Origin of the sequence: Bradyrhizobium guangdongense (assembly GCF_004114975.1) — a bacterium.
GTDB classification, from domain to species: Bacteria; Pseudomonadota; Alphaproteobacteria; order Rhizobiales; family Xanthobacteraceae; genus Bradyrhizobium; species Bradyrhizobium guangdongense.
Genome location: NZ_CP030052.1, coordinates 862420 through 920090 on the forward strand (window position 1 = coordinate 862420; position 57671 = coordinate 920090).

Consider the following 57671-nt stretch of genomic DNA (forward strand, 5'->3'; position numbering starts at 1 on the left):
GCGAAGGCGTGAGTCGGACCTGCTATCAGGCTCATCATGTCCGTCCGCCAGGCCGTACTGACGAGATCATCGTCTTCGACCGGTCCTTCCACGAGGGCGATCTCTATTTCATGCGCGCGCATCATTCCGGCAATATCCCGCGTGTTGGCGCTTACCAGATGCACATCGATGCTCGGATACCTGCGCCGGAAGCTGCCTATGTACTCAGCGATCATGTAGGTCGCGATCGTGGTGCTTGCCCCGATGTGAAGCGATCCGCTCGCGAGGTTGCGCAGCGACGACAGTTCCTCTTCGGCGGCCCGCTCGGCAGCGAACAGATTTTCTGCGTGCCTGAGAAGTGCCCGCCCCTCGCGGGTCGTACGTACTCCTTTCGATGTACGATCCAGCAAGCGACAGCCCACTTGCAGTTCGAAATCGCGTACTCCTTTCGAGACCGCGGGCTGGCTAACGCGCAAGATGTCCGCTGCTCGCGAAAAGCTTCCAGCCTCAGCGACGGTGGTAAAGAAGCGGAGGAAATGCAAATTCATTGGCATAACGCCTGCTTATCGGCCTAGATCAAAATTCTACTGTTATGAGCCCTTGGTTCTCGGGCATAGCCTTGTCGGCTGGCGAGGGACTCATGGCTCCATGCAAAGATCTTCCCAAATCGAGCAAGGTAGACGCGCCTGCCGGTCGTTTGGTTGCATTGCTTCCCGGCATCCTCTTATGCGTGCTCCTGACGCTGCTGTCGATTGGAATCCAGGAGGCCGAGGAGCACATCTTCCAACATCCCTATGTTGAAGCCTTGGTCATCGCCATCCTGCTCGGGATGATGATCCGCAGCGTCTCAACTACTTCCGAGCGCTGGAAGGTCGGAATCGCCTTCAGCGCGAAACAACTTCTCGAAGTGGCCGTGATGCTGCTCGGGGCCTCGATCAGCTTTGGGGCAATCCTGCCTTCCGGATTATTTCTGATTGCCGCGATCGTCGGAACGGTTGCGGTCACGCTTGCCGTGAGTTTCGGCCTCAGCCGCATGCTCGGCCTACCCACTAAGCTTTCGCTCCTGATCGCCTCCGGAAATTCCATTTGCGGCAATTCCGCGATCGCCGCGGTCGCCCCCGTTATAGGGGCAGATGGCGATGATATCGCGTCATCGATTTCCTTCACCGCGGTCCTTGGCGTGCTGATGGTGCTCGGGCTTCCACTGCTCATTCCACTCTTGGAGCTCTCGGCTACTCAGTACGGGATTCTCGCCGGCCTCACCGTGTACGCCGTTCCCCAGGTGCTTGCCGCGACCGTTCCGGCAGGAATCGTCAGCACTCAAATTGGCACCGTGGTGAAGCTCGTTCGGGTCCTCATGCTAGGGCCGTTGGTGGTCGGCTTGTCGCTTGTCGCACCACGCCTGCGTGGCGAAGTCGCGCCCGGCAAGCGCATTAACCTCATCAAATTGGTACCTTGGTTCATCATCGGCTTCTTGGTACTGGCCGGCCTTCGTTCGTTGCAGATCATACCCAGCAGCGTTGCCGCCCCCGTTGCGAAGCTCGCCAGCGTGCTAACCGTAGTCTCCATGTCCGCACTCGGGCTGGGTGTCGATATCCGGGTGCTTTCGAAGGCCGGCGGGAAAGTCACGATTGCGGTGACCTTGTCTCTGATACTTCTGCTCGCGATGAGCCTCGGCCTGGTTCAACTCTTCAAGTGAGGGCACTCTCTGCTTAACTTCGGGTTGCCAGCTGCGGTGAACATCGGGTTCACCGAAAGGATGTTGCAGGATGTGGTCGTATCACTTAATACTACCCCATACAAGTCAGCTTGTTGAGGATCGATGGGGACCTCCGCGGGTACTGTACAGGCACTACTTCCGCCTTGCATCGTTAAGTCGGCGCAATGAAGGCCGTACCTAAGCAGTTCGAGCCAGAGGCTGCTGGCGCGCTTAACGGCGTCCGTGTCGTGGACCTTTCGCGTCTGGTCGCCGGGAATATGCTCACCCTGCAGCTCGCCGACTTCGGAGCCGAAGTCATCAAGATTGAGGACATCGTCTCGGGCGACCCTCTGCGCGCTTGGCGGGTCAACGATGTCAGCATCCATTGGAAGACCTACGCCCGGAACAAGAAGAGTGTCGCGCTAGACCTTCGCGACGAGAGAGGTCGGACGATCCTATCGGATCTGCTCGCGACGGCGGACGTGCTGGTCGAGAACTTCAGACCCGGAGGTCTGGAAAAGCTGGGTTTGTTGCCCGAGGTCCTTCGAGCACAGAATGCAGGACTGATCATCGTGAGAATCTCGGGATGGGGGCAGACCGGTCCCTATCGGGACAGGCCCGGCTTCGGCACTCTGGTCGAAGGCATGTCAGGCTTCGCTTCCCGCAACGGATTCCCTGATCGACCTCCGCTGCTGCCACCCGCCACGCTCGCCGATATGGTCGCGGGCATTTACGGATTTGGGGCAACCATGGTTGCGCTCAGGCATCGAGAAGTGAGCGGGGGTAACGGCCAGGTTATCGACTTGCCCTTGTTAGATCCGCTTTTTTCCCTCCTCGGTCCCGAAGCCGGAATCTATCAACTAACACAGCAGGTACGCCCGCGGACCGGCAGTCGATCGCTTACCGGAGCGCCGCGCAACACATTCCGTACCAGCGACTCTCGCTGGATCGCAATCTCCGCCTCGATGCAAGTTGTGGCCGAGAGGTTGTTCCGGACTATCGGTCGCCCTGACATGATCGTGGATCCCCGATTTTTGACGAACTCTGATCGCATCAAAAACGCCGATGCTTGCGAGGAGCCTATCGCGGAATTCATTGCCGCGCGGACGCTTGAAGATAACATGAGTATATTCGAGCGGGCAGACGTAACTGCTGCACCAATCTACGACATCGATCAATTCTTGGATGACCCCCATGTTCAAGCTCGCGAAATCGTCGTTGGGTTACCGGACTCCGAACTCGGAACGGTTTTAATGCACAACGTGGTCCCGAGGCTCGAAACTACGCCCGGAAGGATTCGGATGCCCGCTCCGGATCTCGGTCAACACACGTTTGCGATTCTGCGCTCCCTCGGCATCACGCAGGCCCGGTTGGAAGAACTGCGCGAGGCTGGCGTCATCGTGCAGGCTAAGCCATCATCCCAATGACCCGTAGGCGACCGGAAGACACCAGTGTACCGATCTCTGCTTTATGTCCCCGCCTCATCTGAGCGCTTCATTGCAAAGTCGGCGCTTTGTGGCGCCGATGCCATAATCCTGGATCTTGAAGACAGCGTCGCGCCCGCACAGAAGGAGGGGGCACGCAATAGGCTTGCGTCGTCGATAAAACGATGCGCTGCCGCAGGAGCTGACATTTGGGTGCGTATTAATCGACCTCTGTCGGCTGCCGTCCGAGATATCGAGGCTTCGGTGCTCGGTGGTGCCAAGGGCATTCTGATTACAAAAGTCGAGGGCGCCGAGCACGTGCGGTTGCTTCTAGAGGTTGCTGAGCGAACCGAACGGGATCATGACCGTCGCGAGCCACTCCAAGCGATCGCAGTCATCGAGTCCGTCAAGATTTTGGCCAAAGCGGACGACATCGCACGCGCCCACGAGCGGGTGATAGGCCTGATGGGCGGTAGTGAGGACTTAGCGCTATCGATGGGAGCTAATCCCACTCATGAGGCACTTAAGATACCCAAGATGCTGGTTCACATGGCCGCTGCCGGAGCCGGAAAATACTCGTTCGGATTGTTCGGCTCCGTTGCGGACTACAAGGATGTCCGACTAATGCGCGAGCTAGCGGAGGAGGCATTCGGTCACGGAGTTACGGGTGCGACCTGTGTCCATCCTTCAGTGGTACCGATCCTAAACAATGCCTTTGCACCGTCCGACGCTGATGTCGCAAGGGCGCAATTGATCATCGAGACCGCCCGTCAGCAAACCGAACGTGGCGTCGGCGCCTATTCGCTGGAAGGCAGGATGGTCGACGAGCCCGTCGTCGAACGTGCCCGGCAACTCTTGGAGCGGGCGCGGCGCCACCGGCGTGCCGACGCAAGCTGATCAGAGCGTTAGAGTGTCGGCCTGCGGTAATCTGGGCTATTGATTCACAGCGCTCTATGAGCGGCCAGCAAACGTCTGGCGTTCGCGCTTCATCGCCTTGTCGACTTCCGCCGACAGAAGAGCCGTAACCTCGTCTTCGTATCGCCGGACCTGCGGGTCCCTTAAGTCCCGAGGGTGGGGTAGCTTGATCGCCACGTCCGCAATTATTCGCGAGGGCCGTGAGCTCAGAATAAGCACTCGATCGGCAAGCTGAACGGCCTCTGATACACTATGAGTTATCATCACGATAGTTCGATTGGCCTCGACCCAGAGGTTTTGTAGATCCTGGATCATGTAGTTCTTTGTTTGCACGTCGAGTGCGCCGAACGGCTCATCGAGTAGCAGCACCTCCGGATCGTAACTAAGTGCCCGAGCGATGGCGACGCGCTGTTTCATGCCGCCCGACAGAGACGATGGATAGGCATTCTCGAACCCCGAAAGGCCTGTCAGACGAAGCCACTTCCTCGCCCGCTCCTCAGCTTCCTGCCGTGGCACACCTTTGATGTCCAGGCCCAGCGTCGCATTACGCAACACCGTAAGCCAGGGGAACAGCACGAACTCCTGAAAGACCACGCCACGGTCGGGTCCTGGCCCCACCACGAGTTCGTTGTTGATTAGCAGTTCCCCCTGGCTTGCCTTCTCGAATCCAGCGATCAGGTACAGAAACGTCGACTTGCCGCAACCGCTTGGACCGATGATAGCCACGAATTCCCGTTCGTTGATCGTGCAAGAAATGTCCTCCATCGCCAGCACGTTTCCGAAATACTTCTGGACATTCTTGGCGACAATCTTGGGCTTGGTACCGGCACCGTCGCGCAGCGGGAGTATTTTTGCCGTTTCAACGCTCATTGAGTACTCCCCATTTCTCGATGGTAGCAGCTTCGATCTTGCCAACCAGAACGTTCTCAAGAAGATAGCCGAGCGCCGCAATCATCATCACGCCACCATAGATGACGCCAATGTTCATGTATTCGGAGGCGTCATAGATCATGAAACCCAGGCCATAGCTGCTGGCGGCCAGCATCTCGGCGGCGATCAGAGCGCGCCAGGCGTAACCTGTACCGAGCCGTGTGCCGGTGATCAGGCAAGGAAAAATGCCGGGAATAATGACGCGCCAAAATACCTGCCGTCGGCTCGCGCCCATCGACCAAGCCACCCAAAGCATTTTGACGTTCAGCATTTCGATGCCGCTCGCGACGATGTATATCATTTCGAAAACCGCTGCGAGAAATACGACTAGGATGGTCGTGCGGTTATCGATACCCATGACCAACAGCAGGACGGGGGTCCATGCTAGCGTCGGCACAGGCATCAAGATGCTAATGATTGGCTGAAACACCAGCCGCGCCCGCTGACTCATGCCAAGTCCAACCCCGAGCAGGGTACCTATGATTACCGCAAGTGATAATCCCGAGAGCAAGCGCAGCATGCTGTCTGCCACGTGCCACAGAATTGCATATGGCGGGTTTCCGTTTGGGCCGGATTGCACCCAAAGCTTGTTGAGGATCGCGGACGGCGCCGGAAACAAGAAGCCGTTTATCAACCCTAACCGCGAGCACACCTCCCAAGCCACCAGCGGCACCAGGATCAGCGCGATACGAGCCATCGGTATCGCGAGACCGGACGAGGCTGGGGACCGAGTATATCGCTGCAGACGGATGCCGGATGTGTCCACGCTCATCGATGGCTACCCACTTTTCCGTTACCGTGCCAGCGGTGAATGGTAAGTGCTTCGAGCGAGCCAAACACGCCACGTTCGATAAGGAGACCGATCAGGGCCAGGCATACGATGCCGACGAACATCGTGGATACGTCCATATAGGAACGCGCCGCGAATATCATGAATCCGAGGCCATGGGTCAACGCAGCTAGCATTTCGGCCGCGACCAGCGTGCGCCACGAATGCGCCATTCCAAGCTTCAGCCCCGAGATCAGCGCCGGCAGCGCACCGGGTAACAGCACACGCCGAAAGATATCAAACCGGCTTGCGCCCATGCTGCGCACGACCCACAAGGAGTGTCGGCCGATTGCGCGCACGCCCTGGATAGTACTGTACAGAATCGGAAAGAAGGCACCGAGGAAACAGACAGCAATGATCGTGATATCGCCTTGACCGAAAATGACCAGGAAGATCGGAGCCCAGGCAACTGCCGGTAGCGGCAGTAACAGGCTCAGGAGTGGGGAAGCAATCAGATAGGCCGTCCTGTTGAGGCCCAGGAAGAGGCCCATTGGGATGGCCAGCACGCATGCCAGAGCGAACGAACTCAGCGCACGCCACAAACTAACGACAATATGCGTCAGCAATATGCTCTTGGCGGGATCGGCTGGATCAAGCAGCACCCACGCGCGCCGCGCGATATTTGATGGCGAAGGCAGGATCGTCGCATTGATCCAGCCGAGACGTACCGTTGTCTCCCATATTAACAGGAAGACGATGATTGGCAGCGCGAACAAGAATGCCGATGCCGCCCCGCGGTACAAGATGCTACGCAGCCTCTGCTCGTCGGCAACACCCGCGAACGGCGCCGACGGCGTCGCGTTAGACATGATGGAGCCCTTAGTTGGTAGATGACGCGAGTTTCGCCGCTTCCTCATAGAATTGATTGCGCACGAGGCTCTTGAAGTCCGGAATGTTGGGAATCTTTCCGGCCGCCTTCATAGACTCGGCAACCGGCATGAGCTCGTCGGTCATCGCGTCGGTCAGCTTTGGATCGACGTTGATCCGCGTCAAGGCAAGCTCCAGCGCCTTTGGATCGATGTCCACGCCCTGCTTGCTGATATCGGCTGCAACCTTGCTGGCGGCATCGTCCGGTTGCGTCTTCATGTACGTGCCGGCATCGATCAACGTGGCAAGATATCGCGCCACGGCCTCGGGATGCTCATCAGCAAACTTGCGGCGCACCAGCACAAGGTTCGGCGATTCACTTACGCCCTTCATCGACTGAATACGCTTTACCACGCCCATCGTCTCGCCAATCGCAACATGCGGCTCCCATGCCACTGCAGCGTCGACAACACCTTGCTGCACGGCGGCTCGCAGGTCCTCAACCTTCATATTGACGATCTGGAAGTCGCCTTCCTTCATCCCGTTCTTGTCTAAAAAGACACGGAAAGTGCTGAAAGAGCCGGATCCGGCAACCGCGCCGATCTTCCTTCCTTTGAGTTCAGCCACCGCTTTGACAGATGAATGGTTCGCGACAATTACGCCGTAGCGATCGCCCCCATACTGATCGGCGGCAATAATGTAGAACAGATTGGGCTGCATCGCAGCCATAGTGATTAGTCGACCTGAGCCTCCGTTGCCGATATCGATTTGCCCGGCGACAAACGCCTTGAGTATTTCGCTTCCAGAGCTATAGCTCCCGATGTCAACCTTAAGGTTGTACTTTGCGCCCCAATCCTTGGTGCGATAAACGTCGTCGGTTGGAACGGCTTGCAGACCTATCTTTATTGTCAGCGCATCTTTGGACGTGGCGTGCGCTGGAATCAGCATCACGCAGGATGCCACAACAAATGCTACACGACGCAACTTGTTTTGGATTGAGCGAGCCATTTTTGTGCCTCCCTGTCGGCAGTTTATGATGCAGTTTGTTCTGCAACTTATTGATCAGGCCGCTGAACGGCTCTTGCTTGCAGCGACTGCCGCAGCAGCGCTCTCACCTGCGATCTTCCCGAATACAGCGCCTGAAGTGAGCCCCGTGCCACCTGGATAGTTATGATAGAACAGCCCCCCGACCAGCTCTCCAGCTGCGAACAAGCCGGGAATCGGAAGGCCGGCTGTATCCTGCACCTGACCGCTCTGGTCAATCTTGAGTCCACCGAATGTGAAGGTGACACCGCACGTGACGGCATAAGCCTCGAATGGTCCTGTATCAATCGTGTTGGCCCAATGGGACTTGCGCGGCGAACTCTCCGCGGAGCGGCCATCTTTCGCATTCGGGTTGAAGGGAACGTCCTGCCGCACCGATGCGTTAAATTCAGCGACGGTCTTGAGAAAGGCGTTGCGATCAACGCCTTCGAGTTGGTCGGCGAGACCCTCCAGGGTATCCGACGTAATCTTGGTGATTTGCCGGATCCTGTATTCGTCGCGCAAAAGGTGATGCACCTTAGCATCGAATACCTGCCAAGCGAACTGGCCGGGTTGCGCTAGGATTTCGCGACCATACTTGGCATAGGTATAATTGCGAAAATCGGCTCCCTCATCAAGGAAGCGTTGGCCTCGGGAATTGACCATGATGCCGAATGGGTAGCTGTGCTTCTGGTAGGCATCCCCTACTGCGAGATCGCCGAACGCCGGAGCATTTTGGTCCCAGCCGACGGCATGTGCTCCGGACCAATGTCCACATGGCATTGCACCAATCGCAAGCGCCATTTGGATTCCAGCGCCGGTATTGAAGCGTGTGCCACGAACTTTCGCCAGGTCCCAGTTTGGTCCGAGATACCGCGCGCGCATTTCCGTATTAGACTCGAAGCCTCCGCACGCCAGGATGACAGCATTTGAATGCAGATCGCGCTCCTTGCCTTGATGCCGGACGCGAACTCCAACGACCCCGCTATTGTCATTGATCAAACTGACCGCGGCAGTTTCGTAAAGAAACTGGATACCCTTCCCTTCCGCGGACTCTAGCAGCATGTCCACGAGACCGGGACCACCACCCCACACTTCCACACTGAGCCCACCCCAGAATTGGAACCGTCCGTTCACTTTGTAGGCTTGCCGCCCATGACTAGTTTGAAACCTAACGCCTTGCTCTCGCATCCACCGAAGCGTCGGCAAGCTGCGCTTGACTAAAATCTCGCATAAGTCAGGATCGGTCCTGAATTGCGTCACGCGAAACATGTCATCGAAAAATTGGTCCTCGGTGTAAGTGCCGAAATCAGTATTGGCTAACGTATCGGGATTGATGTCCGGCACTACGCTTAGCACGTCCTCCACACCATTGAAGACGTATCGCATGGCGCCCGCCGTATAGGTCGAGTTCCCTCCCCGCTCGTCCCGAGGCGCCGCCTCAAGCATGAGGACAGTCGCGCCATTATTGCTGGCGGATATGGCCGCACAAGCGGCAGCATTTCCTGCCCCTACCACGATGACGTCAGCGTCGAATTCACGAGGCATAATACGAGTTCTTTCCTGGCGGGGTCTTGGGCTCGCAGATTCCGCCTTCCCTGCTTCCTGGAATATGGTAGTAGCATGAGATACTATCCTTCAACAGATGTCAACTGCTGCAATTGTTGAGGAAACCCTGATGAAGGTCTTAGTGCCGGTAAAGCGGGTGGTCGATTACAATGTCAAGGTCCGCGTCAAGGGCGATGGATCGGGCGTTGAACTCGCCAACGTCAAGATGTCGATGAACCCCTTCGACGAAATCGCGGTTGAGGAAGCGCTGCGCCTGAAGGAAGCCGGCAAGGCGGCCGAAGTCGTGGTGGTCTCCATTGGACCGGCGCAGGCGTCGGAGACGATCCGCACCGGTCTTGCCATGGGCGCCGATCGCGGCATCCTGGTGAAGGCCGAAGGCACCGTCGAGCCGCTCGCCGTCGCCAAGATCCTCAAGAAGGTTGCAGAAGAAGAGCAGCCCGGCCTGATCATTCTCGGCAAGCAGGCGATCGACGACGACAGCAATCAGACCGGCCAGATGCTGGCTGCGCTGCTGGGCTGGTCGCAGGCGACGTTTGCCTCGAAGCTCGAGGTCGAAGGCTCCGACTTCAAGGTCACCCGTGAAGTCGACGGCGGCCTGCAGACCGTCAAGCTCAAGGGACCGGCGATCGTCACCACCGATCTGCGTCTCAACGAGCCGCGCTATGCCTCGCTGCCCAACATCATGAAGGCCAAGAAGAAGCCGATCGCGGAGAAGACCGTTGCCGATTACGGTGTCGACGTCACTGCGCGCCTCGAAGTTTTGAAGACGGCTGAGCCCGCGGGCCGCAAGGCCGGCGTCAAGGTGAAGGACGTCGCCGAGCTGGTGTCGAAGCTCAAGAACGAAGCCGGGGTGCTCTGATGACTGCGTTGTTGATTGCTGAACACGAACAGGAGGTCCTCAAGGACTCCACCAACAAGGCGCTGACCGCGGCGTCCCAGCTCGGCGGCGACGTCCACGTGCTGGTCGCTGGCGGCGGGCAGGGCACCAAGGCTGCGGCCGAGGTCGCCGCGAAGCTCGCTGGTGTTGCCAAGGTGCTGGTCGCCGAAGGCGAGGCCTACGCGCACGATCTGGCCGAGCCGCTGGCCGCGCTGATCGTTTCGCTGGCCCCGTCCTACGATGCGATCGTCGCGCCCGCGACCTCGCGCTTCAAGAACGTGATGCCGCGCGTCGCGGCGCTGCTCGACGTCATGCAGGTCTCGGAGATCACCAAGGTGGTCGCGCCCGACACCTATGAGCGTCCGATCTATGCCGGCAACGCCATCCAGACGGTGAAGTCGAAGGACGCCAAGAAGGTCATCACGGTCCGCACCTCGACCTTTGCGGCGGCAGCTGCCGGTGGCAACGCGCCGGTCGAAAGCGTCGCTGCCGCGGCCGATCCCGGCCTGTCGACCTTTGTCGGTGAGGAAGTTGCCAAGAGCGACCGTCCCGAGCTGACCTCGGCCAAGATCATCGTCTCTGGTGGCCGGGCCATGCAGAGCCGCGAGAACTTCGCCAAATACATCGAGCCGCTCGCCGACAAGCTGGGCGCCGGCGTCGGTGCCTCGCGTGCGGCGGTGGACGCCGGCTATGCGCCGAACGACTGGCAGGTCGGCCAGACCGGCAAGGTCGTGGCCCCCGAGCTCTATGTCGCCGTCGGCATTTCCGGTGCGATCCAGCATCTGGCCGGCATGAAGGACTCCAAGGTGATCGTCGCGATCAACAAGGACGAGGACGCGCCGATCTTCCAGGTGGCCGATTACGGCCTGGTCGCCGACCTCTACCAGGCGGTTCCGGAGCTGACCGACGCGCTCTCATAACCCCGCTCCACAAGCTTGGTGAGGCGACCGAGAAACGCCTGCAAGTTAAAGTCTGCTGGTGTCTCAGAACAGCCAAACGCCATCCGCGACCACCTCAAAGGCCTCTCGCTCCTGCGCAGGCCACTGTTATATCGACGGCGCCTAGCACTACTTTGGCAGATTGTTGATTTTGCCGCGTTTTATAGGATTGAACGAAGCCGCTGGCGCGGCATGTAGGGAGGCATAGCAAGGATTGCCTCCTGTCTGAGAGGATTGCGGGTTTTCGAAGCCCAACCCTTCAGACAGGAGGTTTTCCGATGGCTGAGATCAGCCCACTTCGCCGCCGCATGATCGAGGACATGACGGTCCGCAATCTGTCACCGGCGACGCAGCAATCCTACCTCAACGCCGTAGCGAAGTTGAGCCGGTATTTCGGTCGCTCTCCCGACCGCCTTGACCTGGAGGATATCCGTGCCTTCCAGGTTCATCTGGTGGCGACGGGGATGTCCTGGCCGGCGCTGAACCAGATCGTGTGCGCGCTGCGGTTCTTCTACGGTGTGACGCTTGGTCATGACACCGTTCCGGAGCGCATCGCCTATGCGCGCCAACCGCGCAAACTTCCGGTCGTGCTGAGCGCCGACGAGGTCGTGCGCTTCCTGGAAGCAGTCCCGAGCCTGAAGAGCCGTACCGCGCTGACCACGGTCTATGCCGCCGGACTACGCGTATCGGAACTGGTCCTCTTGAAGGTTGTCGACATCGACAGCCAACGGATGCTGATCCGGGTCGAGCACGGGAAGGGCGGCAAGGACCGTTACGTTATGCTCTCGCCGCAGCTTTTGAGGATTCTGCGGACGTATTGGCGGCTCACTCGGCCAAAGCGATGGTTGTTTCCCGGCCGCGACGACGAGCGTCCGCTCGTCCCGAACGTGCTGCACGCCGCCTGCCGTTCAGCTTGTGCGGCGGCCGGCTTGAGCAAGTCGGTGACGGTGCACACGTTGCGGCACACATTCGCGACCCATCTCCTGGAGAGCGGGGCCGACGTGCGCATCATCCAGGTGCTGCTCGGCCATGCCAGCCTGGCCAGCACGGCGCGCTATACCCAGGTCGCCACCAAGACCATCAGCAATACGCCAAGTCCGCTGGACCGGCTCCACCTGGAGGTCGTGCCGCCCGGCTGAGCGGGCGCCATGGCTCCGGTTCTGGAAGTGGCGGATATCTTCCGCCGCCACGGCGAAGTGTTTCGACAAGCCCGTGCCGAGCATCTGGGCCGCGTCGAGCGGCGCGTCATGGGCGCGATCACGGCATGCCGGACGGCTGTGCTCGGCGGCCACGTCGAGCAGTGCGATGACTGCGGCGCCACACGCATTGCCTACAACTCCTGCCGCAATCGGCATTGCCCGAAGTGCCAGGGCGCGGCGCGCGCGCAATGGCTCGCCGAACGGCAAGCTGAACTCCTTCCCGTACCGTATTTCCACGTCGTCTTCACCATGCCGGCCCTCGCCGGAGGGATCGCCTTCCAGAACAAGGCCGTCGTCTATGCCATCCTGTTCCGCTGCGCAGCCGAAACGCTCACCACCATCGCAGCCGACCCCAAGCATCTCGGCGCTCAGCTCGGCGTGACTGCCGTCCTCCATACCTGGGGCCAGACCCTGCAACACCATCCGCATATCCACTGCGTCGTGCCGGGCGGTGGACCCTCGCTCGACGGCACACGCTGGGTCGCTTGCCGGCCCGGCTTCTTCCTGCCAGTGCGCGTCCTCTCCCGGCTGTTCCGCCGCCTGTTTCTGCAAGAGCTGCAAGCTGCCTACGCGGCTGGCCAGCTGAGCTTCTTTGGCGCTCTCGCCCATCTCACCGATCCCGCTGCATTCGCCGCGCGCCTTAATCAACTTCGACGGACCGACTGGGTCGTCTATGCCAAGCCACCATTTGGCGGGCCCGAACAGGTGCTGGCTTATCTCGGCCGCTATACGCACCGCGTCGCCATCGCCAACAGTCGGCTGATCTCGCTTGCCGACGGCAAGGTGAGCTTTCCCTGGAAGGACTATCGGCAGAATCGTAAAGCCAAAGTGATGACGCTTGATGCCGATGAGTTCATTCGGCGCTTTCTGCTACACACCCTGCCGGACGGCTTCCATCGCATCCGCCACTATGGCTTCCTCGCCAATGGCGGACGCAACGATAAAATCGCTCTCTGCCGTCAACTCCTTGCTGTCCGCAACGCGCCGACTGATCAAGAAGCCGGCGACGATCCCCTCACCACATGTCAGATCCCCGTCTGCCCGCATTGCGGCGGCACCATGCGCCGCGTCGATGTCGTCCCGCGAGCCCGTGCCCACGACCATCCGTTTCGTTGTGATACGTCATGACCAGCGCCTGCACCATCCACCTCTTCTGTGATCACCTTCGCGGTGGCAACGTCCGAAGTCGCCGTGGCCGCACTCGTCTCCGAACACCCGGCCAATCGTTCGGCCACGCATCCCAGCGCAGCAAATCGCTCGCTGGATCGCGCCCTTGGCCCGATCAATCCGGCCGCTCACATCCGATGAACGTCTCGCCGACGCCCGGCGACCACAGGCGCGCCTTCCCCGCAGCCGCACCCGCTGCACTATTCCCATAGCGCCCACAACTCCGCAGCTTCGTTCAATCCGGCTTCTATGAGGTCGCACCCACGACCGAGCGCGCGGCTCGCGCCTGCCACGCGACCTCACAGAACCCTCAAGATTCCCGAATCAATTTTTCAATGATTCATGGGTGGTCGGCTCTTGGAGGGCTGACCATGCCAGGATGGGAAGACGAACTCGAACGCTGGTTGATGCCGTTCTTGGACCGGCTGGGTCATAAGACCCGGCAGCGGATGTGTCCTCTGTATGTTGCGGGATTGATCGGTCCCGGCGATCGTAAGAGCGTTCAGCCGATGGCGGAACGCCTTGCCACCAGCACCTACGACCAGTTGCACCATTTCATTGCGGACGGTGTCTGGGACGCGACGCCGCTGGGGACAGAGTTGCTCAACCAGGCGGATCGACTTGTCGGCGGCAGGGCTGCGGTGCTGGTTATTGATGACACCTCACTTCCCAAGAAGGGTGAGCGCTCGGTCGGTGTTGGGGCTCAATACGCCTCGGCACTCGGTAAAACGGCAAATTGCCAGACACTGGTGTCTTTGACGCTTGCGAGCGGCGAAGTGCCCGTGATGGTCGCGTTACGTCTCTTTCTGCCTGACAGTTGGACAAGCGACGTATCTCGTTTGAAGCGCGCTCGCGTGCCAGTCGAACATCGAACGCCACGGTCCAAGCCGGAGATTGCTTTGGCCGAGATTGACCGCGCGATAGCAGCCAACGTGCGCTTTGGATATGTGCTGGCGGTGCAGGATACGGTCTCAGCGTACCGTTTCGACTAGGGCTAACAGAGCGCGGGCTGGTCTGGGCTGTCGGAATCCCTCGGCACCTGAAAGTGTACCCGGTCGATGTGAAGCTCATTTGGCCGATTACCAAAGCCCGCGGGAAACCACGAAAGCACCACGTGCCTGATATCTTGTCGATTGGCGCAGAACAAATGCTGGCCAGCGCCAAATGGAAAGCCGTGAGCTGGCGCAGCGGGACCAAAGGTCGGCTGACAGCCCGCTTTGCTGCTCTCCGTGTCCGCACCGCCGACGGCCCTCCTCAGCGGATTTGGGATAAGGGTCAGCAGCATCTCCCGGGCGACGAAGCTTGGCTCATTGGCGAGCAACGTGCCTCAGGGGATCGGAGGAGGTTCACATTCCCGGGACTTGAGGACGTCGCAAAAGCTCGACGTCGCGCTAGTCCTTATCCTCGTCGCGTTTCCTGCGACGGATCTGGGATCAGCTTGAGGCGTATCGCCTTGATGATACCCTGGACGCGGGTCCTCGTAGCAAGCTTTCGCAGGGCGTTCTTATGATAATTGACCGTATTCTCGCTGATCTTCAGTTCCCTCCCAATTGCCCAAGACGATCTCCCTTCTGCCGCGAACTGCAGGCATTGTTTTTCGCGCTCGGATAGCTTTATTGACGTATCGTGGCTCATGTTTGAGGCGCTCCGTATCAAGATCAGATCGCAATGCCGAGACAGCAAGCCCCATGCCAATGGGGGGTTGAGAAAATCAGGCGGGAGGAAATGATTGAGAAAGGGCGGACGATCGATTTGCGTCCCCTTAGCGGTCGAAGCATTACGACATAGGTCGGAAGCTCAACGTCCCCTTTGCAGCATCGGCTACAATGATCGATATCGATCAAGAAGAGCGCGGCCTAGAACGGGACCGTTTTGCTCTCTTCTTCTGCGGCGACAGCGCGGTGTGTAACTGAACAGTGTCCGCTGCGTTCACGAGGATATGAAAGCTCCCTACCACGATACGTGCTGGAAGATGCGTCGCACCATCATGAGCAAGTCGCGAACTCGGATCGTCTCGAGGCTGACCAGAGCTAAGACTGCTGAGTCGATTAGGATTACCGGTTGCCGAATGGATGCGCCTTTTTGACTTTCTGCCACCCAGATCCACCATCCTGTCATCCGCCGCGATCGGCTCGCGGCGGAAATACGCCATGCTTGGGTCATAGGGCATATGGTGCAGCTGCATAAGGCCGGATGCTTATAGTAGGGGTAGACGTTCGCGCCCGTGGTCCACAGCACGATCCTGGCGTCGACCCGGTCCGCAAGCTCACAAACCTGCCAAAGCGCGATTGCGCCGCCTCCTGGTCCGGCTTAAGTTGCGGAAGCCGTGGAAATACCAGGAAGATTTGCTCTATTGGCTTGGCCCTGGACTTGCAATTCAGAGAAGTAGCAGGATTCTCCACCGTCTTGAGCTCGAGGTTGATGAAGGTGTCGGTTCGACGTTCGGCGAGCTCCCGTCGTGAAGTTCGACCTCGACAGCAGCGCCGCTTAGTTGGTGTAGGAAGGTCAGTGGGTTTCCTTCATCGCGTTGGCATAGACGCCGCTGAATGTCCTCCGGCGTTATGGCATGAAAGGCGCGACGTTCTCCTCACGAACTCCGAATCCGAGTAGTCGTGGATTGCCTAAAATCGCTGGTGCAGCTTTGAGTCCGGCTCGGACAGGTTGGTGCGGTCCTCGGCAAGCGCAGGTCCTTCCTTTCCGTGTAACCGGACAGGCAGACGTCGGCGATCAGTGCGGTCAGGATCTGTAAGGGTGCTTGCGCAGCCAGCGAAGCGACAGGAGCGTTGAGCAAGCGGGCGATCCTGCTTCTGGCTCTGCTCGCATCATTATCAATGCGGAAGGGGGTTGCCGAAACCTCGAAGGTGTCTAGTGCATGCGCCCTATTGCATTGTCGTATATCCTGGCAAAGAAACCGAACCGCTTCGGCCATGGGAGGGCCGCGGGCTATCGGCCAAAGTGCGGTACCGCTGACCTCGCCCTGTCCCTTGACGGCAGCGTGAGTAAGCGCCAGCACAATGCATATGCTCCCATCGGCATTCCCATTGTTAAAACGGAAAGCAACTTCGGTTGGTCATGTGAAGCGTACGATACAATTTTTGCTGAGCTAACTCAGAGCGCAGCTGGCTTCTAAGAGCGTCTTGCGCCATTCGTCGCAGATCAAAGCATGATCGAGATCTCACATGATATCAAACGCTGGTTGCTGGTCCTGGTTTCCAAATTGCTTTACATCTCCCGCCATGTCGACGAGTTCAGAATGTTGCGCTTCAAATCTCGCAGATCAAGCGCGTCTCATTGCGACGAGAAGCCAAAAAGCCGGAAGGTCTAGTGGCTCTGCACAGTGATTTTGACGTGTTGCGCGTCCGGCGGTCAGATTAGCTCCGGCAGGCTCTTGGGATCAACGAGGACCTCGATGCTGCGGGGTATCCTTGGCTGCCGTCTGATTAGGCCAGCTCGTTCCAGAGTCAGCACCATCTGGTGAACCGAAGGCGGGCTGACGCGAAAATACTCTTGCATGTCGGTTTCCGCCGGGGCCCTGCGGTGCAGCCGCGTATAGAGGTGGATGAAGGCAAGGTATTGCCCCTGTTTGGGCGTGAAGGTTTTTGCCGAAGGACTCACGCCGGCCATCCGATTCAGTTGTACGTGCGTGCCTCGATCAAGGAAACTCAGCCAAGTCGAGCGCACCGAACTCAAGACCCTGCTCAGCGGCGGCAAGCATGCGTCCCGCAAGCTCAAGCGAGCGCAGATTTTGCTGGCTGCCGATGCCGGGGTCGGCGACGAGGAGATCGCCAGAAGTGTCGGCGTGGGCGGCTCGACCGTGTACCGGACTAAGCGACGCTTCGTGGAACGCAATCTGGAGCGGGCGCTGAGCGAAGAGCCGCGTCCCGGGGCGGAGCGCAAACTCACGGGCAAGGAAGAAGCCTTGCTGGTGGCCACCGCCTGTGCCGGTCCGCCGGAGGGCCGTGCCCGCTGGACGCTCAAGCTGCTGGCAGGTGCGCTGGTCAAGCTCACCGAGCACAAGAGCCTGTCGCACGAGACGGTTCGGCGGCGCCTGGTCGAAAATGACCTCAAACCCTGGCGCAAGGACATGTGGTGCATTCCGCAGATCGATGGCGAATACGTCGCCCGCATGGAGGACGTGCTGGATCTTTACGCCAAGCCGTCCAATCCCGAGCGGCCGGTGGTGTGCTTCGATGAAAGCCCGGTGCAGCTCATCGGCGAGGCGCGCTAGCCAATCCCGGCCGAGCCCGGGCGGCTCAAACGTTACGATTACGAGTATCGTCGCAACGGTACGGTCAGTCTCTTCGTCCTGCTTGACGTGCATCGTCCCTGGCGCAAGGTCAAAGTCACCGAGCGGCGCGCGGCAGAAGACTACGCCCAATGCATGCGCGAGCTCGTCGACATCCATTATCCGACGCCGAGACCATCCGGGTCGTCCAGGACAATCTATCGACTCATTCTGCCGGCGCCCTCTATCAGGCGTTCCCGCCTGCCGAAGCCCGACGGATCTTGCGGCGGCTCGAGTTCCACTACACCCCCAAACGCGCAAGCTGGCTCAACATGGTCGAGATCGAGATCGGCGTCTTGCGGGGACAGTGCCTCGATCGCAGGATCGATGACCCCAAGCGGCTGCGCCGCGAAATCGCCATTTGGGAACGCCAGAGGAATGCCGCACGCTCCCGCATCAAATGGATGTTCACGACAGACAGGGCCCGCGCCAAAATGGGCCGCGCCTATCCCGACACTTCCAAAGAGTCATAATAATTGTGCAGAGACACTAGTACGGCCAGCACACTATCTGGCAAACGGGGACGAACTCGCAAAAGTTCCGCAGCTGACCGCCACCCATTGCGCGCGCAGTCAAACCGGCTGGCCGCCGCAGATTCCGAGTGCGTACGTCAGATCGTGGACGGCATGCTGCGAGAGGCCAAACCCGACAATAACACGATCTACAGCCTGGCTGGCAAGGAGATAACCACAGCGCGATCTGCCGAGCTGGCGACTAAGCCTAACGCATTCAAGCGTGGAGCACGGAATGGCGGCGACGATAGAGCACGTCGCCACCTTCATGCGCCGAGGACTCGGCCCTACGTTGCAAACAACGTCAATTTCCTGCGCGCCGCATTTGCCGTCGCTGAACTTTGTTCGCAGTGATGCTGTGACTTAAGCGTATCACTCGGCGAGAATGGAATAATTGACAGCGCGACCTATCCCGCGACGCAAACCCTCCAGTCTCAGGGCCTGCCCGGGCGCGATATTGGCAAGATTGACATCCGGGCCGAAATCCTGCAGCAGGCCGACATGTTGTTTTGGGTAGCGGTACGGATCAGCCTCAATCAAAATTCGTTCGAACCAAGGCGCGGCCGCCAGCGCCTTGAGCAGATCGGGCGCGCTTTTTGCAGCCATGTCTATCTCGGACTGCTCCACGATAATATGGTCGACGCCTCGATTGGTTAACGAAGTGACGAGACCTTCAAGTTCTTCCATCCGCATCGGCTGCTCGGGGTTCTTACGCCCAAATTCGTAGATAACCGAAAGCCCAAGGCGCTGAAAGCGCTCGATGAACGAAAGACGCTCGTTGTCGTTCAGCGTGATGTAATTTTCCGAAATCTCCAGAGAAGTGAAGCCGATCGAACACAGATGACTACTGAAGCGATCGATTTCGTTGCGCTGATAAGCATATTCGAACAGAATGCCGCCTGAATAGCAGTTCACTCCCGAGTCGCGGTACAGTTTGACGATCCGCTGCACGACCGGTTTTGGCAAAAGCAGTGCGTTCATCGCATAGATCTTGGCGAAGTCGATATACTCGGCCGCGCAATCAAGCAGATCGGCCACGCCTCGCTCTCCCGTCCAACCGAAGCCGTCCGGACCGTAGTCGATAACCGCTGTCATCCCTCGCTTGCGGGGTTTCCCCTGGCGCGCGGGGGGAACAAAGCCATCGTCGTGCGATTGCATCTCACTCATCAAGCTATCTTTCTGGCCAGAGCAGCGGCCAGCTCCTCAAACTTCCGTCGGCGAATATACACGGCCCCATCCATAATGATCCGTGCCGTACGCTCGATTTGCGCGCTCTCGATGATCGGGCCACTTGCTCCCTGAGCGATACTCGAGGCTACTCGCAGCACGCCGCTCGGATGGCCAAGTCGGACGTTCTGCAACGGCTTGCCGATGGCTGCCGCAACTACCGAGTTCGGGACCGAGCAGGCCACTGCGGTACACACCGCACCGGTGACGGCGAGCGCCTTGTGGGGGCGCTGCATGGCGAGCTGCCGAACGCAGATATCGATGTCCGATGCCGCGACCTCATGGCCACCAATAGCCGAATAGGACCTCGGCGGCGAGACCATTATTACACGCGGAATGTTTGGGCTTTTGGTGCGGGCCTCGGCTTGATCTGTCACCAGACCGAGTTTAACAGCCGCCCATCCCCTAACCTGCTCCAAGCGGGACATTAGCATTTCGTTGATGCGTAGCGCGTCCGGCGACTCGGTGCCGACTGCCCCGACATCGACCGCGTTGACAAAAACGAATGGTGTGGCCGCGTCGATCAGTGACACTTCAATGGTCTTGCCATCGATCGATATAGCTTCGCGAGCGCGCCCCGTGGGCAATAGCTTGCCTGATACGGCGCCGGCACAATTGCCGAAATCTAAACGGATCGGCGCCCCCGTATCGGGCACACCGGCGATTGCGCAGTCGCCGTCTGACAGCGGCTCACCATCGCGAACCGGAATGCGGGATACCACGACCTGCCGAGTATTGGTGTTATATATCCGCACAATCGTTTCTGGCTCGACCGCATCGATCAAACCGCGACGGATAGCGAACGGCCCGACCGCGGCAAGCATGTTACCGCAGTTGCCACCTGTCGAAACCGAAGGATTATCAATGCCGACTTGGTAGAATGTATACTCGATCTCGGCATCCGGGCGCGACGACAACTTCACGACGGCGGCCTTGCTGGTCAGTGGATCTGCGCCACCGATACCATCGATCTGGCGGTCGTCCGGCGATCCATACGCCGCGAGCAGGACGGCAGCCCGTTGGACTTCATCCTGCGGCAGATCGTCGTCCAGGAACACGCCCCCCCGACTGGATCCCCCGCGCATAAATGTGCAGCGGATCGGGATTTGATCTCCGCCGCCCGCATTCATTGCGGACGGCATGACCGGATCGACGTTTGCGTTATGCTGCTCGAAGCGACGGCCCATTATCCACCACGGCAGCTTGAGGAACGACATCGGCCTTGGGTTGCTTTTCGAGCGACATCATGAGGTCGCTGATTCGACGTGCTTGCTTCTCTTCGATCACCATAGTCGTCATCGCCAAGAACTTCGCTTCCAGCTCGTCGGAGGTGAGAGGATTGGACGGTTCACCCTTCGGCTCGAGGGAGCTGCGAGTCACGACTTTGCCGTTCTTCAGCGCGATGTCGATCTGAGCCTGACGTCCGCCCAGTCCATAGGCCGCCTCCTTCTGCAACTCGATCTTCCCCATGCCCTCGTGGACAGCCGCCTGCTTGTAGCCGTCCCAATATTCCTTCAGGCCATTCTTTCCGGAGGCCAACGCCAGCGCGATGCTAAATTGCGTGCTGCCCATCGCCGCATTGAGGTTGGTAACTTTTGGCTTTGACGCCTGACGAATCGCAAGCTCGCTCATATGAACGGTAACACGATCGACATTGTCGAGACGCACGCCGTCGAGCGCGAACGCATCCTGCGCGAGGTCGATCGGGCCGTGGGCATATCGGCACGCCGCATGTGGCTTGAATCCGACTTCCATGATCGCGAAATGCTTGCCGAGGTTGTCTTGCAAGTCGTCGAGGCGGACACTGTCCGTGAAGGCATTCAAGAAGCCCTCGCGCGACTCTAGCACTTTCTTAGGACCGCTGAAGCCGCGGCTCGCCATGATCGCCGCGAGAACGCCGTTAAAGGCGGACTTACCGGGGCTAAAGGGTTTTGCCATGCAAGGATCGTCGAGATATGACTGAATGCCCGCCGACTGCATGCAAGCCAATCCGATGGCCCAGGCGATCTGTTCAGCATTGCAGCCCAGAAGCTTCGCGCACATAGCAGCAGCACCGATGGCTGAAACGGTTCCAGTCGTGTGATAACCGCGCTGGCGGTGACCGGGATTGATCGCTTTCGCGATTCGGATTGCCACGTCATAGCCTGCAACAACCGCCGTGAGGACGTCTTTACCTGAAGCGCCCGACAGTTCCGAAATTGCAAAGGCTGCCGGAACGAGAACGGAACCGGCCTTTATCAATCCAGAGCCATGCGCGTCGTCCAGCTCGATTCCGTGCCCCATCATCGCATTAACGAGCGCAGCATTGGGCGTCGGCACTTTCATGCCATGGCCAATGATGGTGCTCTGCGGCGTGCCGGCCCACTCTTTGACAAGCTCGATGACTTTATTTGCTGGCTCGCTGATAGCGGATGCAGCAATTTCATTACCAACGCCATCGCGCAGGATCAGCTTCGCCTTGTTGCTGACGTCAGCGGGAATTTCCTCGAACTTGAGCAAAGCAACGTGCTCAGCGAAACGCATCGTTAGGCCGATGAGGGCCTCAGATTGCTGGGGGGTCGACACAGAGGTCATCGAAAGGCTCCACAAAGATGATGGTAGTAGTGCATAATACTATCATTTGGCGATGTGTCAACGCTATCGGGTCTGAGCTCATGATGCGATCTCGCCCGCGGATTTCAGACGTGGCTCTGCTACAACTACTCATCTTGGCCTTTTAAGCTATCGGAACTGAACTTCCCGATGACGAAGCCATTGAAGGAGACGTCGCAAATCTAAGAAAAAGAGCGTGCGAGCGCCTTCAGGCAAGCATCGGCGGATATCGAAAGCTCCGCTGGGGCCGCTCTTTGATGCGTCGTTGCTGTGATTTTTCTGTGCGCATCCAGAAGACCCCAGATAGCGCAGGTAACGCTCGTCAGGGAGCGACGATGGCTTGCTGAGAGGCCTTCAATTCCACAGCAGCTGGTCGGCGACTCTGTTGGCTGGACGCACAAGTAGCCGCGCAGGACGTCCGAGAGCCACGCTTTGGGATCATCATCGGTCATCTTGCAGGTTCGATGATCGTGTAGACGCCCTCTAGCACGGTGATTACCGGCGTCTGAGCCGGCGAAGGTCGAGTTTCATCTGCCGGCCGACACCCTCGCGCTGTTCAGCAGCGTTGTTGGTGAGGGAAGCGGGTGAACGCGGCCCACCGGTTCAGCAGCAAGTTGATCGCTTTCGCGATGTCGGCGCGGTGCGCCGTTCGCCGGCGAATCCCTCGATCACCCCCGCGGTCGCCAGCGCAGTCGACGAACAGCTTGTCGCCGGCCGCACGCGACTGGCGCATCGCAAACCTCTCCGTCAGCATCCCGGAATTGTAGCGAGATCGTGTCGGCATCTGAGCGACCGGCGAAGAAGCTGCGCTATCGCCGCTCCTACCAACAGCGCGGAGGTCGGCATGCGCGCGAGGACTGTGCGTAATCTCGATACTTCGCTCAGCCTCTTCATCCTGGAAATGGATTCCGAGATTCTATTCTCGGGCGACGTCGGCATACCAGGGCGGGCACGGGACGACGTTTTTAGAGTTTGACGATCTCGTGCAATCTGTGCTCCACTACGTACAAATGTACGCTGAACGTACGAGCGGAGACAGCATGATTACGCGACGGTTATTCCACGTCGGCGTTATTGGGACGGCCGTCATGGCCAATGCGCCTTTTGCCCGGTCTGCCAGTTATCCGACCAGAACGATAAGGTTGGTCTGCCCATTCCCTGCCGGCGGCGTTGTCGACGTGCTGTCTCGGTCGCTAGGACAAACCCTTTCGACCGAGCTTGGCCAGACGGTGATCGTGGATAACCGCGCGGGAGCTGGGGGCATGATTGGCTCTTTAGAGGTCGCGCGCGCTAACCCTGATGGCCACACCTTGCTCTTCAATTCGTCGAGCCTTGTACAGGCGCCGGCCGTTGCCGCCCAGAAACTCTATGATGCGGTGGACGATTTCACGACGATCGGCTCGCTCGGCCGGACCGTGATGCCACTCGTGGTCCCCGCCCTGTCTCCCGCCAACACGATGGAAGAATTTGTCGCCTACGCTCGCGGCAAAAGACTTGCATACGGCACTTTTGGCGCCGGCACCACGAGCCATGCTTTTCAGCAGCTATTTTCCGACTATAACAAGCTCGAGATGGTTCATGTGCCCTACAAGGGCGAAGCGCCGATGCTCAACGATCTGTTGAGTAACCAAGTGGCCTGCGCAATGGGCACGATGAGCACGATAGCGCCTCAAATCGAGGCCCGTACGGTCAAAGCTTTGGCGATGCTATCGCCCGATGAAGTCGACGGCTTTGCAAACATTCCGACATTTAAGAACCTGGGCTATCCTGCCGAATTCGATTGGCGAGGCGGCTTCATTGGCCTGTTTGGTCCGGCAAAGCTTCCCGCGGAGATAACGGATATCCTCGAGAAGACTTTTACCAAGATCGTTTCAACCAGCGCGATGCAAAATATCATGAAGCAGAATTTCGTCGTCGGCAAGCCAAGCGTTGGTCGTGATGCCGCCTCCGAGGTCGCCGCGACGCAAGAAGCATGGACAAGTCTTGTCTCGCGGCTTGGCCTGGTTATTAACTGAAACTCAACAACCCGCCAGGAGTGAACTCCGTAATCTCGTAGAACGCCACGAGCGCAAAATGGACTTTGGCTGGTTGTCAGACGTCAGCTTCGACCCATGCAGGCACCTGCCGAATCACTGCACGCCGCAGATCGTCGTAGCCGACGCGGCAGAGACCCGGGGCTTCCGTCCAGCCGCGGAGAATGCAATATGACGAAGTTGCGAGCCGAAGACACCGAAAGACGTCAGGCAGCGGGCCGCGGGCCCGATTTCCTCGAAGTGCTATCGCGCAGCCTGAGCGTCATCGAGACACTTGGCAATCATCGCGAGCCTCCGACTATCAGCGATCTGGCAAGGGCGACGGATCTTCCCAAGCCGAGCGTCCGCAGGATCCTGCACACCCTGACCACGCTTGGCTATGCAGAGACTTCGGGTCGTACTTTCAGGCTGACGCCAAAGGTCGTCCGTTTTGCGACGTCCTACCTTGCGAGCGGCGGTCACGCCCAGGTGCTGCAGCCTGCCTGTGAAGAGCTCTCGCGGATCACAGGACAATCCTGTCTGGTCGGCGTCCTCGACGGCGCAGAGGTGCTCGTCGTCGCCTACACGATGCCCGAACAACTGATGTCGCGATCGCTAGGGGTGGGCACGCGGTTTCCCGCCTACTGCACCGCGGCCGGTCGCGTGCTGCTGGGCCAGAAGACCGAAAACGAGCTCACCTCCTACTTGGCGAAACTGAAGCCGGTCGCACAGACAGAGGCGACGCAGACCGATAAAGCAGTCATCAAGTCCGAGATCATGGCCGCGCGCAAACGCGGCTACAGCGTGATGGAAGACGAGTTCGTCATGGGATGGCGCACAGTTGCGTTCCCTTTGTATCGGCACGACGGCTCGATCTTCGGAACGCTTAATCTCAACTGCAAAAAATCGCCTACGCTGACCAATGACGAATTCGACCGCTTCGTCGGATTGTGCGGACGGAAAGCGGAATCATTGAAGTCGCTTCTCATATGAGCACCGGATCTGTCGGAGACATTCCTTGACCAAGAAGATCGAAACCCGCCTTGCCATTGACATCGGCGGCACGTTCACCGACGTGGTGCTCGATGGCCCCTTCGGCAGGGTCACCCGCAAGGTCCTCACTACGGTTGCGCAGCCCGAGGTCGGGTTGATGAACGGCGCGAAGCAGCTTCTCGCGACGGTCAACCTCGACTTCTCGAAAGTCGACGTCTTCATCCATGGCACGACGCTTGCGACGAACGCGGTGCTCGAACGTAAAGGCGCGAAGACGGCACTAATCGCGACCGCTGGCTTCCGCGACGTGTTGGAAGTCGGCAGTGAGGGGCGTTACGACCAGTACGATCTGCAACTAACCAAGCCTCTGCCGCTGATACCCAGAGAGCGCCGCTACACCGTGGCCGAGCGCATCGACGCAAAGGGCGACGTCAAGCTCGAACTGGATCTCGCGGAGCTCGCCGAAATCGTCAACAAACTCAGGAAAAGCCTTGTCGAGAGCGTGGCGATCGCTTTCCTGCATTCATATGCGAATTCGGAGCATGAACGGAAGGCCGCGCGCTTCCTCGCCGGGCAGATGCCCGACCTGTCGATCACAATGTCGTCCGACGTCTGCCCGGAAATCCGGGAGTACGAACGCACGTCAACAGCGGCCGCCAACGCCTACGTGAAGCCGCTCATCAACGGCTATCTTGAAAGGATGGAGGCGGCGCTCACGGCAGCGGGCTTCACCGGTCGGCTTTTCCTAGTGACGTCCGGAGGCGGTCTGACTTCCATCGAGACCGCCAAACGCTATCCGATCCGGCTGGTCGAGTCCGGCCCCGCGGGCGGAGCGATCTACGCCGCACAGCGCGCCCGCAGGCTTGGGGACAAGCGGGTCGTCTCTTTCGATATGGGCGGTACGACCGCAAAGGTCTGCCTAATTCAGGACGGCGAGCCGGTCACCGCCAACTCGTTCGAGGTCGACCGGACGCACCGCTTTATGAAGGGCAGCGGGCTGCCGCTGCGGATCCCAGCCGTCGAGCTCGTCGAGATCGGAGCGGGCGGCGGATCCATCGCAGGCGTCGACCGGCTCCGCAGGGTCACCGTCGGTCCGCAGAGCGCGGGCTCGCAGCCGGGGCCGGCCTGTTACCCGGGTGGTGGGTCCGGGGCGACAGTGACCGACGCCGACCTCGCGCTAGGGCTCTTGGATCCCGGCGCGTTCGCGGGCGGACGAGTTCAACTCGATCCGCAGGCAGCCTCCCGTGCGCTCGACGCCGCCGTTGGCAAGAAGCTCGGCCTTTCGAGCAAAACGGCGGCCTTCGCCATCACCGAGACCGTGTGCGAAAGCATGGCGAGCGCGGTCCGCGTGCACGCAGCCGAACGCGGCGAGCCCATCGCCGACTATACGATGATCGCATTCGGCGGTGCGGCCCCACTGCACGCCGCTTGGGTTGCCGAGAAGGTCGGCATCCGCAAGGTGGTCGTGCCGCGCAACGCGGGCGTCGGCTCGGCGGTCGGATTCCTAGAGGCGCCGATCTCCTTTGAACTGATCCGGAGCAAGCACGTCAATCTCGCTTCCGTCGATCCAGCCGAGATCGGCGCTTTTCTCGACGCCTTGGCGGCCGACACCATCGCCCTGGTGAAGACCGAGGGCGCAGAGCTCGTCGAGCGTTGCGTGGCGCACATGCGCTACGTGGGCCAGGGTCATGAAATCTCGGTTGTCCTGCCGGACCGGTCCAAGCCTCTGACGGGCACCGTGCTGCGCGAATGGTTTGAGGATCTCTACGGACGCCTCTTCACCCGGTTCATTCCGGGCGCTGCCATCGAGGTCCTGAGCTGGTCGGTGACTGTCTCGACGACGCGCAAATCCGTCGAACCGACAGCTCTCATTTGGAACATCGGCGAGCCATCGGATGCAGGCGTGCGCGAGGTCTTTGATGGCACGGCCTCGAAGTCCATCGTTGTCCCCGCCTACAATCGTTCGCAGATGGCAAATGGATTGACCATCCGCGGCCCGGCACTCATCGTGGAGGACGAGACCACGACCTTCATCACATCACGCTTCTCCGCCTCCATCGACGGGGACGGCAGCATCGTCATGCAGCGGATCGCCGCCTCGGAACAGGCGGTCGAAACCCGAAATCTAAATTCCGCGATCCACCATCAAGTCCTCTGGAATCGTCTGCTGGCCCTCGTTGAGGAGCAGGCGCAGATTCTGATCCGCACCGCCTTCAGTCCACTAGTCCGCGCCTGCGGCGACGTCTCGGTCGGCGTATTCGACCTTTACGGCCGGATGTTGGCGCAGGCCGTGACCGGCACGCCGGGCCACGTGAACACGATGGCAGAGTCCGTGAAACACTTTCTGGGTCGCTTTCCGACCACAACGATGAAGCCGGGCGACGCCTATATCACCAACGACCCGTGGCTCGGAACCGGCCACCTCAACGACTTCGTCGTTGTCACGCCTTGCTTCCACAAAGACAAGTGTGTCGCTCTGTTCGCCTGCACCAGCCATCTCATGGACATTGGCGGGCTGGGCGCGGGGACTGAAGCTCCGGACGTATTTGCGGAAGGTCTCTACATTCCGTTGATCAAGCTAATCGACGCCGGCACGGTCAACGAGACGCTCATGGCGGTGATCGAAGCTAACACGCGGCTTCCGGTCGACACCATCGGGGATACCTACTCGCTCGCGGCGTGCAACGATGTCGGCGTCAGGCGGCTTCAAGAGACAATGACAGAGTTTCGCCTCGATGATCTTTCGGAGCTCGCCGACTTCATTCTCGAGCGCTCCCGCCAAGCGGTGCTTAAGGAGATCGTGTCGCTTCCGAAGGGAACTTGGAGAAACGAGATGATCGTCGACGGCTACAACGAGCCGCTGACGCTCCGGGCCGCACTGACGATTAACGAGGACGGCATCGTTGTCGACTTTGCCGGCAGCGCCCCCGCGGTGATTAAGGGCATCAACGTTCCCTTGACTTACGCGACCGCCTACACGTCCTTCGCCATCAGTTGCGCCATCGCTGACGACATTCCCAACAATGCCGGATCTCTGTCCCTGTTGAAGGTCCTCGCGCCGGAGGGTTGCATCGTCAACGCCAGGAAGCCCTCGCCCGTCGGAGCGCGGCACGTGATCGGCCAGATGCTGCCGGATCTGGTGTTTGGCTGCCTCTTGCAAATCCTGCCGGAGCGCATCCCCGCCGAGGGCAGTTCGTGCATGTGGAATATCGCACTGCGCGGGACCTTCACAGTCGGAGAGCGCAAGGGGCGCAACTACTCGTTGACGGTTACCACCAGCGGCGGTATGGGAGCCCGCTTCACAAAGGACGGCTTGTCGGCGACAGCGTTCCCAACGGGCATCCAGTGCATGCCAATCGAGATCGCGGAAACGCAGATCCCCTTCGTGTTCTGGCGCAAGGAGCTCCGCATAGACAGCGGCGGTCCGGGGCGCACGCGCGGTGGTCTCGGCCAAATCATCGAGGTCGAGAACGCCGACGGCACCGCGTTCCGGCTCAGCGCCGCCTTCGAGCGCGTCAAGAATCCGGCGCGAGGACGCCTGGGCGGCGAGAACGGCGGGGCGGGCTATGTCGGCCTCGCGTCCGGACGGCCGATCGCCGGCAAGGGGCTTCAGACGATCGAGGCGGGCGACCGGCTGGTGATCCATACGCCCGGCGGTGGTGGTCTCGGCAACCCGAAGGAACGACCGGCGGCGTTGATCGAGAGGGACGTCTTCGAAGGACGTCTGTCGCAGGAAGCGGCCGCTCGTCTTTACGGCCACCGCGACCGCGAAGCTTCATGATCGAAAGAGAGCGGCGATGACGAATATTTCGACTGAGGCCCTGCTAACCCTCGAAAAGACGGCCGTCGCGACCGTCTCGACTGTCCTTCGGCAGAAGGGCTTCGCCCGTGTCTCGCTGCGCGGACCGCGGGCGCTGGTGGAAGGGCAGAAGCGCATCGCGGGGCCGGCCTACACGATGCGTTTTGTGCCGGCGCGCGAAGATATCACGACGACCATGGCCGTAGCCGGCCCCACGTCGCCGCGCACGGTCATGGAGAAGATTCCCGCCGGCGCCGTGGTGGTCGTGGATGCGATGGGGCTGCGGTCGGCCGGCGTGTTCGGCGACATCATCTGCGCTCGGATGCAGACGCGAGGCATCGCAGGTCTTGTCACCGACGGAGCGATACGCGACCTCGTCGGCATGAAGAAACTCAATTGGCCGATCTGGGCGGACGGCACCACCGCGCCGCCCTCGCCGTCCGAGTTCTTCTGTGCCGACACGCAGGTCGCGGTGGCGTGCGGCGGCGTTACGATATTTCCCGGCGACATCGTGGTTGCGGACGACGACGGTGCCGTCGTCGTGCCGGCCGCGATCGCAGAAGCCGTTGCGGTCGAAGCCTTCGAGAAAGATCGCTTCGAGGAGTGGGTCTACGATCAGGTGAAGGCGGGAGCATTGCTCGACGGTCTATATCCACCGAACGATGCGACCAAGGAACGCTACGCGAAAGAGAGGCGCTGATTCTATCGTCAGCGCCCTAATCAAAGGATTTTTCCAGGAAAGCAAGATGTCATTCGTGTCCGACGCGCTCGAGCGCATTCAACCCTCCGCCACTATCTTCGTCACGCGCAAGGCGCGCGAACTGAAGAAATCCGGCTGTGATGTCGTCTTCCTCTCCGTCGGGGAGCCCGACTTCGATACGCCGGACAACATCAAGGAGGCCGCCAAGGCGGCGATCGATAGGGGCGAGACCAAGTACCCAGGTACGCCCGGCGTGCCGGCGCTGCGGGAGGCAGTTGCCGCGAAGTTCAAACGGGAGAACGGGATCGACTACAAGCCGAGCGAAACCATCGTCGGGACGGGTGGCAAAAACGTGATCTTCAACGCGCTCCTTGCGACGCTCAACAAGGGCGACGAGGTCATCATTCCCGCGCCGTATTGGGTCAGCTATCCGGATCTCGTCCTGTTTGCTGGCGGCAGGCCAGTTTTGTGCCAACTTGTCTGTCTGACGGTTTCAAGGTGACCGCGGCGGCGCTCGAGGCGGCCATTACACCGCGCACGAAATGGCTGATTCTGAACTCGCCGTCGAACCCGACCGGTGCCGCCTACAGCGGCGATGAATTGAAGGCTCTTTCCGAGGTGCTGGTCCGGCATCCGCACGTATGGACGCTGTCGGACGACATCTATGAACATCTCACCTACGGCAATTTTGTCTTTACCACCATGGCGCAGGTCGAGCCGGCTCTCCGCGACCGAGTCCTCACGGTCAATGGCGTCTCGAAATCCTACGCGATGACCGGTTGGCGCATCGGTTACGCGGGTGGGCCCGAGAGGCTGATCAAGGAGCTCGAAAAGCTGCAGAGCCAGCAGACGTCGGGTGCCTGCTCGATCGCGCAATGGGCGGCTGTCGAAGCGCTAAACGGCCCGCAGGATTACATTGCCAAGAGTCGTTCTGTCTTCAAGGAGAGGCGCGATCTCGTCGTGTCGTTGTTGAACGAGGCGGATCATCTCAAATGCCCGGTTCCCGACGGGGCCTTCTACGTCTACCCGTCCTGTGCAGACGCGATCGGAAGGAGCACCCGCTCCGGTAAGTTCCTCCGGAACGACGAGGATTTTGCCGCGGCACTCCTCGAGGAGGAAGGCGCCGCGGTCGTGCATGGCGCCGCGTTCGGCCAGGGGCCGAATTTCCGATTGTCTTATGCGACCTCGACCGAGGTTCTCCTTGATGCCTGTGCACGCATTCAGCGGTTCTGCTCAGGGCTCAAGTAGGTCGGTTGTTGCGGGCGCCCAGGGTACGCACCTCAAGCCGCTACTCGCGCAGTTCGTCGCAAAAGTTAGTCGTCCGTGAAGAGCGGCTAAACGACTGAGCTGGGATCGCATTATTCGTTGTTGCCTGTTTTGGGATTGCAGGGTTTTGATGCTTCGGGCATCGGAACCCTGCAATTTCGTTTTGAGGATTCCATCGAATCGCCAGTCATGATTCCGTCCTCGCATCGGAGGTGGCGATGCGACCGAAGAAGCCCAAAGCGACGGGATCGGGCGATCTGTTCCGGGCCAGGCTGGACCAGATCATCAACATGAAGCACGAGCTGGTTCAGCTCGCCGGCAAGGTCGACTGGGACTGGATCGACGGCGAGATCGCGCCGCTCTACAGCGAGAACGGTCGGCCGGGCATCGCGACCCGCTTCATGATCGGGCTCTTGCTGCTCAAGCACATTTACGGCCTGTCCGATGAGGGGGTGTGCGAGCGCTGGGTCCACGACCCGTATTTCCAGTACTTCACCGGCGAAGAGTTCTTCCAGCACGCCTTCCCGCACGAGCGCTCGGACCTGAGCCACTGGCGCAAGCGGCTCGGCGACAAGCTGGAGCTGCTGTTGGCCGAGAGCCTGCGGGTGGCGCACGAGGCCGGCGCGTTACGCAGCCAGGACCTCAAGCGGGTCACAGTCGACACCACGGTGCAGCCAAAGGCCATCACCTTCCCGACCGATGCCAAGCTGCTGCACGCGGCAATCAAGGGGCTCAACCGCCTGGCGAGGAAGCACGGGGTCAAGCTGCGGCAGTCCTATCTTCGCATTGCCAAGACCGCGGCGATGATGGCGGGACGCTACGCCCACGCCAAGCAATTCAAGCGGCATCAGCGGCAGTTGCGCATCCTGCGCAGCCGGTTGGGCCGGATCATCCGCGATATCCGCCGCAAGATCGAAGGTCAGGCCGTGCTCGAGAACGCCTTCGCCCTGCCGCTCGGCAGGGCCTCGCAGATCCGCTCGCAGCAGCAGCGCCAGCGCGGCTGGAAGCTGTATTCCTTCCATGCTCCAGAGGTCGAGTGCATCGGCAAGGGCAAGGCCGCCGCACCCTACGAGTTCGGTGTCAAAGCCTCCATCGTCACCAACAACCGCCGTGCTCCAGGCGGCCTGTTCGTGCTGCACGCCAGGGCGCTACCCGATAACCCGTACGACGGTCACACCTTGCGGGACGTCATCGACCGCACCGAGACACTCACCGGCTGTGCGATCGAGCGGGCCTATGTCGACAAGGGATACCGCGGCCATGACGCGCAAAATCCTCGTCGCGTCTTCATTTCCGGCCAGAAGCGCGGCGTCTTCGGTGTCATCAAGCGCGAGTTGCGCCGCCGCTCCGCCATCGAGCCCATCATCGGACACCTGAAGACCGATGGTCACCTCGGCCGATGCTACCTCAAAGGCCGCCCCGGCGATGCGGCTAACGTCATCCTCTCCGCCGTCGGTCACAACTTCCGCCGGGTCCTCGCCTGGCTGAGGGCTCTTTGGTGCCTGATCCTGACCACCTTCATCGCGGCCGCCAGCGACCGCTCATCGCTACAATCGGCTTCTTAACGGACGACAAGTTAAGGACAATGTGATTGCGACCGCGCCGCCGGCCGCCATTGCGGCAATCGTCGCCTTGTTTTTGGTCATATCTTCGGCTAACGGCCCGCCTTCTTCAGTCAGGCCGTGACATCGTGAATTCGAAAACACGATTTTACGCGCAGACTCAATACTTCGACCGCCTCACTCCGCGGCTTCGGCAGGCGCGCTCTTAAGCTCCGCAAATTTCGCAGCCATTGTCGGATTGCCCCGAGTTAGCTTCTTAATCGTCACGTCCTGTGCCTTGTCATTGGCAAGACGCAGGTTGCGATCCGCACCGATCAAGGCATCCTTCGTCTTCTGCAGATGATCGATCGACTTGTCGATCTCCGTAAGAGCCGTCTGAAAGTGCCGGGAAGCAAGATCATAGTTCTTTGAGAATGCGGTTTTGAACGATTCGAGCTGGTTCTCAAACTGGGTTATATCGACATTCTGCGCTTTCACGAGCGCAAGCTCGGTTTTGTACTTCAGCGAATTGACTGCCGCGTTCCTTAGGAGCGTAATCATAGGCAGGAAGAACTGCGGCCGGATGACATACATTTTTGGGTAGCGGTGGAAGACGTCGACGATGCCGGCATTGTAAAGCTCGTTGTCCGGTTCAAGCAATGAGACCAAGATAGCGTACTCGCAGCCCTTCTCGATGCGATCCCGGTCAAGTTCTTTGAGAAAGTCTTCGTTTTTGCTTTTCGTCGCGGTCTTATCGCTCTCGTTCTTCATCTCGAACATGATCGAAATGATTTCAGTGCCTGCCTCGTCCGAGTCGCGGAAAATGTAATCGCCCTTGCTGCCGGTCCGCGCGTCGTTGTCCTTCTCGAAATAAGCGCGCGGAAAAGCCATCGACCGGACCCGGTTAAACTCAGTCTCGCAGTGTTGCTCGAGGGTCTCGCCCACCATCTTGGTCGAGAGGCGGGCCTTCATATCCTTGAGACGCTCGATGGCGTCGTCGCGATCTTTGATCTGGGTTTCGTACTTATCCTTCAACGATTGCTCGGAGAGCTGCTTTTCGAGCTGTACTCGACTGATGCCGCTTTTCAGCTCATCACGCTCTTTTTCGAGGGCACCTACCGCTTCAGTCACGGCGAGCTTCTTCTCAAGCTCAACTGCCTGAACCTTCGCCTTCAGATCCTGGATCTCCCTTTCCTTGGCAGTAGCAATCTTGTGCTGCTCGCTCGCCAGGAGCGCGTCAGCAAGCTCCGAGGCCGCCTTCTTTTCGCGCTCGGACTCAGCTAGCGCGTTCGCGAGTCTATCCCGCTCCTTTTCGACGGCGCTGAGCGCTTCAGCAACCGCGAGCTTCTGGGCAACGCCGCTCCCCTCAAGCTTGGACTTTAATTCCTGGATTTCAGCGTCCTTAGCAGCCGTGGTCTTCTGCAGATCGCTGCTTACCTGGGCCTTGGCCAATTCAACGGCGCTCTGCTTGTCACGCTCGGCCAGCTCCAACCGTTCGTGGAGCTGCTGAGCGAAATCCGCGTCACGGACTTGCTTCAGGATGTCCGCGTAACCGGCTTCATCAACCTTGAAGGCCTTGTCACAGTGGGGACAGATGATCTCGTGCATGGTTCCTGGCCGGATCGTGGCGCTGCTGTTGTCATTGAAAAGGGACGGACCGGCAGAATCGGACCCCAGGAGAACAAAATTAGAACGAGCGAACTTGGAACGTCAAGTCAAGCCCAGCAAGTTCTGGGCGCTTTGCTTGGACTATCCCCCGCTTTCATGAACGCCATAGGTCGGCCCAGATCACGACATTCGCTTTGATGACCACCAGTGCTCATGTCAATCAGAGTGTCCATTCCGAATCGTCCTTGCGGCAGGGCGGTATTGATCCCGACTGTGTTCGCGTCGCTGCTTTGCGCCGCGCTAAAACACGACACGGCCACGCTCCCCTCCGGCCAGCGCATCCAGATCGACCTTCGCCTGGCGGCACGAGCATCGACAATAAGTACGCCTCGATCGCGCGGATCGTCGCGCAGCGCCGCGATGCTCATGCGCTATTTCGAGCATATCGCGGCCGCGCCTGCTACGTTCAAAGTAGCTTTCGAGTCATTCTGCCGCAGTTGTCCCGCCGCCTGCGGGCGCCGTGCTTCTTCCGGACGGACTAACCTCCAATCCAGCCCCTCGAAAAAGGCCGCGAACATCGCCCGCGACATCCGCATCACGCCGTCCGCAATCGTTGGCCTCGGTTCGATCGGAACACGAAGGCCGCGCCGAGGAACGGGTCGAGACGAAGCATCTCCTGCACCTCCGTCGCAAGCCCATCATGGCCGCCGCGGAAGTCGATCGGCCGCGTTGCAAATCCGCACCAGCCGCGATCATCGTGACGCTCGCACCGCACGGATTACCCGGGACAGCTGCTCGGCATCAATGGCCATATCCGTCCGCAGCACGACATCGCCGATCGCGATCTCAAGCTTGATCGCCGGAACCTGACGCTCCTCCAACGCACCTTCCACGACCAGCGGCGCGAATGTCGGCTGCGACGCTTCGCACGGCGGCAACATGTCTCGCTGTCGCAACCCCCTCGCCAATCGTAGATCTGCCAGCGCGTCGCTCCGTGCTTGCGCGCCACCTCGGACACCTGAGCACCGGGCAACAGACTCTCGGCGACGATCCGAGCTCTCTCTGTCGCGCGGCGATCAGGGTGGATGGCGCCACCACCGTGCATTCGTGGCCGAGCGATTGGATCAGACGATAAAGGCCATGGCCCGTCGGGCCGGCCTCGTAACAGAAGTGGATGCGATTAAACCGGCTGGCGAATCCACACTATAATACAATACGGCGCACGTTAACGTCCGAAGCATCGACTTCACCGAAGAAGCGAACCCCTCCCTCCCAGCCTGCCTCCGCAATCGCGACGGCATTTCTCAGTTTGGCGACACGATTCCAACAAATGCTTCCCTATAATCCGCCACGGCGCCTCGGCTCGGACCTAAGCAACCTCGGACACGCAGTGTAGGGCGAACGACCCCACCGGCAGAGACGGACATGCGGTCTTACAATCAATTCCTGCCATGACGATGAGATCAATCTATTCCTTTACCGCTTGGAGCGATGAGGCCGGCTTCGACCAGCAGTTTTCCCCGAGAGAGTTCCATCACCCATGTCGTGAGCCTGACTACCATCTCGGGATATATACTCCTGCGAACGTTTAGCATGGCGCCTTGCGCCGCCTAGTGCAAGGCGCACTGGCCCGGCACTCGCGACGTTCTGACCACAACGTTCTGCGTAAGCGGCCCCCCTAGTGTCGGCACGCCCCCGGGTAACTGTTGCAAACATACTGGCCAAATGGATATGGAGCAAGATCTTCACATCCATTAGGGTCGCCGACGCAAGGACTTGATGGTCCGGCTCCGAGTGCATCGGCGTTGAGATGCTGTCTTGCGACGTAGACGAAAGACGTCGCCGCCAGCGCGAGGGCGAGGACGATCGCCGATATAATCCAAACGTTCTTCATTCCAGCCGTAACTTCCTTAGGTTGACTCGGTGACGCTTAGCCAAATGGTAACAACGCGGAGCTCAACTCGAGCGCAATTGAGCTTTCATTTCTTGGCTGCTCCACACCTCGGCCTTTGTGATGGCGAGGCTCTTCGCGTCTCCGGCTTGCGACCAGTCAGCGGCAGTCGACTCCGAACGGGTAAGTCGAGCTGCAAACCACGTTCTCATCTGCTCCGGTCAGCAAATCTCTTGAGATCGCGCCGATCACGATCTCTGTTGCGCTTCTTTGCTGACGCCCCGGGTGGCCGATGCCGAACGGCAGCTCGGCCCCTCGACGGCGGCTATTGCCCTTACCAAAGGAACTTCGCGCCGTCTGGCAGCTCGCAGACAAATTCACCCTGGATCACGGCTTCGGCCGCGCCAGCAACCAACTTTGAGGCCTTTACCTTGAGCTTGCCTTCGCGGTTAAGGCTGTGGCGGATGTATTCGGTAACAGGGTGTCCTGAGTCGTCCAAGGTTTGATGCACATTGGCGAAGCTGATTCCGTTCTGCGCGCTAACCCTGAAGGCGCTGATAATCAGACCACCTTGCATGGCTGGTCCGGGCTGACCGCCATCAACGGTTGTGCAACGATCGAGATCTAGTATTAGCGTTACTACCTTGCCGGCCCGCAGGGCACTTAGCACGTCTACATATTTTGCAGAAGGCTCGCCGGCCTTCGCTGTCGTGCTTACGCTTGCCACTAAAAGCAAGGAAGACAGTCTCGTTAGACATGTGATATTGAGCCGCATATGCTCTTCTCCAATACAAGACTCACATACGTAGCAGTACCCGTCTCGTCTCGTGCTCGGAGACTTTGGCGGGCACCGAACGTCAGGCGAACGTCGCCGTTGCGATAAACAGCATGCGCTACTACCGTACGCAAGTGGTTGCGAACGCAAACCTAACGTCACAATCTCGTATGTAAGGTACGCATACGACGAAGCTTTCAATTACCCACATTTCCAGCCGCTGCAATTTCGGCACCGAGTTTGATATCTGTGAGTCTCGAGAGACAGCGCCAGATGACAACATTTCCCGGTGGCGGATCGGCTGCCCGGGCCAAGTAGCCCCCTAATCGTGCAAGTTTGGTAAGATAAAATGCAAGGGTTCCAGGCCGACATCGTCGATGGCTGGCGCCGCTGATGAGTTGATCGAGCAATGCGATCTCGGTGTCTGTCAGTGCGAGCTTCGGTGACGCGTTTGGGGCGAGGCGATTGAGCATGGTGAGCCAGAGGACGCGCCAGCTGAGAATGCAGAAGACTGCCATTAGATTGGCAAGTCGCTCCGCGGTCCGGAGTTTTGAGTCTTCCGCCTTACAACCCGATTTCAGGATCTTGTGGAACGCCTCGATTTTCCACCGCATGGCGTACCAGTTGATCTTCTCGATTGCCTCCGAGCGCCTGCGGACGGCTAGGTCCGTGATGAGCTTCCACTCAATCGGTTTACGGCCCTTTGGCGTACCGCGCTCAGTGGCATGGATTATAGTAAGGTCGAGGGCTGGATAATGTTTCTGCTTCCCGATGGGAGGCAAGACCGCGATCCGCTTGAACTTGATTTCCAGCGCGGCCTTCGTCGTCTCGCCCTTGTCGTTGCGCACGTCGATGTAATGCAAGCCTTTGACGCTGGTCTCTTCCATCTCGGTTGCAATCGTATGACCGCCATCGCCTGCCAGCCGATCGACGCAGGCGCGGACAAGGAAGTGAGCGCCAAGCTCTTGCGTCAGGCAATACAATTCGTCGATGTCGCTTTCACGGTCACCGATATGAATGCAACGCTCCGGCTGTCGGAGCCGCTCGATCGATTGCCTGAGATTGTCGAGCCAGCGAACGCTCTCCTTCTTCTCGATCGGAACGCGGGTCGGGTTGATCTTCTTCTTGAGCTGCGCCCTGCCTTTGAACTTTTTTCGTGTCCAGAACTTCACCGCCGCCAATCCCAGCGGCAAGCCTCGACAGTCACAGCGAGACTGGAATGCATCAGCATTCCGCAGACCGTGTGATGGCGCCAACGACCGTCCTTGTTCCGACCGCTGTTGACGCTCTTGGTTAGGCCAATGGCGCTCGTGTTCGCGCGTTGATAGGAGAATTCCGTCGTGTCCTGAATGAGGAGAATTGGGCCTGTACAATCATCGTAACGTGCGCGTGTGGCGGCGAAGTGGCCGCTGAGGATGTCGGCTTCCTCCACGCGCTCGTTGGCGAAGAAGCGGTAGGCCGCCTTCGTGTTCGCCCAGTCCTGACGCGCGAACGGTATGCTCCCGCCCATACCGTCACCAATTTGCTTCAACAGCTCGCCAAATCGTTGACCAAGACGAGCATCCTTGAAAGCTGTCTTGTCGATCTCGCGCTCCGTCCAGTGTTCGACGGCGCTTTCATCACCATCATCCTGGCGACCATCCGGGCCGGCCGACCAACGAGATGTCGTTCCACTTGAACACATCAAGGCACCTCGCCGTCGCGATTCAGGTGCTCGACAATGAATCACAAGCGATTCATCCGATTCAAGATTTTTCGATCAGGGCTACCGCAATCGAATAAAGCATTCGTGGGTAATTGAAAGACGACGAAGGTCGCCTGATTGACGCATGCGCGCGGGGGCCGGGTAGCGCTATGATAGCGCTGCGTGAAGGTTAGGCAGCTTGCTGATCGGTAGGTTCGTCGGCTTGGCGCGGGAGCTTCCATTCCCAGGGCAGCAGTTCGTGCAGACGCGAAGCGGGAAGATCGACGATCCGGGCGAGGACGTCGGCAAGCCCGGCTTTGGGATCGACATCGTTAAGACGACAGGTAGTGATCATCGTCAGCATGATGGCGGCGCGTTCGGCGCCGCGCAGGCTGCCGGCGAAGGTTCAATTGCGCCTTCCCAAGGCGATGCCGCAGCGCTCTTTCGGCGGCATTGTTGCTGAGGCAGATCCTGCCATCGTCGAGGAAGCGCGCAAAGTCGGCCCAGCGCCTGAGCATGTAATTCATAGGCTTCAGGACCTCGGAAGAGCGCGAGAGGGTTTCTCGCTCGCGCAGCAGCCAGGCGTGCATGTCGTCGAGCAGCAGCTTGCTTCGCGGTGTGCGCCGCTTGAACTTCTCCCTTGGCATCACAACGACTGGTTCCTGCAGTTCTCTACAAGAGCCTGTATCCAGATCGCGTCCCCTAAACGCCGGTCGCCATCCGCGCAGTAATCCAGGCGTCTCACGGATTGATCTCAGGGATGGCACGCGCCCCTGATTTTGGCGACGCCTTAGTAATTTTCGACGCGTCATCGGAAGATTTGCTTTCGCTCGCCTTCTGGATACGTACCTGCCCCGTAAACCCGGGACTTTTGCAACACTTGCTGATGACCGCGCCTTTTAAACGAAGCCACAGTGTCGTGGTTTTGCACCTGCGCCTGGAACACCGATGCAGGAGGGCCGTCCTCCATCTCTCATAAAGCTGTACGCATCAAATTCGGATATTCACCTCCTTCATGCTCTGCAGCACACCGTGCCAGATCACCTTTCACAAGATCGCTTCGGCGACCACGGAAGACGAACAGGTGACCGCTGAGCGGGTCCTTGCGCAGCACCTCCTGCACTTGGCGCGCCAAGGACGGAAAGCCTCGGCGCATATCCGTGTGGCCGGTCGCCAGCCACACTCGCGCACCCGCCGGAACCGGAATCATCGGCGCACCAAAGCATCGAGAACACGACGCAGCGCGTCTCCATCACCATCCCTGGAATGCGCACTCCATCAACCTCGCCATCGATCCGGATGCGGGGTCCGGTACCAAGATCAATCTCGATGATGCCTTGGCTCTTCCGTCGACGCCCCGATGTCGTCGCCAAAGGGGCTTCGGCAACCTCCCGCGGCGGCACAGACGGCCGACTCTCGACCGGCACGAACGGCCGCTATACTCGCTTCACCGTGCTTACAAAGCTCTTTGCGCCACCGGAACAGCTGGCTCACATGAAGGCCGGCCGTGCGAGCCACCTCGGAAACATTGGCTCCGGGCTCGAGCGATGCTGCAACTAGCCGTTCCTTCTCATCCCGCGACCACCGGCGCCGCCGCTCGACCGATGTGATCACCTCCGCCCTCGAAATCGTCATAGCGCTTCTCCTAGGATTACCCCTAGGACCTGCAGCGTTCGCCTCCGTCAAACAAGGCGGCCCTCAACGGAGGAATACTATGTAAGTGTTACGAGCGGCACACACTTTGCAATATCGTTCGGCACTATCAATCCGGCGAAAGGCGAAGGGCAGCACGCGCACTAAACGACGAGGTCGATGATCTTCTATGTCAGCGCCAGGGGACTTACCTAATTCCGCATTGAAGATTAGCCTCTGCATCCGCGCTCGTGCTTGACGCGAGACGATTCATGATCCCGTAAGTCGAGTAACGATACGGAGGTCAGCCGTCGTGCTCTCTTGATCCCTAAATTGCATCCTCTCGACACGACGCCCCACTAGACGCGGCAAGCTCAGAAGCGTGACATTGAGGACACTTGGCGCCACATCGCTCACCTCGTCCACGACATCCAGCCTCGCGAATGCACCTGAATGCATTTCGACAACGCTTGCGAACACCCAAGTGGTCCGGACATAAAGCGCTATGTGACAAACAGAAAGCCGGCCTTAGCGGCTGGTTTCTTGAAGGCGACTAACCAATTTGCATCCAGATTGCTTGTTCTTAGGGTCGCCAGCCCCGATGCTATCCGTTTCCGTTCGGAAGTCTAAAGCCTGGCGCATCTTGACATGGGCACAGCGGACCTTGACGGCTTGATTAGACGAACGGCCACGGCGCTGGCCCCAAGCGCACTTGCGCGGGCCCACAAAAATGTTGGCCAAACCGTCTTCTCCCGCCTATTGCAAGGAGAATACAGCATATCAGTCCACTCGCCTGCTGCGCGCATTCAGCGTCATTAAAATCGGCCTTTGTGAACTTCAGCGCTTGGGCTCCGCCCCTTGCACGACGAACCCGCCCGGCTGCGACATGGCGACGAGGCGCGCCGCCGGCGGAGGAGCTGGCTAGTGACCTATTGTGGGTACCTTGGCTGATAGGCCTCGATCCGATCGAGGCAAGTTGAGAAAGCAGTGCCGCATCTGCGACTTCGCGACATCGCCAAGCCGCCAGCTTTCGCGGATAATGTCGAGGAGGTCTCCATCTTGACAGCGTCGGTCCATTTGCTGGCGCCCCCTTGCGCGAGGCCGTCGGCCGACCATTCTATGGCTCCCTTGGCGCCGACCGTTGGACGGACAATAGCGGCACGTGCCAAGTCAAGCGGCTGGCGTCCAACGCTCGGCTACCCCTCCTGTGCAACTCGAGCTGTCTGCACGCGTACACATCTTAGAAACGTTGCCAGCTACCTTCCCAAAGGCAGCTACCAATCCCGAGAAGCTCCGGGGTATCGCCGATATAGGAAACGTGAATCAAATTCTGGCCCGAATGAGCGAGCCAATTCAACAAAGGAATTGGACTTCAGTTGGTCGGAGGCATCTAGGCGGTTTGCCTTGAGCAGATCGACAAGACCGAATTAATCTCCATGGCGCTGCCTAAAATTACGGCGAGCGTCAAGGCTTGCAGGTAGACAGCGAGCTATACGGAGAGCAGAAGGGGCGCTGTGGACGAGAACGTTAGGACAGCCACCAGCCTTACAATCGGATGGCTCGAGCACATGACAAACCTGAGGAGAGCGATCCGGATCGAACCGCCGGCACGCTCTCGCGATTGGCTCACACTAGCCCGTCCACCCTCTTCCTCTCCATCAGAAGGAGCCGCTCAAAAGGCTTTCGCCCGGCCCTTTCCGGAACGACACACGGCCTCCTCAAAATCCCTGAGACTCAGCAATGCCCCGCGGCCATCCGTCCACCGTTTGGTTTTGCACTCCTCTGCCACTCGCCGCGGCAATCCAGATTGTAGCATTGCCGCCAACGAGGAGGACCGCTAAAAGCACGATACGCCATTGATTTACTATGTGAGCGTACGATTTCTACCATGTAAGAGAACTATACGAAGGTTTGTAATGCGCCTTTTTTTTTGGCTATGCTGATTTCGGCGGCCGACGTAGAAAGCGCTCAGGAGCGCTTGTCCGGCGGCTCGAACAAATTCCTGCATTTTAATCATCCCGCCAGAAGGGCCGGACGGATACAAGCATGTTTAATTGGCTCATCGCGTTTGGACGTTCATCGGCGCAATTTATTTTGGCTAGCATTACGCTCGCGGCATTGACGCTAGCTTCCTTGTATCTTCATAGCCCTTTCGCAGCCACAGCGCTTGTCTATTTGGTCGTGATTTTGGTGTTTTCGCTGATTGGCACTTTCGTCGCATCGTTGGCGCTTTCCATAGTCGCCGTCAGCGCTTTAATTTACGTCCTCACGTTCAATCCCCAGATCGACGCCCCTCACGAGCTTTTGGTGATTATCGCTTTCCTTACTGCGTCCATCATCGGAACGCGCCTGATCGCAAAACTCCGCTACGAAAAGGAAGCAGCGCGTGAGGTCGCCGCCGAGCTAAGGCACAGCGCGGACGATCTGCGCAACCGAGAGAAACTCTGGCGCGAGATCTTTGAGCATAACCCGGCCATGTACTTCATGGTCAATGAAACCGGAACCGTCCTGAACGTCAATAGTTTCGGCGCGATCCACCTCGGCTATACGCCCGCGGAACTGATCGGCCAATCGGTGTTCAGAGTCTTTCTGAAAGACGATCGCGAGGTCGTTCGCAAATCCATCGAGCGATGCCTTACATATATCGGCCAATCGCGTACATGGGAAATCCAGAAAGTCCGTAGGAACGGCTCGGTGCTGTGGGTGCGCGAGACTGCCAAGGCGATCTTGTGGGCCGACGATAAGCCCATCGTCCTCATTGCCTGCGAAGATATCACCGAACAGAAGCGGACGGTTCTTGCTCTTCAGCGGAGCGAAGCGCATTTGGCTCAGGCGCAAGAATTGAGCCACACAGGCAGCTTTGGCTGGAACGTGGCCACCGGCGAGGTCTTTTGGTCGAAGGAAAGCTTTCGGATATTCCAGTATGATCCAGAGACCAAAGTAACGGCGCAACACGTCATTGACCGCACTCACCCAGAAGACAAGACTTCTGTCCAAGACACTTTGAATCGGGCCCTTCGAGGCGAGCATTTCGAGCACGAATACCGATTGCTGATGCCCGACGGCTCGATAAAGTACATTCACGCGGTGGCACGTGCTACGAGAACCGCGTCCGGGAATATCGAGTTTGTCGGGGCGGCCACGGACGTCACGACAGCAAAGCAGACGGAACAACAACTGCGCCGTAGCGAGGCCTATCTGGTCGACGCGCAGCAGCTCAGTCGCACGAGCACCTGGTCGTGGGACTGCAACCGTCGCTGTTTTGCTTATCGCTCCGCCGAAGTCAGTCGTCTATTTGGCTTTGACCCGGATGAGCCGGTGACCATTGAGGCCATCCGATCGCGGATTCATCCAGACGACTTGCCGCGGCAACAGGAAATCCAACGTCAGGCCATTGAACAAAAAACAGGGAATTTTGAATACGATTTCCGAATCTGTCTTCCCGACGGCGCGATACGACACATACATGCTGTTGCGCACGCCGTGCTGGCAAGCGATGGCTCAACTGTCGAACTCGTCGGAACGCACATGGATGTCACTGAGCAGCACGCAGCCAAACAACAATTGGAAGACACTCTTGCTGCGCTACGCGAGAGCGAGCAGCGCTTTCGTGACTACGCCGCAACTGCTTCTGACTGGTTATGGGAGACCGGGCCGGATCACCGGTACACCTTGTCGGAGCACACCAACGCTACGGACCTCTTGGCAAGAGCGGTCATCGGCCTGCGTTGCTGGGAGATTGCGAGCGACGTTGAAGAAGAGCCCGAGAAGTGGCGGCAGCATGAAATAACGCTAAATGCCCATCTTCCATTTCGCGATCTGGTCTATCGTACCGTGGGGAGGACCAGGTCACCAATCTACTTCCAGAGCAGCGGCAGGCCCTTATTTGATGTAAGCGGCCATTTTCTCGGCTACCGAGGCGTGGCCACTGATATCACGGCGAAAGTTCGCGCCGATCAGGCTGAACAAGGACTGCGAAAGGCACAGGCGGATCTTGCGCATGTGACGCGCCTGACGGCGCTGGGGGAACTAACAGCCTCTATCGCCCACGAAGTGAACCAACCGCTCACGGCCATAATCAGCAACGCCGATGCGTGCCTTGGCTGGCTACGTCGCGAAGCTCCCGACATTTCCGCCGTGCACAGATCCGTAGAGTGGATCATTGATGACGCTATGCGCGCAAGCGAAGTGATTCGCAGGGTCCGCACACTCGCGAGGAACGGTGATATCGAGATGGTAGCGCTAGACATTAATGAGGTTGTGAACGACTCTATCGCGCTGGTAACGCGTGAGCTGATTAACCACCAAGTGACCTTGCGAACTGAGCTAGCACCATCACTTCCCAAAATTCTCGGTGACCGGGTTCAGCTGCAACAAGTAATCATCAATCTGGTGATGAACGGAGTAGAGGCCATGCAAGCTGTTGACGACAGAGCGCGCGAACTGATGATTCAGTCATCCAGAGACAATGAGAGCCGCGTGCAGCTCTCCGTGACTGATAGCGGCGTCGGCATCGCTGAGGGTGATAGGATCCGAGTCTTAGATCCGTTCTTCACCACCAAATCTACCGGCCTTGGAATGGGTCTGTCGATCTGCCGCTCGATCGTAGAAGCTCACGGAGGCCGCCTGTCGATCGTCCAGAAGCAAGAGCCGGGCGCATCCTTTCAATTTGTCCTGCCAGTCGTGTCATGATTGGAATTTGACTAGCCGTGTGAAATCGGGTCGACAAGTACGATCGTGCTTATTGTCGAAAGCTAAACGGCTCGATGCCTCGACGAAACTTTCGCTCGGCATATCTGGATATCGCCGCATTCGGATCGGCTCACGGAATGCTGCAGGGCACACCTTCGGGTCGCATGGCCATCGGGTTCTTGACACCGACTGCTGGGACCGTGAGTTTGTATCTAACCTGGCGAAGTTGAATGTTCACCCCGCATGAACCTCAAACTGAGGAAGGCGAAGCGTTCGATCGGATCGCAACAGAATCGAAGCTGAGCAGACGATCACGACGCCTCGCTGGCAAGCAGCTTTGGCACTGGGCACCACCGGCTCCGATTCAGGGCGCTTTCGCGTGCTTCCCGCTCGACGGCCCGAATGCCGCTTCCGTCCGCAGAAGGATGCACGAGCTGAGCAGCAGACCACTCGTTAGATAGCGAAGCGCTGGCGATTAGCCGCAGTCTCAAGAGCTAACGCTGCGGGTTCCCTAGTCACACCGCCGGCGCCTTCAGGGCCTTGAGTGACGGCCTTAACCGCTTTCCGGCCAGATTCGCCACAAATTCCATCGGTACTTTTTGAAGGGGTCGATCCCTTTCGGGGTGTCAGCCCTAAGAAGCTGAGTTCCTTCAGCAAGCGCGTCGTGCCGCTTCGGCTTGACCGTACAAGCTGATCAGCTTGGACTTGCACGCGTTGCTGTACGAAATCCCCGGCGCCGCGATACGATTATTACGGCTCCTCGATCTGGCCGAAGCGGAAAGAGGACGAGACGTTCGAGGCCCCCTCCTTCAAAGCGTTGAGCCGATGGGACGTCCTGGGCCATAGCGGAACACATTGACGCACAATCGAGCGCCGGCACCCAACCTGCGCGTCAACAGCGACGCCCGATGCTCGCGGTTCTGTTTTTCGACGCGGCAAGCCAACGCATAAGAGCGTTGCTGCTTCCGCTTATTCATCGGCTCGCGGCGAGCTAGGCGCTGACTCTCCGCGCCGCTACGTGCATTCCCTTTGCAACCTATTCGCGGCTTGGATGAACACTATCAAGAAAATTGATTTTTCGATCCTACCTGAAGCCTCGTAAGTCGTATCCGTTCTTTACAAGGAGGACGCAGCTACTCGTGCGGTTCGATTTTCTCTTCAGTCAAATGCTCGACAATTGCAGCTGCTCGACCAGGCGGGGGGATCATCGTAGCTCCGTGCCGACAGTGATGCGCTCAGGCCTCGACACAATCGCACTATAGGCGACCACAATGCGAATCCTACTGGTCGATCAGGACGCCGCCTTCGTGCGAGCCGCCAAGAAAACCCTGTTCGTTCGCGGTTTTGCCGTGGACCTCATCTCTACTCTTGACGAAGCGGAGACCGCGCTGAGTTGTGCCAGCTATCACATTCTCTTGCTCGAGTTGGCTCTGCCGGACGGAAATGGATTGGACTGGTTGAAACAGTTGAGACGTGAAGGATATTCAATGCCTGCCATGATGATGAGCAGCCTGAGCGATCTTGAGACCAGGATCGCGATATTCAATGGTGGCGCCGACGATTTTCTTCCTAAGCCGGTGTCTATCGATGAGCTTATTGCTCGAATGCGCGCCATTTTGCGACGATCGACGCAATTGACGGCACCCGTGATCACCTTCGGGAACTTACATTTCGATCCTATTGGCCGGCAAGTCTCAGTTGACGGTCGGCCACTCAGAATTGCGCGCCGCGAAGTCTGCATTCTCGAACATCTGCTCAGCCGAGCAGGCCGCACCGTGCCGCGAGCGTTGCTAGAGGAAAGCCTCTATGCGTTTGACGATGAAGTCTCGACCAATGCCTTAGAAGTCGGGATCTATCGATTGCGCACACATTTGAGCAAGTCCGGCACAACGCTACGAATCAAAACCGCGCGCGGCGTCGGCTACGCGCTTGAACTGAAGAACGATCCGCTGCCTTGCCGCCACACTTGAAAACGACGCTCAGTTGAAGTTCCCCCTTGATGTTCGCAGCTGCCGATGGCCGACGGCGGTCACCTCAGCTATTCGCTCGCGCCTTCTGTATGTCGTTTGCTCGCTTCCTCTCGTGCTGCCGCCCACTACCGCAGCTCAGATAAAGCGCGACCCTAATCAGGCGTCGCCACGGTCAACAACTGACAGCCTTAGCGGGGTCTTGAATCTTTCCTCCTCTCAGGGCCAGACGATTCATCTTCCGGCGCCGGCGGCCAGCATATTCGTTGCCGACCCAACGATAGCCGACTACCAGGCCCCATCGAATACAACCATCTTCGTCTTTGGAAAACAGTCGGGACGGACCAGCCTATTTGCTTTGAACGACAATGGAGAAGCGTTAGCCGAGTTACGTGTTGTCGTTACCCAGCCTATCGAGGATTTGCGTGCTGCACTAAAGGCTGAGCTCGGGGACCATCCGATCCAAGTCACCTATACGCCACGCGGCGCAATTCTGAGAGGGACAGCACCAAGTGTCGACGTCGTTGAGCGCGCCAAGAAGATTACCGAGCAATTTCTGGGCGCGGGCGCGCTGGTCGTCAACAACATCCAAGTGGCCGGCTCATTGCAAGTGACGCTTAGCGTGCGCGTGGCGGAAGTCTCGCGCAGCGCCGTGAAGGAGCTTGGCATCAACCTCTCTGCATCGGGCCAAAACGGAGCGGTCATTTTCGGGTTTAGCAGTGGCAAGCCTGGCGGTTCCGGTGCGAGCCGGGGTGGCGGCACGGCAAGTGTCGGAGTCGGCGTTGGCAGCACGAACATCAGTGCTGTACTTGACGCCCTCGCCAACGAGCATCTCGCGTCGGTATTGGCGGAGCCAACTCTTACCGCGATGTCCGGCGAATCAGCAAGCTTCCTGGCAGGCGGCGAATTTCCAATTCCGGTCATGCAGGACAATCGTCAACTCTCAGTTCAATTCCGTCAATTCGGAATCAGTCTGGAGTTCGTTCCGACCGTTCTCAGCAACAATCAGATCAATATCCACGTCAAGCCTGAAGTCAGTGAGTTATCCAAAGAAGGTGAAGTCAATATCAACGGAATGTCTCTGCCTGGCCTCTCCACGCGACGTGCCAGTACTGTTGTCGAGCTTGCCAGCGGTCAGAGCTTTGCAATCGGCGGGCTCATAAGACGCAATTTCAACACCGACATCAGCACGTTTCCCGGGTTAGGCGATGTCCCGATCCTTGGTGCACTGTTTCGGTCCTCCTCATTTCAGAAGCAGGAGACGGAGCTTGTCATCGTCGTTACCCCTTACATCGTGCGGCCAGCATCATCTGCCGCCAAGATAAGCGCGCCGACTGACCGCCTCCGGCCGCCATCAGACGGGGGGCGCATTTTAACGAATACGTTGGCGCGTCCCCCGCGAAGCCGCGAGGCTCCCGCACCGAACCAGACGCGACCGGCGGAGCCGGCTTTGTTATCGAATGAGGACCGCTAATGACCTTGCGAAACCTGGGCCACTTGATTGCCGTAGCGGCAACCGTAGGCGGATGCACACATAATGCTGCGATCTATTCTGAGCCGACTGATCAAGCGATTCAAGTGGAGCAGAAGACCAGTATCTTGCGACTACAGAGCCTTCGTCGCGCCGAGAGGTATGGTCTGCGTAATTTCATTGCGAACGCCAGCCGCGGTCGGCGGGATGCACTCCATCTGGACGTCAGTGGTTCGCCCCGGCTCATTACGCAGGTGGCTCATGAGGCCCGCGAGATGGGCGTTCCCGCCTATAATATTCGCCGGTCCGCTTCCCCCGTAGATCTGCCCAGCCATTTCGGTGTCCAAATCGAGGCGATCATTTACGAAGCACGTCCTCCGCTCTGTCCATCCCTTTCAATCATCGGCCCTTCAGTAGACGACAATTCTTTCAATCCAACGCTCGGCTGTTCGATCCGCAATAACCTCGCGGTCACGGTCAACGATCCCGGCGACTTGCTCGAGAACAGAGCTATCTTGCCAACCAGTGGTGACCGTGCGGTGCTTCCGCTTACCGCACGGGGAGGTCTCGCCGCAGGCAACAAGAGCCACTTGGAAAGTGACACTCATAATCGCATTGCGTCAGAAGCCCAATGAGCACTCTCAATGGCTGAGCGGCAAGAGCATTGGCGATACTCTGGCGGCCAACTTCCGCAGACGCCACGATCTGCTTCCGCCTTTCCAGACGACGTGACTTACAGATCAAGTAGCGACTGGACGTCTTTGACTAACACGCCCGAATGCATCGCATTGCCGCGCCAAGCTAGACCAGGCCAGCGGCAAAGACTGCCTTTGCAACCCCCTCGAAACAGTCCTTCGGAACGGCCTTGCCCATTATTCCCTTTCGGATCAGCTGACGCGCCAAAGCAGGTTCCTGAATAATGCTCAGATGCAGCGCCCTCGCCTGATCAAACAACTGTGAAGCAAGTTCGTCCTCACCGCGGCATACCAAAACCGGCACTCCGGTCTGTCCACGAACGTAGCGCAGTCCAACTAACATCGCGGGGCCCGTCAGTATCAATGTGGCCCGATTGACTCCGAGCGGCGGCTCACTCGCCGATTCCCGACGAAGCCGGCGGTGTTCGCCCTTTACATGTGGGTTGCCTTCCTGCTCCTTAGACTCGCGCTTCGCTTCACTCTCCGTCATGCGCATGTCACGCAAGAATAGCCAGCGCTGAATTAGCAGGTCGGTCAAGCCGCCGATCAGAAACGCCCCAGCAGCAATTTCAATTAAGAATTTGACCTCTTTGAATACAAAGCTGAAACAACCCAAACCGCAGACAGGCAGGTACACCAGCGCCTTCCAACTTGCGAGTGAGGTGAAAAACAGCGTTACGCCGAGAAGGAACACTTTGATCAACGACTTACCAAGCTCGACAAGCGACTTCTGAGAGACAATCCGTTTGAGCCCTTTGATTGGATCCAATTTCTTAAGGCTTGGTTTCAGCGGCTCCACGGAGAACGTCAGCCCACCAGCAGCCAAGACACTGGCTAGAATGCCTGCAGCCACGGCCGCTCCAATGATTGGGGCAACGCTCGTCAACGAAAGTTCGATCAATCCGACCAGTGCCTGCTGGACCGCACTGTTGAAGGGCTGCCCCTGCAGCTTGTCGACGAGCCGCACCCCCTCACGCCATACGCCCTCGATCGCGCCCGCTCGGAAACATAGACAGCCGAATGCGGCGCAAATGCTAAGCGCGCTCACAAAATCGGCGCTGCGCGGGATCTGTCCCTTCTTACGCGCCTGCCGTAGCTTCTTGGGAGTTGGCGGACGCTTCTTCTCTTCGCTCGAGTCGCTCATTTTAGGAACTTCCCGAGCCACTCCAGCACTCCGTAGGACTGGATAATCTCCGTTCCCATGTATTCCATGAGGAAGACGGTGTAACTCACCATGATGATGCCAAAGGCGGCGTTCTTGATGGTGGGGGAGAGGTCGTTCAGCTTAATTTGCGGCGCAAACCGCCCTAGCAACATGAGGGATATCTCAATCAGGAGCAGCAGAGCCAGCACGGGTCCGGAAAATAGCAGGGCCGTGTGCATGATATGATCGAGAAGCGCTACAACTTCCATTGCCCCTTGCATTGTCAGAGGAGGTAGTAGCCGGTACACGGGCCAGATCAGATAGCTGCCATACAGGCACCGAACCATCGTCTGTAGACCTCCAGACGCAACGAAAATAGTAACCCCAGCAGTTCCGAGAAAGAGACCCGTGGCGGAGGCCTGGCTGCGCGTCGCAGGATCGTCCAACTGGCTTGAAACGCTCCGTTGCGTGTCAATGATGTCGCCAACTGCCTGGATGCTCCATAGCGGTATACTTAGGAACATCCCGAACAGCAGGCCGACGAATATCTCTTTGAGACCGAGGAACGCGACCGCGGCCAGACGGGTGGCCGGATCTAGAGTCTGCAGACCGGCCTTGACATGCGCAAGGCATGGCAGTCCAATCACGATCGTCAAGCTTGTGCGGATCATCCCGCTAATCTGCGGCCGCGTGAATACGGGAAGCACCAACATAATGCCTAAGGCCCGCGCAGCGCTAAGGCCCGCTGCAACGACGAACTCGACAGCACTCTGAATTAGAGCTTGCGCCTCGGTGGGTGACAAAGCATGCATTCGCGGCGCTCGTTGTTCGCCTCAGCTAATCTAACCGGTTCCGCTCGCCGTGCCTTAATGTTTGACGCCAAGGCCGCAAATAGTCGGCGGTGTTCGTTCTAATAGCGCTCAACGAGAGCACCAGCCGCACTGCGAGCCCGCAGGGTAGGCCGTCGATCCCCATACTCTCATGCTCGCTCGACAAACTGGCCAGCCACTTTGGTAATTCACCGGTGATGTCGATGGGCGGTTTTGTCCTCACAAACTCGGCCTTCGGTTCCTCACTAATACCTCGATGTGAGAGAGGGGAACTCCGTGAAGATATGTTTGGCCTGTTCGATAAGCGGCGCACTCAGCACCCGAGAAAACAGAACGAGCACGGCGACGACGACGAGGAGCCTCACGGTTAGGGGCAAGGTTTGATCCTGGAGCTGCGTTGCCGCCTGTATTATGCCAACACCCAAGCCGGCCACGAGAGCTGCTAGGAGCGGTGGCAGAACCCACATCATGAAGAGGACGAGCGATCGGGTCAAATGCGTGAGGATGCTGGTCTCGTCCATATTAACCTCCGGCCGTGGCGTAACTTAACACCAACCCGTGCATGAGCCGCGACCATCCGTCGATCGTGACGAACAGAAAGAGCTTAAAAGGAACAGATATCATTGTGGGCGATACCATTGACATGCCCATGGCCATCAGAATCGTCGTTACAATCAGATCAATCGTGATGAATGGAAGATAGAGAAGGAAGCCGATTTCAAAGGCACGCTTTAATTCCGAGATCAGAAAGGACGGTACAAGAATCGCAAAATCATCCGCTGTAGCGTTTGCCCGCATCTCCTCTGACCAAACATGTTCTGTGGATGACAGGAAGAACGTGCGCTGCTCCTCACTGCTGAACTTTTTCAGGTGAGCGCGCAGCGGCTCGCTTCCCTCCTTAGCGGCTGTCGCCCAGTCATCGAGCGTTTGGTAGTGAAGTTGCGGGGCGGTAACGTGGTTGTAGATCTGCTCCAGCACTGGAGCACCAATGAAGACCGTAAGGATCAATGCAGCGCCATACAGAACGATGTTCGGGGGTATGGATTGGGTTCCGAGCGCGTTGCGCACGAGGAAGAGAACGACGGAAACTTTTATGAATGCCGTCGTCGTGACAACTGCGAACGCCAGCAGACCGAGACCGACCGTCGCTGCAAGAAGTGCAGGAATGCCTGGCTGAATGTCAGTCATTGACCGCCAACCCACCACGTAGCCTGATGGCCAGTTCCTCCCCGACACGCACGATGTCGCCGTGGCCGATCAATCGACCATTGGCAACAATGTCAACCGGACGGTCAACGGGACGGCCAAGTTCAAAGACATGCCCTTCGTTGACGCTCCTCAACGTACCCAGCGGGATAGGCCAACGGCCGCATTCGAACACGAGCGTAATCTCAATGCTGTCGATGTCGGTTTCCGAGGGCAGGGTCGATGGCTGGGTTTGGGGTCGTGTTGTCATATATGCACTCTTGAGAGGGTGGGGTTGCAGGCGGAAGGGTCCCCGCAAGATTAGTCTGTCGCCAGCAATCTCCGCCGGCGCCCACAATTTGTCCGCAGTCAGGATGACCTGACCGCTCGCAAAGGGAATGACGTCCGGCAACAGCGCATCGCCAGTTTGTGCTTGGCGAAGAAGCCCGACGGACACGCGCAGCGAGCTAATCTCGCTGGCAACCATGATGGGCAACTCCGGGGAAAGCTTGCGCATTTCTCGGGGCAATTGGCCAAGCATCTCGCCTAACTTACAGAAGGCAGCCGGAACCGGACCCTCAAGAGACGAGAATAGGAACAGCCGCGCCTTGCCCACGAGCGCCCCGTAGACGATGTCGAGTTCCAGATAAGGACCTTCCATCGTTGCTTCGTCGATGCGGATAATTTGCAAATCCTGCGCTAGCAGATGCTCTACTCGAGTGAACCATGGTTCAAGCGCAAGTTCGAGGACGAAAGAGCGGGCTGGGTCCGAAGGTAACGTAAGGCCATGCTGCACTGTCGAAATCAATGCCTCCGCCAACTGGCGCGGCACCGACAAGACGGCCATTTCGGCTCCGACGCGAAATACACAATCAAGCATCGGCGCGGTCGATTGCTGCGCCTGCCACACAAGCCGGTTAATACATATCGAGACCGGCGTATCGCCAAGGCGGCTCTTCAGAACCGTTCGCCGGGGGGCCATCAAATTGAGGCACGAGACCGCGCTATGCGACAATCTTAGCCGCGGCACGAATCGTGCCGGTTCACCGACCGCATTTTCCGCGCTCATGTTCACGGGGTCGGCAGTTCGCGCCGACATAAGAGAAGCAGCCATTAAATCAAAACGCCAATTGCCTGGCTTCGCGAGCCACTCTGATACCGGAGCAAGACCTCATCGTCCGTTTCGATTTGAGCTGCACACTCCGAGCAAGCGTTGGTCGAGCGCTGCACATCGCACTCAATCTGCTGCCATTTCTGGCTCGCCGCCGAACGCTTGGCCCACACGACCCGCGCCTCAACAACCGCCGCCTGGGCCTGCTGTTGAGCGATGCGCGCTTGCTCAAGCACCTGGCGTGCAGTTGCGATCTCAGCTGTGAGGCGTCCAATGACGAGATGAAGCCTACGGTCGAGTTCGGTGACGCACATCCTGTTAGACGATGCGAGTTCTAAATAAAGTTCAGCTTCGAGGCTTGCGCGGCGTTTCTCGGCGCTGGCGGCATTCTTGGAAGCTTTCTCCATCGCTTTAACCGCAATTTGGCGTTCGGCTTGCGTATTGGATAATTGACGAAGCGCACTTCGCTCCCTCATGTCCTTCACCAGCCGCAATTTCGACGCTTGGCTGGGATTCAGTCGGTAAGACGCGACATCCACGTGATGGCCTCCTCAAAGCTGGACGGTTCATCCTGCCCCTGGCGCAAGAAATTCCGCAAGTCCTCGATCGACGCGATTGCTCGGTCGGTCAGCGGATCGCCCCCTGGCTTGTACTCACCGACCTTGATCAAAAATTCGGCCTCATCATAGCGCGAAAGAAGATCTCGAAAGAAAGAGGCGGCCTTTCGATGTGACACAGAGACGACCGCATCCATCACGCGACTTCGGCTCGACAACACGTCGATGGCCGGAAAATGCTCTCGCGATGCGAGCGCGCGTGAGAGAATGATATGACCATCGAGAATACCGCGCGACTCTTCGGCGATTGGATCGCCTGTCCCGTCACCTTCGACAAGTACGGTATAGAAGGCCGTGATCGAGCCCTGCTCGCCCATACCGGCACGTTCCAACAGAGCCGGCAGCAGCGCAAAGACGGAGGGAGGAAAGCCTCGCCGCGTCGGAGGTTCTCCCGCGGCTAGGCCGATTTCACGCATCGCGCGGCTGAAGCGCGTCAACGAATCCATCATGAGAACGACCCGCTGTCCCTGATCACGAAAGTACTCGGCGAGTGCCGTCGCCGTATGAGCACATTGCGCGCGCTCCATTGCCGACCGGTCGGAGGTCTCAACGACAGCGATCGTCCGATCGATGGCATTGCCAATATGGCGCTCGATGAATTCACGCACCTCACGTCCGCGCTCTCCTATAAGCGCAACGACGGTGACCTCAGCGTCCGCGCCTTTAACAATCTGCGACATCAGCGTCGACTTGCCGCAACCAGCGTCTCCATAGATTCCGATCCGTTGGCCTTCGCCACACGTCAGAAGTCCGTCGAGCACGCGGACGCCGAGCGGAAAAGGCTGCTCGATCCCCCGCCGCCTCATTGGGTTGGGTGCCCTGCCGCGTAGGGGACGAGTGTGGGTCGTCTTTATTGGCCCCTTCCCGTCGAGCGGACGGCCGAAGCTATCGATGACGCGGCCCAGCAAATCGGCACCGACCGCAACTTCCTGCATTCGCCCGGTCGGAACCACTTCCGCACGGCTAGACATGCCTACCATGTCGCCGATTGGCGTGAGCAATACTCCATCCGGCAGCAGACCGACCACCTCCGCATCAAGTGACCATCCCGTACTGTGATCCTGCAATAGGCACAGCTCCCCAACGTGGGCCCCGGGCAGCACGGCATGGACCAAGGTGCCGACGGCTCGGGTGACTCGTCCGCGCACAGCACGCGTATCGACATGCTTTGCCGTAGATTTCAGAGATGATAATGCTGCGTGCACCGCGCCTTCAGCAGCCGCATTGCCATAGCTTGGCCTTTGGGAAGTCATTGTTCGTCCTCCTGAACAGGCGGAGCAAGGGCGAGGCGCAGTGTGCGGAGCTGCGCGGCAAGTCCTAGATCGACATTACCAAACTCACTCCACAAAACGCATTGGTCCGGCGTTAGAGCCGGGTCCGGATCAATTCTGACCTTCGGACGCCCATGCGTTCCATGGAATGACGCGAACTCGCATGTCATGGCATCGACGTTCACAGGAGACACATGAAGGCGCAATTCCGCACCGCCATATCTTTGCTCGATAGCGTGACGAACCGACCTCACTAACATCTCGCCCGGATCGAACGAGCCCACCAAGTCGTTCAGGACCTCAATGACAAGTTGTGGCAGCTCCTGTTCCAGCACGGCTTTTCGCCGCGCCAGCTCAGAAGCAGCTCGAGCAACCAGCCGCGCCATTTCGTCCGAGCCTGTCTTCAGGCCTTCGGAGTGCCCGCGCGCCTGCTCGCGATGATAAGCGTTCCTTGCCCAGTTGCGAACCTGCTGTAGATACCGCTGAGCTAGCGCGCGCGTCTGTACCACATCGCACCAGATCCCAAGTTCCGAGGCTGGTATGACTGGACCCACCGGACGTATCTGCGGGCGTTCTGGCAATGCTGGCTCACCCGCGGTCATGCCGGCCGTGTCTCTGCGGCCAAATGGGTCATCACCAAAGACATCAATTGGCCCGCGGCTTTGTGATGTTCGGCGGCTGGACTCTCCGCGGCAGTCCCGACAGGCAAGCAGAGAAGCACGCGCGTACGGTCGAGTTCTGAGGCTCGCTTGAGGAAAGCGCCAAGGCAGGCATATCCGTCATGTGCAATCCGCTGCGAAAGTTGCTCCGGATCGACAATCAATTGGGTTTCGACGGCGCTGGATACATGTCGGATAGCGAAAGCATGTGCTTCCGCACCAATATTTCCGATCAGTGGAGCAAGATCATGCTTTGACACCAGCTTCAGTACCGAACGGGCATGCCAAATGCCGCCAGCGAGCAATGCCGCACGATGCGGATCATGCCCAAGCAAAGCGCCCCTTCCCCAGCTACTTCCCTTCAAGACCAGTTCACTGCCTAGGAGCAGTTCGACTAGTCTTTCCTGTAGTCTGGGAGTTTTCTGCAGTTGCAGCACTGTAGACGCCGCCAGCGACGCATCAAGACGTTCAGCAAAACGGCTTGGATGGATTATCGCAGCAAGCTCCCGCGGCCGACCGGAATGTTGGTTGAGCAAATGATTTGGTTCGTTGGATGTCATCGTTGCGGACATTGCATTCGGCCTATCTCGCATCGGAGTTCCGCTTTTTGCCAGCGGCTAGGACGGCGGGCATACTCGCCGCTGTGTCAATATTCGGCACTTTCCGCCAGAATTGACCTAGCTGGCGCACACGTGTGCTCAGCAGCACGTAAGATAGAATGCCGACCGCGGCGCCGACACCCCCGACCACGATCGCAAGAAAGGTGGCTGACGTGAACTTGGTCGGGTGGATCGAAGCAGCTGCTGGTGCAGAGAACATCTCATGCTGCGCTCGCTCAACCGGCACGAAAACGACGGCCACCTTGTCGTATGATAGTCCTTCAATGCCATTGGCGACGAGCATCTTGATTTGGGGCAACAAGGCTGAGAGGTTCGCATTGGAACCATGTCGAATGAAGACCGACGCCGAGGACGGGGTCGCATCCTGTCGCAAAAGGTCGTTCTTCGGCAAGACAACATGAACCCGGGCGGAGAGAACCCCATCGATATCATTGATTGTGCGCGACAATTCTTCGCTTAGGGCATAAACGTAACGAGCGCGCTCCTCAACTGGGGACGCAACCAGGCCGGATCCCTTGAACACCTCCCCAAGATTCTTAAACACCTGGCGCGGCAAGCCCTGGCCATTCAGCAGTTCTATCGAAACGGCCAATTGCTTTTCTTCGACCTGAATCGTGCTGCTACCGTCCTTAGCGACAACACGGACTGCATCGACACCCTTACTAAGGAGAAGGGCAAGCATCTCGTTGGCTTCACGCTCCTGAACTTTCGTATAGAGATCGGCCTTGCAGCCGGCTAGCAACAGCACAAGCGGCAATAGGAGAACGGCATGCACCTGCCTTCCAGAAGTCGCGCCGCGACCGATCTTTCTTTGCGCGAAAAGAACCATCAACCGCCGCTCAGCCCGCTGATAGCAGCTTATTCAGAGATGAACCGACGGCGCCAGCACTCTTGGAGATGAGCGAAACCTGAATGACGCCGTTGTAAACATCCCGCAGATTCTGCAACGTCGACTCGAAATTGTCGGCACCTTCTGGTTTTCCGATAACATGGACATCGACTCCGTCCAAGCGCGAGATAGGCCGCGCGGCGGGCCCAAGCTGGACGCTCTTCGAAGGGCCCGGCTCGCCGATCGAAGGGAGTCCGGTCGAAGGATATGGTTTGCCTAAGTGCGCTCCAAAAAGATTCTGCAGAATGCGATCGCCCAGTGGACCTGTCTGCGCGACTGCACGCTGAACCTCCGGTACAGGTGGCGCCAACGCGCTGTCGGCCACCAAAGAGGCGGCGCCTTGTTTCGATGCCGCCTTTGCAAGATGCTCATGAAAGTTGCCCGGCGCCGATGAACACCCCTCGGTGAGACACTCGCCGAGGTTGGCAGAGATCGGCATCGCGCCAAACATCACGGAAGGAATCATTGCTCTCGCGTCTATTAGCTGTCGTTGCCGGGAACGGCTCGGCACCCTAGCGAGCCGAGCTGACCAAAACCTGACGTGGATCAAGAGCTACGTCATCCAAAAATCACGATTGGCTTCCAATTTGCGACGAAGTTCGTCTTCCAACTTTGGAAGAGTACCAGCGCATGACCGCCTGGAATAC

Annotated in this window: 45 protein-coding genes and 8 pseudogenes (1 of these 53 running past the window's edge); 19 read left to right on the forward strand and 34 right to left on the reverse strand. The window is 58.8% G+C overall.

The genetic code is table 11. The annotated features are described in order from the left end of the window. A protein-coding gene (locus X265_RS39740; RefSeq protein WP_232995588.1) for a LysR family transcriptional regulator crosses the window boundary here: on the reverse strand, nt 1-527 show its 5' portion. It extends 358 nt beyond the left edge of the window; the window shows 527 of its 885 coding nt (coding positions 1-527); it begins with the start codon at nt 525-527; its stop codon lies off the left edge, out of view. A gap of 92 nt (nt 528-619) precedes the next feature. Between X265_RS39740 and X265_RS39745 the strand changes: the two genes are divergently transcribed. From X265_RS39745 to X265_RS39755, 3 genes are all read left to right on the forward strand, one after another. Next, complete coding sequence (locus X265_RS39745; RefSeq protein WP_128929685.1) at nt 620-1678, forward strand: YeiH family protein; 1059 nt, start codon at nt 620-622, stop codon at nt 1676-1678. Between the two features lie 185 nt (nt 1679-1863). Beyond that, nucleotides 1864-3105 carry a CaiB/BaiF CoA transferase family protein gene (locus X265_RS39750; RefSeq protein ID WP_128929686.1) on the forward strand — a complete coding sequence of 414 codons (1242 nt, stop codon included), beginning with the start codon at nt 1864-1866 and terminating at the stop codon, nt 3103-3105. A gap of 24 nt (nt 3106-3129) precedes the next feature. Next, nucleotides 3130-3999, forward strand: coding sequence for an HpcH/HpaI aldolase/citrate lyase family protein (locus tag X265_RS39755; protein WP_128929687.1), 870 nt, complete (start codon nt 3130-3132; stop codon nt 3997-3999). Between the two features lie 54 nt (nt 4000-4053). Here the strand turns inward: X265_RS39755 and X265_RS39760 are convergent, their stop codons facing one another. The 5 genes from X265_RS39760 to tcuA form a co-directional block, all read right to left on the reverse strand. Continuing rightward, nucleotides 4054-4887: an ABC transporter ATP-binding protein gene (locus X265_RS39760; RefSeq protein ID WP_128929688.1), complete on the reverse strand. Its 834-nt coding sequence runs from the start codon at nt 4885-4887 to the stop codon at nt 4054-4056. Further along, on the reverse strand, nt 4877-5644 hold the full coding sequence (locus X265_RS39765; RefSeq protein ID WP_128929689.1) for an ABC transporter permease: 768 nt from the start codon (nt 5642-5644) through the stop codon (nt 4877-4879). The genes X265_RS39760 and X265_RS39765 overlap by 11 nt, the downstream gene beginning before the upstream one ends. Nucleotides 5645-5715: 71 nt before the next feature. Next, nucleotides 5716-6585, reverse strand: coding sequence for an ABC transporter permease (locus tag X265_RS39770; protein WP_128955089.1), 870 nt, complete (start codon nt 6583-6585; stop codon nt 5716-5718). Between the two features lie 10 nt (nt 6586-6595). Continuing rightward, nucleotides 6596-7591 carry an ABC transporter substrate-binding protein gene (locus tag X265_RS39775; RefSeq protein ID WP_206733163.1) on the reverse strand — a complete coding sequence of 332 codons (996 nt, stop codon included), beginning with the start codon at nt 7589-7591 and terminating at the stop codon, nt 6596-6598. A 54-nt stretch (nt 7592-7645) separates the two neighbouring features. Then, nucleotides 7646-9154 (reverse strand): FAD-dependent tricarballylate dehydrogenase TcuA, encoded by a 1509-nt coding sequence (gene tcuA, locus X265_RS39780; protein WP_128929691.1) that lies wholly within the window; start codon nt 9152-9154, stop codon nt 7646-7648. A gap of 130 nt (nt 9155-9284) precedes the next feature. On the opposite strand from tcuA, the gene X265_RS39785 reads away from it, so the two are divergent. The 5 genes and pseudogenes from X265_RS39785 to X265_RS39805 all read left to right on the forward strand — a co-directional run bounded on the left by X265_RS39785 (nt 9285) and on the right by X265_RS39805 (nt 14866). Next, the gene (locus X265_RS39785; protein ID WP_128929692.1) at nt 9285-10034 is read left to right on the forward strand and encodes an electron transfer flavoprotein subunit beta/FixA family protein; all 750 of its coding nucleotides are present in this window, start codon (nt 9285-9287) and stop codon (nt 10032-10034) included. Next, entirely contained in the window at nt 10034-10972 is a 939-nt protein-coding gene (locus X265_RS39790; RefSeq protein WP_128955090.1) for an electron transfer flavoprotein subunit alpha/FixB family protein, read from the forward strand. The genes X265_RS39785 and X265_RS39790 overlap by 1 nt, the downstream gene beginning before the upstream one ends. A 296-nt stretch (nt 10973-11268) precedes the next feature. After that, nucleotides 11269-12129: a tyrosine-type recombinase/integrase gene (locus X265_RS39795; RefSeq protein WP_128929693.1), complete on the forward strand. Its 861-nt coding sequence runs from the start codon at nt 11269-11271 to the stop codon at nt 12127-12129. 9 nt (nt 12130-12138) lie between these two features. Beyond that, complete coding sequence (locus X265_RS39800; RefSeq protein WP_128955091.1) at nt 12139-13317, forward strand: IS91 family transposase; 1179 nt, start codon at nt 12139-12141, stop codon at nt 13315-13317. A 488-nt stretch (nt 13318-13805) separates the two neighbouring features. Beyond that, nucleotides 13806-14866 (forward strand): annotated as a pseudogene (locus X265_RS39805) (IS701 family transposase). On the opposite strand, the gene X265_RS39810 reads toward X265_RS39805, so the two are convergent. Continuing rightward, nucleotides 14755-14991, reverse strand: coding sequence for a response regulator transcription factor (locus X265_RS39810; protein WP_128929695.1), 237 nt, complete (start codon nt 14989-14991; stop codon nt 14755-14757). The pseudogene X265_RS39805 and the gene X265_RS39810 sit on opposite strands and share 112 nt — an antisense overlap. Nucleotides 14992-16999: 2008 nt before the next feature. On the opposite strand from X265_RS39810, the pseudogene X265_RS39820 reads away from it, so the two are divergent. Continuing rightward, a pseudogene (locus X265_RS39820) lies at nt 17000-18114 on the forward strand (IS630 family transposase). A gap of 411 nt (nt 18115-18525) precedes the next feature. Here the strand turns inward: X265_RS39820 and X265_RS39825 are convergent. The 4 genes from X265_RS39825 to X265_RS40940 all read right to left on the reverse strand — a co-directional run bounded on the left by X265_RS39825 (nt 18526) and on the right by X265_RS40940 (nt 22705). Beyond that, complete coding sequence (locus X265_RS39825; protein WP_206733162.1) at nt 18526-19320, reverse strand: phosphosulfolactate synthase; 795 nt, start codon at nt 19318-19320, stop codon at nt 18526-18528. Then, nucleotides 19320-20597 (reverse strand): 2-methylaconitate cis-trans isomerase PrpF family protein, encoded by a 1278-nt coding sequence (locus X265_RS39830; protein ID WP_206733161.1) that lies wholly within the window; start codon nt 20595-20597, stop codon nt 19320-19322. Before X265_RS39830 ends, X265_RS39825 begins: the two co-directional genes overlap by 1 nt. Then, nucleotides 20542-21954: an MmgE/PrpD family protein gene (locus tag X265_RS39835; protein ID WP_128929697.1), complete on the reverse strand. Its 1413-nt coding sequence runs from the start codon at nt 21952-21954 to the stop codon at nt 20542-20544. The genes X265_RS39830 and X265_RS39835 overlap by 56 nt, the downstream gene beginning before the upstream one ends. A gap of 574 nt (nt 21955-22528) precedes the next feature. Next, complete coding sequence (locus tag X265_RS40940) at nt 22529-22705, reverse strand: hypothetical protein (RefSeq protein ID WP_164933831.1); 177 nt, start codon at nt 22703-22705, stop codon at nt 22529-22531. Between the two features lie 355 nt (nt 22706-23060). On the opposite strand from X265_RS40940, the gene X265_RS39840 reads away from it, so the two are divergent. The 6 genes and pseudogenes from X265_RS39840 (at nt 23061) to X265_RS39865 (ending at nt 32307) form a co-directional block, all read left to right on the forward strand. Further along, the gene (locus X265_RS39840; protein WP_164933830.1) at nt 23061-23987 is read left to right on the forward strand and encodes a Bug family tripartite tricarboxylate transporter substrate binding protein; all 927 of its coding nucleotides are present in this window, start codon (nt 23061-23063) and stop codon (nt 23985-23987) included. A gap of 189 nt (nt 23988-24176) precedes the next feature. Then, on the forward strand, nt 24177-24977 hold the full coding sequence (locus X265_RS39845; RefSeq protein ID WP_164933829.1) for an IclR family transcriptional regulator domain-containing protein: 801 nt from the start codon (nt 24177-24179) through the stop codon (nt 24975-24977). 25 nt (nt 24978-25002) lie between these two features. After that, nucleotides 25003-28758 (forward strand): hydantoinase B/oxoprolinase family protein, encoded by a 3756-nt coding sequence (locus tag X265_RS40945; protein ID WP_128958244.1) that lies wholly within the window; start codon nt 25003-25005, stop codon nt 28756-28758. Between the two features lie 16 nt (nt 28759-28774). Further along, the gene (locus X265_RS39855) at nt 28775-29476 is read left to right on the forward strand and encodes an RraA family protein (RefSeq protein ID WP_128929700.1); all 702 of its coding nucleotides are present in this window, start codon (nt 28775-28777) and stop codon (nt 29474-29476) included. Nucleotides 29477-29522: 46 nt separating this feature from the next. Continuing rightward, nucleotides 29523-30724: pseudogene (locus tag X265_RS39860) on the forward strand (pyridoxal phosphate-dependent aminotransferase). Nucleotides 30725-30960: 236 nt separating this feature from the next. Beyond that, nucleotides 30961-32307 carry an IS5 family transposase gene (locus X265_RS39865; protein ID WP_128929701.1) on the forward strand — a complete coding sequence of 449 codons (1347 nt, stop codon included), beginning with the start codon at nt 30961-30963 and terminating at the stop codon, nt 32305-32307. Between the two features lie 174 nt (nt 32308-32481). Here the strand turns inward: X265_RS39865 and X265_RS39870 are convergent, their stop codons facing one another. The 12 genes and pseudogenes from X265_RS39870 to X265_RS42530 form a co-directional block, all read right to left on the reverse strand. Then, nucleotides 32482-33891: a DUF2130 domain-containing protein gene (locus X265_RS39870; protein WP_128929702.1), complete on the reverse strand. Its 1410-nt coding sequence runs from the start codon at nt 33889-33891 to the stop codon at nt 32482-32484. 107 nt (nt 33892-33998) lie between these two features. Then, on the reverse strand, nt 33999-34319 hold the full coding sequence (locus X265_RS39875) for a hypothetical protein (protein WP_128929703.1): 321 nt from the start codon (nt 34317-34319) through the stop codon (nt 33999-34001). Between the two features lie 167 nt (nt 34320-34486). After that, nucleotides 34487-34666: an IS66 family insertion sequence element accessory protein TnpB gene (gene tnpB, locus X265_RS42515; protein ID WP_128929704.1), complete on the reverse strand. Its 180-nt coding sequence runs from the start codon at nt 34664-34666 to the stop codon at nt 34487-34489. Further along, nucleotides 34644-34832: a hypothetical protein gene (locus X265_RS41865; protein WP_232995589.1), complete on the reverse strand. Its 189-nt coding sequence runs from the start codon at nt 34830-34832 to the stop codon at nt 34644-34646. The genes tnpB (X265_RS42515) and X265_RS41865 overlap by 23 nt, the downstream gene beginning before the upstream one ends. Nucleotides 34833-34897: 65 nt before the next feature. Next, nucleotides 34898-34996 (reverse strand): annotated as a pseudogene (locus X265_RS42520) (hypothetical protein); the annotation flags it as partial. Continuing rightward, nucleotides 34975-35243: pseudogene (locus X265_RS42525) on the reverse strand (IS110 family transposase); the annotation flags it as partial. The pseudogenes X265_RS42525 and X265_RS42520, both read right to left, overlap by 22 nt. 873 nt (nt 35244-36116) lie before the next feature. Then, a complete protein-coding gene (locus tag X265_RS39890; protein ID WP_128929705.1) occupies nt 36117-36557 on the reverse strand; it encodes a VirK family protein in 441 nt (146 codons plus the stop codon). Between the two features lie 197 nt (nt 36558-36754). After that, nucleotides 36755-37729, reverse strand: a complete 975-nt coding sequence (locus X265_RS39895; RefSeq protein ID WP_232995590.1) for an IS4 family transposase — start codon at nt 37727-37729, stop codon at nt 36755-36757. Beyond that, the gene (locus tag X265_RS42190) at nt 37726-38241 is read right to left on the reverse strand and encodes an IS4/Tn5 family transposase DNA-binding protein (protein ID WP_232995591.1); all 516 of its coding nucleotides are present in this window, start codon (nt 38239-38241) and stop codon (nt 37726-37728) included. Before X265_RS42190 ends, X265_RS39895 begins: the two co-directional genes overlap by 4 nt. 190 nt (nt 38242-38431) lie before the next feature. Next, a pseudogene (locus tag X265_RS39900) lies at nt 38432-38858 on the reverse strand (IS66 family transposase); the annotation flags it as partial. Between the two features lie 428 nt (nt 38859-39286). Beyond that, nucleotides 39287-39451: pseudogene (gene tnpB, locus X265_RS39905) on the reverse strand (IS66 family insertion sequence element accessory protein TnpB); the annotation flags it as partial. A gap of 110 nt (nt 39452-39561) precedes the next feature. Beyond that, nucleotides 39562-39876 carry a transposase gene (locus X265_RS42530; protein ID WP_128929707.1) on the reverse strand — a complete coding sequence of 105 codons (315 nt, stop codon included), beginning with the start codon at nt 39874-39876 and terminating at the stop codon, nt 39562-39564. 2043 nt (nt 39877-41919) lie between these two features. On the opposite strand from X265_RS42530, the gene X265_RS39915 reads away from it, so the two are divergent. From X265_RS39915 to X265_RS39930, 4 genes and pseudogenes are all read left to right on the forward strand, one after another. Beyond that, entirely contained in the window at nt 41920-44565 is a 2646-nt protein-coding gene (locus X265_RS39915; RefSeq protein WP_128929708.1) for a PAS domain-containing protein, read from the forward strand. Nucleotides 44566-45836: 1271 nt separating this feature from the next. Beyond that, entirely contained in the window at nt 45837-46535 is a 699-nt protein-coding gene (locus tag X265_RS39920; protein WP_128929709.1) for a response regulator, read from the forward strand. A gap of 70 nt (nt 46536-46605) precedes the next feature. After that, nucleotides 46606-47996: pseudogene (locus tag X265_RS39925) on the forward strand (type II and III secretion system protein family protein). 9 nt (nt 47997-48005) lie between these two features. Continuing rightward, nucleotides 48006-48638: a CpaD family pilus assembly lipoprotein gene (locus X265_RS39930; RefSeq protein WP_128929710.1), complete on the forward strand. Its 633-nt coding sequence runs from the start codon at nt 48006-48008 to the stop codon at nt 48636-48638. 166 nt (nt 48639-48804) lie between these two features. On the opposite strand, the gene X265_RS39935 is transcribed toward X265_RS39930, so the two are convergent. The 11 genes from X265_RS39935 to X265_RS40950 all read right to left on the reverse strand — a co-directional run bounded on the left by X265_RS39935 (nt 48805) and on the right by X265_RS40950 (nt 57490). Next, nucleotides 48805-49842, reverse strand: a complete 1038-nt coding sequence (locus tag X265_RS39935; RefSeq protein ID WP_128929711.1) for an EscU/YscU/HrcU family type III secretion system export apparatus switch protein — start codon at nt 49840-49842, stop codon at nt 48805-48807. Beyond that, nucleotides 49839-50654 (reverse strand): type III secretion system export apparatus subunit SctT, encoded by an 816-nt coding sequence (gene sctT, locus X265_RS39940; RefSeq protein ID WP_128929712.1) that lies wholly within the window; start codon nt 50652-50654, stop codon nt 49839-49841. Before sctT ends, X265_RS39935 begins: the two co-directional genes overlap by 4 nt. A gap of 263 nt (nt 50655-50917) precedes the next feature. After that, nucleotides 50918-51193: an EscS/YscS/HrcS family type III secretion system export apparatus protein gene (locus X265_RS39945; protein ID WP_128929713.1), complete on the reverse strand. Its 276-nt coding sequence runs from the start codon at nt 51191-51193 to the stop codon at nt 50918-50920. 1 nt (nt 51194) lies between these two features. After that, nucleotides 51195-51860 carry a type III secretion system export apparatus subunit SctR gene (sctR, locus tag X265_RS39950; RefSeq protein ID WP_128929714.1) on the reverse strand — a complete coding sequence of 222 codons (666 nt, stop codon included), beginning with the start codon at nt 51858-51860 and terminating at the stop codon, nt 51195-51197. Then, the gene (gene sctQ, locus X265_RS39955; RefSeq protein WP_128929715.1) at nt 51853-52926 is read right to left on the reverse strand and encodes a type III secretion system cytoplasmic ring protein SctQ; all 1074 of its coding nucleotides are present in this window, start codon (nt 52924-52926) and stop codon (nt 51853-51855) included. Before sctQ ends, sctR begins: the two co-directional genes overlap by 8 nt. Nucleotides 52927-52970: 44 nt before the next feature. Continuing rightward, nucleotides 52971-53507, reverse strand: coding sequence for a hypothetical protein (locus X265_RS39960; protein ID WP_128955093.1), 537 nt, complete (start codon nt 53505-53507; stop codon nt 52971-52973). Continuing rightward, nucleotides 53483-54838, reverse strand: a complete 1356-nt coding sequence (gene sctN, locus X265_RS39965; protein WP_128929717.1) for a type III secretion system ATPase SctN — start codon at nt 54836-54838, stop codon at nt 53483-53485. The genes X265_RS39960 and sctN overlap by 25 nt, the downstream gene beginning before the upstream one ends. Beyond that, on the reverse strand, nt 54835-55458 hold the full coding sequence (sctL, locus tag X265_RS39970; protein ID WP_128929718.1) for a type III secretion system stator protein SctL: 624 nt from the start codon (nt 55456-55458) through the stop codon (nt 54835-54837). Before sctL ends, sctN begins: the two co-directional genes overlap by 4 nt. After that, nucleotides 55455-56087, reverse strand: coding sequence for a nodulation protein NolU (locus tag X265_RS39975; protein ID WP_232995592.1), 633 nt, complete (start codon nt 56085-56087; stop codon nt 55455-55457). Before X265_RS39975 ends, sctL begins: the two co-directional genes overlap by 4 nt. A gap of 10 nt (nt 56088-56097) precedes the next feature. Beyond that, complete coding sequence (gene sctJ / locus X265_RS39980) at nt 56098-56964, reverse strand: type III secretion system inner membrane ring lipoprotein SctJ (RefSeq protein WP_128929719.1); 867 nt, start codon at nt 56962-56964, stop codon at nt 56098-56100. A gap of 10 nt (nt 56965-56974) precedes the next feature. After that, on the reverse strand, nt 56975-57490 hold the full coding sequence (locus tag X265_RS40950; protein ID WP_232995593.1) for a nodulation protein NolB: 516 nt from the start codon (nt 57488-57490) through the stop codon (nt 56975-56977). Nucleotides 57491-57671: the final 181 nt, after the last annotated feature.

Excerpts from the sequence above, each read along its gene's own strand:
- X265_RS39865 (WP_128929701.1), top strand. The coding sequence starts at position 30,961 with ATGCGACCGAAGAAGCCCAAAGCGACGGGATCGGGCGATCTGTTCCGG.
- X265_RS39835 (WP_128929697.1), bottom strand. The coding sequence starts at position 21,954 with ATGACCTCTGTGTCGACCCCCCAGCAATCTGAGGCCCTCATCGGCCTA.
- X265_RS42190 (WP_232995591.1), bottom strand. The coding sequence starts at position 38,241 with ATGTGTTCAAGTGGAACGACATCTCGTTGGTCGGCCGGCCCGGATGGT.
- X265_RS39775 (WP_206733163.1), bottom strand. The coding sequence starts at position 7,591 with ATGGCTCGCTCAATCCAAAACAAGTTGCGTCGTGTAGCATTTGTTGTG.
- X265_RS40940 (WP_164933831.1), bottom strand. The coding sequence starts at position 22,705 with ATGCGCCAGTCGCGTGCGGCCGGCGACAAGCTGTTCGTCGACTGCGCT.
- X265_RS39890 (WP_128929705.1), bottom strand. The coding sequence starts at position 36,557 with ATGCGGCTCAATATCACATGTCTAACGAGACTGTCTTCCTTGCTTTTA.
- X265_RS39760 (WP_128929688.1), bottom strand. The coding sequence starts at position 4,887 with ATGAGCGTTGAAACGGCAAAAATACTCCCGCTGCGCGACGGTGCCGGT.
- X265_RS39935 (WP_128929711.1), bottom strand. The coding sequence starts at position 49,842 with ATGAGCGACTCGAGCGAAGAGAAGAAGCGTCCGCCAACTCCCAAGAAG.
- X265_RS39785 (WP_128929692.1), top strand. The coding sequence starts at position 9,285 with ATGAAGGTCTTAGTGCCGGTAAAGCGGGTGGTCGATTACAATGTCAAG.
- X265_RS39825 (WP_206733162.1), bottom strand. The coding sequence starts at position 19,320 with ATGAGTGAGATGCAATCGCACGACGATGGCTTTGTTCCCCCCGCGCGC.
- sctJ (WP_128929719.1), bottom strand. The coding sequence starts at position 56,964 with ATGGTTCTTTTCGCGCAAAGAAAGATCGGTCGCGGCGCGACTTCTGGA.
- X265_RS41865 (WP_232995589.1), bottom strand. The coding sequence starts at position 34,832 with ATGTTGCCGCCGTGCGAAGCGTCGCAGCCGACATTCGCGCCGCTGGTC.
- sctT (WP_128929712.1), bottom strand. The coding sequence starts at position 50,654 with ATGCATGCTTTGTCACCCACCGAGGCGCAAGCTCTAATTCAGAGTGCT.
- X265_RS39770 (WP_128955089.1), bottom strand. The coding sequence starts at position 6,585 with ATGTCTAACGCGACGCCGTCGGCGCCGTTCGCGGGTGTTGCCGACGAG.
- X265_RS39795 (WP_128929693.1), top strand. The coding sequence starts at position 11,269 with ATGGCTGAGATCAGCCCACTTCGCCGCCGCATGATCGAGGACATGACG.
- X265_RS39830 (WP_206733161.1), bottom strand. The coding sequence starts at position 20,597 with ATGTCGTTCCTCAAGCTGCCGTGGTGGATAATGGGCCGTCGCTTCGAG.
- X265_RS42530 (WP_128929707.1), bottom strand. The coding sequence starts at position 39,876 with ATGACGATTTCGAGGGCGGAGGTGATCACATCGGTCGAGCGGCGGCGC.
- X265_RS39945 (WP_128929713.1), bottom strand. The coding sequence starts at position 51,193 with ATGGACGAGACCAGCATCCTCACGCATTTGACCCGATCGCTCGTCCTC.
- sctQ (WP_128929715.1), bottom strand. The coding sequence starts at position 52,926 with ATGAGCGCGGAAAATGCGGTCGGTGAACCGGCACGATTCGTGCCGCGG.
- X265_RS39855 (WP_128929700.1), top strand. The coding sequence starts at position 28,775 with ATGACGAATATTTCGACTGAGGCCCTGCTAACCCTCGAAAAGACGGCC.
- X265_RS40950 (WP_232995593.1), bottom strand. The coding sequence starts at position 57,490 with ATGATTCCTTCCGTGATGTTTGGCGCGATGCCGATCTCTGCCAACCTC.
- X265_RS39765 (WP_128929689.1), bottom strand. The coding sequence starts at position 5,644 with ATGGCTCGTATCGCGCTGATCCTGGTGCCGCTGGTGGCTTGGGAGGTG.
- sctN (WP_128929717.1), bottom strand. The coding sequence starts at position 54,838 with ATGACTTCCCAAAGGCCAAGCTATGGCAATGCGGCTGCTGAAGGCGCG.
- X265_RS39790 (WP_128955090.1), top strand. The coding sequence starts at position 10,034 with ATGACTGCGTTGTTGATTGCTGAACACGAACAGGAGGTCCTCAAGGAC.
- X265_RS39915 (WP_128929708.1), top strand. The coding sequence starts at position 41,920 with ATGTTTAATTGGCTCATCGCGTTTGGACGTTCATCGGCGCAATTTATT.
- X265_RS39875 (WP_128929703.1), bottom strand. The coding sequence starts at position 34,319 with ATGAGCATCGCGGCGCTGCGCGACGATCCGCGCGATCGAGGCGTACTT.
- X265_RS39800 (WP_128955091.1), top strand. The coding sequence starts at position 12,139 with ATGGCTCCGGTTCTGGAAGTGGCGGATATCTTCCGCCGCCACGGCGAA.
- X265_RS39975 (WP_232995592.1), bottom strand. The coding sequence starts at position 56,087 with ATGTCCGCAACGATGACATCCAACGAACCAAATCATTTGCTCAACCAA.
- X265_RS39870 (WP_128929702.1), bottom strand. The coding sequence starts at position 33,891 with ATGCACGAGATCATCTGTCCCCACTGTGACAAGGCCTTCAAGGTTGAT.
- X265_RS39930 (WP_128929710.1), top strand. The coding sequence starts at position 48,006 with ATGACCTTGCGAAACCTGGGCCACTTGATTGCCGTAGCGGCAACCGTA.
- X265_RS39845 (WP_164933829.1), top strand. The coding sequence starts at position 24,177 with ATGACGAAGTTGCGAGCCGAAGACACCGAAAGACGTCAGGCAGCGGGC.
- X265_RS39745 (WP_128929685.1), top strand. The coding sequence starts at position 620 with ATGGCTCCATGCAAAGATCTTCCCAAATCGAGCAAGGTAGACGCGCCT.
- X265_RS39840 (WP_164933830.1), top strand. The coding sequence starts at position 23,061 with ATGGCCAATGCGCCTTTTGCCCGGTCTGCCAGTTATCCGACCAGAACG.
- X265_RS39810 (WP_128929695.1), bottom strand. The coding sequence starts at position 14,991 with ATGAGCCACGATACGTCAATAAAGCTATCCGAGCGCGAAAAACAATGC.
- X265_RS39920 (WP_128929709.1), top strand. The coding sequence starts at position 45,837 with ATGCGAATCCTACTGGTCGATCAGGACGCCGCCTTCGTGCGAGCCGCC.
- sctR (WP_128929714.1), bottom strand. The coding sequence starts at position 51,860 with ATGACTGACATTCAGCCAGGCATTCCTGCACTTCTTGCAGCGACGGTC.
- sctL (WP_128929718.1), bottom strand. The coding sequence starts at position 55,458 with ATGACCGCGGGTGAGCCAGCATTGCCAGAACGCCCGCAGATACGTCCG.
- tcuA (WP_128929691.1), bottom strand. The coding sequence starts at position 9,154 with ATGCCTCGTGAATTCGACGCTGACGTCATCGTGGTAGGGGCAGGAAAT.
- X265_RS39750 (WP_128929686.1), top strand. The coding sequence starts at position 1,864 with ATGAAGGCCGTACCTAAGCAGTTCGAGCCAGAGGCTGCTGGCGCGCTT.